The sequence below is a fragment of the Hydrogenophaga sp. FG152 genome, from assembly GCF_057809615.1.
The window spans coordinates 1-53137 of record NZ_JBMDKH010000024.1 but is presented as its reverse complement, the minus strand read 5'-3'; the positions used below and the strand labels follow the sequence as shown (position 1 = coordinate 53137).

Annotated in this window: 60 protein-coding genes (1 of these 60 cut by a window edge); 32 read left to right on the top strand and 28 right to left on the bottom strand. The window is 66.1% G+C overall.

The window, feature by feature from the left end; genetic code table 11:
- Together ACODTB_RS23320 and ACODTB_RS23315 are read right to left on the bottom strand one after the other, a co-directional pair.
- Window positions 1–1691, bottom strand: the 5' portion of a protein-coding gene (locus ACODTB_RS23320; protein ID WP_291111420.1) for a nickel-dependent hydrogenase large subunit. It extends 169 nt beyond the left edge of the window; the window shows 1691 of its 1860 coding nt (coding positions 1–1691); its start codon is at window positions 1689–1691; its stop codon lies off the left edge, out of view.
- A gap of 38 nt (window positions 1692–1729) precedes the next feature.
- The gene (locus tag ACODTB_RS23315; protein WP_291111419.1) at window positions 1730–2812 is read right to left on the bottom strand and encodes a hydrogenase small subunit; all 1083 of its coding nucleotides are present in this window, start codon (window positions 2810–2812) and stop codon (window positions 1730–1732) included.
- Between the two features lie 351 nt (window positions 2813–3163).
- On the opposite strand from ACODTB_RS23315, the gene ACODTB_RS23310 reads away from it, so the two are divergent.
- From ACODTB_RS23310 to ACODTB_RS23240, 15 genes are all read left to right on the top strand, one after another.
- Entirely contained in the window at window positions 3164–3379 is a 216-nt protein-coding gene (locus ACODTB_RS23310; protein ID WP_488929808.1) for a helix-turn-helix domain-containing protein, read from the top strand.
- 32 nt (window positions 3380–3411) lie between these two features.
- Window positions 3412–4143 (top strand): HipA domain-containing protein, encoded by a 732-nt coding sequence (locus ACODTB_RS23305; protein WP_488929807.1) that lies wholly within the window; start codon window positions 3412–3414, stop codon window positions 4141–4143.
- An 85-nt stretch (window positions 4144–4228) separates the two neighbouring features.
- Entirely contained in the window at window positions 4229–4828 is a 600-nt protein-coding gene (locus ACODTB_RS23300) for a type IV toxin-antitoxin system AbiEi family antitoxin domain-containing protein (RefSeq protein WP_291120871.1), read from the top strand.
- Window positions 4825–5727 carry a nucleotidyl transferase AbiEii/AbiGii toxin family protein gene (locus tag ACODTB_RS23295; protein ID WP_291120872.1) on the top strand — a complete coding sequence of 301 codons (903 nt, stop codon included), beginning with the start codon at window positions 4825–4827 and terminating at the stop codon, window positions 5725–5727. The genes ACODTB_RS23300 and ACODTB_RS23295 overlap by 4 nt, the downstream gene beginning before the upstream one ends.
- A 46-nt stretch (window positions 5728–5773) precedes the next feature.
- On the top strand, window positions 5774–6421 hold the full coding sequence (locus ACODTB_RS23290; RefSeq protein ID WP_291120874.1) for a TetR/AcrR family transcriptional regulator: 648 nt from the start codon (window positions 5774–5776) through the stop codon (window positions 6419–6421).
- Between the two features lie 131 nt (window positions 6422–6552).
- Window positions 6553–7608, top strand: coding sequence for an NAD-dependent epimerase/dehydratase family protein (locus ACODTB_RS23285; RefSeq protein ID WP_291120876.1), 1056 nt, complete (start codon window positions 6553–6555; stop codon window positions 7606–7608).
- Window positions 7595–8431, top strand: coding sequence for a GNAT family N-acetyltransferase (locus ACODTB_RS23280; RefSeq protein ID WP_291120877.1), 837 nt, complete (start codon window positions 7595–7597; stop codon window positions 8429–8431). Before ACODTB_RS23285 ends, ACODTB_RS23280 begins: the two co-directional genes overlap by 14 nt.
- Before the next feature lie 3 nt (window positions 8432–8434).
- Window positions 8435–9499, top strand: coding sequence for a dihydrodipicolinate synthase family protein (locus tag ACODTB_RS23275; protein ID WP_488929806.1), 1065 nt, complete (start codon window positions 8435–8437; stop codon window positions 9497–9499).
- A gap of 19 nt (window positions 9500–9518) precedes the next feature.
- On the top strand, window positions 9519–10295 hold the full coding sequence (locus ACODTB_RS23270; RefSeq protein ID WP_291120880.1) for an ABC transporter permease: 777 nt from the start codon (window positions 9519–9521) through the stop codon (window positions 10293–10295).
- Between the two features lie 49 nt (window positions 10296–10344).
- Window positions 10345–11361: an ABC transporter substrate-binding protein gene (locus ACODTB_RS23265; RefSeq protein WP_291120881.1), complete on the top strand. Its 1017-nt coding sequence runs from the start codon at window positions 10345–10347 to the stop codon at window positions 11359–11361.
- Window positions 11362–11384: 23 nt separating this feature from the next.
- Window positions 11385–12233 carry an ABC transporter ATP-binding protein gene (locus tag ACODTB_RS23260; RefSeq protein WP_291120883.1) on the top strand — a complete coding sequence of 283 codons (849 nt, stop codon included), beginning with the start codon at window positions 11385–11387 and terminating at the stop codon, window positions 12231–12233.
- Between the two features lie 37 nt (window positions 12234–12270).
- Entirely contained in the window at window positions 12271–13092 is an 822-nt protein-coding gene (locus ACODTB_RS23255; RefSeq protein ID WP_291120885.1) for a sugar phosphate isomerase/epimerase family protein, read from the top strand.
- 13 nt (window positions 13093–13105) lie between these two features.
- Window positions 13106–14563, top strand: coding sequence for an enolase-like domain-containing protein (locus tag ACODTB_RS23250; protein ID WP_291120887.1), 1458 nt, complete (start codon window positions 13106–13108; stop codon window positions 14561–14563).
- The gene (locus ACODTB_RS23245; protein WP_291120889.1) at window positions 14560–15999 is read left to right on the top strand and encodes an amidase; all 1440 of its coding nucleotides are present in this window, start codon (window positions 14560–14562) and stop codon (window positions 15997–15999) included. The genes ACODTB_RS23250 and ACODTB_RS23245 overlap by 4 nt, the downstream gene beginning before the upstream one ends.
- Window positions 15989–17716 (top strand): FAD-dependent oxidoreductase, encoded by a 1728-nt coding sequence (locus ACODTB_RS23240; protein WP_291120891.1) that lies wholly within the window; start codon window positions 15989–15991, stop codon window positions 17714–17716. Before ACODTB_RS23245 ends, ACODTB_RS23240 begins: the two co-directional genes overlap by 11 nt.
- Window positions 17717–17782: 66 nt before the next feature.
- On the opposite strand, the gene ACODTB_RS23235 is transcribed toward ACODTB_RS23240, so the two are convergent.
- The gene (locus tag ACODTB_RS23235) at window positions 17783–18136 is read right to left on the bottom strand and encodes a hypothetical protein (protein ID WP_291120893.1); all 354 of its coding nucleotides are present in this window, start codon (window positions 18134–18136) and stop codon (window positions 17783–17785) included.
- Between the two features lie 40 nt (window positions 18137–18176).
- On the opposite strand from ACODTB_RS23235, the gene ACODTB_RS23230 reads away from it, so the two are divergent.
- Window positions 18177–18449, top strand: coding sequence for a 2Fe-2S iron-sulfur cluster-binding protein (locus tag ACODTB_RS23230; protein ID WP_291120895.1), 273 nt, complete (start codon window positions 18177–18179; stop codon window positions 18447–18449).
- On the opposite strand, the gene ACODTB_RS23225 is transcribed toward ACODTB_RS23230, so the two are convergent.
- The 3 genes from ACODTB_RS23225 to ACODTB_RS23215 all read right to left on the bottom strand — a co-directional run bounded on the left by ACODTB_RS23225 (window position 18433) and on the right by ACODTB_RS23215 (window position 19638).
- Window positions 18433–18615: a hypothetical protein gene (locus ACODTB_RS23225; RefSeq protein WP_291120897.1), complete on the bottom strand. Its 183-nt coding sequence runs from the start codon at window positions 18613–18615 to the stop codon at window positions 18433–18435. The two genes, ACODTB_RS23230 and ACODTB_RS23225, sit on opposite strands and share 17 nt — an antisense overlap.
- Window positions 18616–18770: 155 nt before the next feature.
- Window positions 18771–19025 carry a hypothetical protein gene (locus ACODTB_RS23220; RefSeq protein WP_291120899.1) on the bottom strand — a complete coding sequence of 85 codons (255 nt, stop codon included), beginning with the start codon at window positions 19023–19025 and terminating at the stop codon, window positions 18771–18773.
- A 172-nt stretch (window positions 19026–19197) separates the two neighbouring features.
- Window positions 19198–19638, bottom strand: a complete 441-nt coding sequence (locus ACODTB_RS23215) for an acetyltransferase (protein ID WP_291120901.1) — start codon at window positions 19636–19638, stop codon at window positions 19198–19200.
- Between the two features lie 210 nt (window positions 19639–19848).
- Here ACODTB_RS23215 and ACODTB_RS23210 point away from each other — a divergent pair, with 210 nt between their 5' ends.
- A complete protein-coding gene (locus ACODTB_RS23210; RefSeq protein ID WP_291120903.1) occupies window positions 19849–20682 on the top strand; it encodes an aminoglycoside phosphotransferase family protein in 834 nt (277 codons plus the stop codon).
- 104 nt (window positions 20683–20786) lie between these two features.
- On the opposite strand, the gene ACODTB_RS23205 is transcribed toward ACODTB_RS23210, so the two are convergent.
- On the bottom strand, window positions 20787–21086 hold the full coding sequence (locus ACODTB_RS23205) for a hypothetical protein (protein ID WP_291120905.1): 300 nt from the start codon (window positions 21084–21086) through the stop codon (window positions 20787–20789).
- The gene (locus ACODTB_RS23200) at window positions 21083–21286 is read right to left on the bottom strand and encodes a hypothetical protein (protein WP_488929805.1); all 204 of its coding nucleotides are present in this window, start codon (window positions 21284–21286) and stop codon (window positions 21083–21085) included. Before ACODTB_RS23200 ends, ACODTB_RS23205 begins: the two co-directional genes overlap by 4 nt.
- An 84-nt stretch (window positions 21287–21370) precedes the next feature.
- On the opposite strand from ACODTB_RS23200, the gene ACODTB_RS23195 reads away from it, so the two are divergent.
- Window positions 21371–21805, top strand: a complete 435-nt coding sequence (locus tag ACODTB_RS23195) for a hypothetical protein (RefSeq protein ID WP_291120908.1) — start codon at window positions 21371–21373, stop codon at window positions 21803–21805.
- A gap of 16 nt (window positions 21806–21821) precedes the next feature.
- Here the strand turns inward: ACODTB_RS23195 and ACODTB_RS23190 are convergent, their stop codons facing one another.
- The 6 genes from ACODTB_RS23190 to ACODTB_RS23165 are packed head-to-tail and all read right to left on the bottom strand — an operon-like array spanning window position 21822 to window position 27207.
- Window positions 21822–22292 carry a hypothetical protein gene (locus ACODTB_RS23190; protein ID WP_291120910.1) on the bottom strand — a complete coding sequence of 157 codons (471 nt, stop codon included), beginning with the start codon at window positions 22290–22292 and terminating at the stop codon, window positions 21822–21824.
- Between the two features lie 14 nt (window positions 22293–22306).
- Entirely contained in the window at window positions 22307–22894 is a 588-nt protein-coding gene (locus ACODTB_RS23185) for a diguanylate cyclase (RefSeq protein WP_291120911.1), read from the bottom strand.
- A gap of 33 nt (window positions 22895–22927) precedes the next feature.
- Complete coding sequence (locus ACODTB_RS23180; protein WP_291120913.1) at window positions 22928–23245, bottom strand: hypothetical protein; 318 nt, start codon at window positions 23243–23245, stop codon at window positions 22928–22930.
- Complete coding sequence (locus tag ACODTB_RS23175) at window positions 23230–25836, bottom strand: cbb3-type cytochrome c oxidase subunit I (protein ID WP_488929804.1); 2607 nt, start codon at window positions 25834–25836, stop codon at window positions 23230–23232. The genes ACODTB_RS23180 and ACODTB_RS23175 overlap by 16 nt, the downstream gene beginning before the upstream one ends.
- A complete protein-coding gene (coxB, locus tag ACODTB_RS23170) occupies window positions 25833–26825 on the bottom strand; it encodes a cytochrome c oxidase subunit II (protein ID WP_291121056.1) in 993 nt (330 codons plus the stop codon). The genes ACODTB_RS23175 and coxB overlap by 4 nt, the downstream gene beginning before the upstream one ends.
- Window positions 26788–27207, bottom strand: coding sequence for a c-type cytochrome (locus ACODTB_RS23165; RefSeq protein ID WP_291121058.1), 420 nt, complete (start codon window positions 27205–27207; stop codon window positions 26788–26790). The genes coxB and ACODTB_RS23165 overlap by 38 nt, the downstream gene beginning before the upstream one ends.
- A gap of 16 nt (window positions 27208–27223) precedes the next feature.
- On the opposite strand from ACODTB_RS23165, the gene ACODTB_RS23160 reads away from it, so the two are divergent.
- Window positions 27224–27895 carry a c-type cytochrome gene (locus tag ACODTB_RS23160; protein ID WP_488929803.1) on the top strand — a complete coding sequence of 224 codons (672 nt, stop codon included), beginning with the start codon at window positions 27224–27226 and terminating at the stop codon, window positions 27893–27895.
- Here the strand turns inward: ACODTB_RS23160 and ACODTB_RS23155 are convergent.
- Together ACODTB_RS23155 and ACODTB_RS23150 are read right to left on the bottom strand one after the other, a co-directional pair.
- Window positions 27834–28481: a cytochrome b gene (locus ACODTB_RS23155; RefSeq protein ID WP_291121062.1), complete on the bottom strand. Its 648-nt coding sequence runs from the start codon at window positions 28479–28481 to the stop codon at window positions 27834–27836. The two genes, ACODTB_RS23160 and ACODTB_RS23155, sit on opposite strands and share 62 nt — an antisense overlap.
- Entirely contained in the window at window positions 28478–29242 is a 765-nt protein-coding gene (locus ACODTB_RS23150) for a cytochrome c oxidase assembly protein (protein ID WP_291121063.1), read from the bottom strand. Before ACODTB_RS23150 ends, ACODTB_RS23155 begins: the two co-directional genes overlap by 4 nt.
- 166 nt (window positions 29243–29408) lie before the next feature.
- Between ACODTB_RS23150 and ACODTB_RS23145 the strand changes: the two genes are divergently transcribed.
- From ACODTB_RS23145 to ACODTB_RS23120, 6 genes are all read left to right on the top strand, one after another.
- Window positions 29409–29792, top strand: a complete 384-nt coding sequence (locus ACODTB_RS23145) for a hypothetical protein (protein WP_291121065.1) — start codon at window positions 29409–29411, stop codon at window positions 29790–29792.
- A complete protein-coding gene (locus ACODTB_RS23140; RefSeq protein WP_291121067.1) occupies window positions 29789–31060 on the top strand; it encodes a PQQ-dependent sugar dehydrogenase in 1272 nt (423 codons plus the stop codon). The genes ACODTB_RS23145 and ACODTB_RS23140 overlap by 4 nt, the downstream gene beginning before the upstream one ends.
- 52 nt (window positions 31061–31112) lie before the next feature.
- On the top strand, window positions 31113–32030 hold the full coding sequence (locus ACODTB_RS23135) for a LysR family transcriptional regulator (RefSeq protein WP_291121069.1): 918 nt from the start codon (window positions 31113–31115) through the stop codon (window positions 32028–32030).
- A 163-nt stretch (window positions 32031–32193) separates the two neighbouring features.
- Window positions 32194–32520, top strand: a complete 327-nt coding sequence (locus ACODTB_RS23130) for an ArsR/SmtB family transcription factor (RefSeq protein WP_291121071.1) — start codon at window positions 32194–32196, stop codon at window positions 32518–32520.
- A complete protein-coding gene (locus ACODTB_RS23125; protein WP_291121073.1) occupies window positions 32517–32954 on the top strand; it encodes a YeeE/YedE family protein in 438 nt (145 codons plus the stop codon). The genes ACODTB_RS23130 and ACODTB_RS23125 overlap by 4 nt, the downstream gene beginning before the upstream one ends.
- Before the next feature lie 11 nt (window positions 32955–32965).
- Window positions 32966–33400, top strand: a complete 435-nt coding sequence (locus tag ACODTB_RS23120) for a DUF6691 family protein (protein ID WP_291121075.1) — start codon at window positions 32966–32968, stop codon at window positions 33398–33400.
- Window positions 33401–33535: 135 nt separating this feature from the next.
- On the opposite strand, the gene ACODTB_RS23115 is transcribed toward ACODTB_RS23120, so the two are convergent.
- The gene (locus ACODTB_RS23115; protein WP_291121076.1) at window positions 33536–34645 is read right to left on the bottom strand and encodes a porin; all 1110 of its coding nucleotides are present in this window, start codon (window positions 34643–34645) and stop codon (window positions 33536–33538) included.
- 317 nt (window positions 34646–34962) lie between these two features.
- On the opposite strand from ACODTB_RS23115, the gene ACODTB_RS23110 reads away from it, so the two are divergent.
- Window positions 34963–35706, top strand: coding sequence for a class I SAM-dependent methyltransferase (locus ACODTB_RS23110; protein WP_291121078.1), 744 nt, complete (start codon window positions 34963–34965; stop codon window positions 35704–35706).
- 16 nt (window positions 35707–35722) lie between these two features.
- Here ACODTB_RS23110 and ACODTB_RS23105 read toward each other — a convergent pair whose 3' ends face one another.
- From ACODTB_RS23105 to ACODTB_RS23085, 5 genes are all read right to left on the bottom strand, one after another.
- Window positions 35723–37048: an NAD(P)/FAD-dependent oxidoreductase gene (locus ACODTB_RS23105; RefSeq protein ID WP_291121080.1), complete on the bottom strand. Its 1326-nt coding sequence runs from the start codon at window positions 37046–37048 to the stop codon at window positions 35723–35725.
- A 167-nt stretch (window positions 37049–37215) separates the two neighbouring features.
- Complete coding sequence (locus tag ACODTB_RS23100; RefSeq protein ID WP_488929810.1) at window positions 37216–37866, bottom strand: DUF7002 family protein; 651 nt, start codon at window positions 37864–37866, stop codon at window positions 37216–37218.
- Between the two features lie 5 nt (window positions 37867–37871).
- The gene (locus ACODTB_RS23095) at window positions 37872–39563 is read right to left on the bottom strand and encodes an adenylosuccinate synthetase (protein ID WP_488929802.1); all 1692 of its coding nucleotides are present in this window, start codon (window positions 39561–39563) and stop codon (window positions 37872–37874) included.
- The gene (locus ACODTB_RS23090) at window positions 39563–40096 is read right to left on the bottom strand and encodes an AAA family ATPase (protein WP_488929809.1); all 534 of its coding nucleotides are present in this window, start codon (window positions 40094–40096) and stop codon (window positions 39563–39565) included. The genes ACODTB_RS23095 and ACODTB_RS23090 overlap by 1 nt, the downstream gene beginning before the upstream one ends.
- Before the next feature lie 215 nt (window positions 40097–40311).
- The gene (locus ACODTB_RS23085; protein WP_488929801.1) at window positions 40312–41736 is read right to left on the bottom strand and encodes an SIR2 family protein; all 1425 of its coding nucleotides are present in this window, start codon (window positions 41734–41736) and stop codon (window positions 40312–40314) included.
- Between the two features lie 502 nt (window positions 41737–42238).
- On the opposite strand from ACODTB_RS23085, the gene ACODTB_RS23080 reads away from it, so the two are divergent.
- Window positions 42239–43408 carry an HNH endonuclease gene (locus ACODTB_RS23080; RefSeq protein WP_488929800.1) on the top strand — a complete coding sequence of 390 codons (1170 nt, stop codon included), beginning with the start codon at window positions 42239–42241 and terminating at the stop codon, window positions 43406–43408.
- Window position 43409: 1 nt separating this feature from the next.
- On the opposite strand, the gene ACODTB_RS23075 is transcribed toward ACODTB_RS23080, so the two are convergent.
- Together ACODTB_RS23075 and ACODTB_RS23070 are read right to left on the bottom strand one after the other, a co-directional pair.
- Window positions 43410–43697 (bottom strand): hypothetical protein, encoded by a 288-nt coding sequence (locus tag ACODTB_RS23075; protein WP_291120521.1) that lies wholly within the window; start codon window positions 43695–43697, stop codon window positions 43410–43412.
- Window positions 43694–43897, bottom strand: coding sequence for a hypothetical protein (locus ACODTB_RS23070; RefSeq protein WP_291120523.1), 204 nt, complete (start codon window positions 43895–43897; stop codon window positions 43694–43696). Before ACODTB_RS23070 ends, ACODTB_RS23075 begins: the two co-directional genes overlap by 4 nt.
- A 105-nt stretch (window positions 43898–44002) precedes the next feature.
- Between ACODTB_RS23070 and ACODTB_RS23065 the strand changes: the two genes are divergently transcribed.
- The 5 genes from ACODTB_RS23065 to ACODTB_RS23045 all read left to right on the top strand — a co-directional run bounded on the left by ACODTB_RS23065 (window position 44003) and on the right by ACODTB_RS23045 (window position 49220).
- Entirely contained in the window at window positions 44003–44398 is a 396-nt protein-coding gene (locus ACODTB_RS23065; RefSeq protein ID WP_291120525.1) for a helix-turn-helix domain-containing protein, read from the top strand.
- A gap of 184 nt (window positions 44399–44582) precedes the next feature.
- Window positions 44583–47450, top strand: a complete 2868-nt coding sequence (locus ACODTB_RS23060; RefSeq protein WP_488929799.1) for a hybrid sensor histidine kinase/response regulator — start codon at window positions 44583–44585, stop codon at window positions 47448–47450.
- A 49-nt stretch (window positions 47451–47499) separates the two neighbouring features.
- Complete coding sequence (locus tag ACODTB_RS23055; protein WP_291120529.1) at window positions 47500–48435, top strand: serine hydrolase domain-containing protein; 936 nt, start codon at window positions 47500–47502, stop codon at window positions 48433–48435.
- Between the two features lie 61 nt (window positions 48436–48496).
- On the top strand, window positions 48497–48847 hold the full coding sequence (locus tag ACODTB_RS23050; protein WP_291120531.1) for a type II toxin-antitoxin system Phd/YefM family antitoxin: 351 nt from the start codon (window positions 48497–48499) through the stop codon (window positions 48845–48847).
- Window positions 48840–49220 carry a type II toxin-antitoxin system RelE/ParE family toxin gene (locus ACODTB_RS23045; RefSeq protein WP_291120533.1) on the top strand — a complete coding sequence of 127 codons (381 nt, stop codon included), beginning with the start codon at window positions 48840–48842 and terminating at the stop codon, window positions 49218–49220. The genes ACODTB_RS23050 and ACODTB_RS23045 overlap by 8 nt, the downstream gene beginning before the upstream one ends.
- Before the next feature lie 5 nt (window positions 49221–49225).
- Here the strand turns inward: ACODTB_RS23045 and fahA are convergent, their stop codons facing one another.
- From fahA to ACODTB_RS23025, 4 genes are read right to left on the bottom strand one after another with little or no spacing between them, the layout of a single operon-like run.
- The gene (fahA, locus tag ACODTB_RS23040; protein WP_488929798.1) at window positions 49226–50500 is read right to left on the bottom strand and encodes a fumarylacetoacetase; all 1275 of its coding nucleotides are present in this window, start codon (window positions 50498–50500) and stop codon (window positions 49226–49228) included.
- Between the two features lie 5 nt (window positions 50501–50505).
- Window positions 50506–51501 carry a Bug family tripartite tricarboxylate transporter substrate binding protein gene (locus tag ACODTB_RS23035; RefSeq protein ID WP_488929797.1) on the bottom strand — a complete coding sequence of 332 codons (996 nt, stop codon included), beginning with the start codon at window positions 51499–51501 and terminating at the stop codon, window positions 50506–50508.
- 41 nt (window positions 51502–51542) lie between these two features.
- Complete coding sequence (locus tag ACODTB_RS23030) at window positions 51543–52331, bottom strand: cyclase family protein (protein ID WP_291121949.1); 789 nt, start codon at window positions 52329–52331, stop codon at window positions 51543–51545.
- A 10-nt stretch (window positions 52332–52341) separates the two neighbouring features.
- Complete coding sequence (locus tag ACODTB_RS23025; RefSeq protein WP_291121948.1) at window positions 52342–53019, bottom strand: TetR/AcrR family transcriptional regulator; 678 nt, start codon at window positions 53017–53019, stop codon at window positions 52342–52344.
- Window positions 53020–53137 lie beyond the last annotated feature (118 nt).

Below are 53137 nucleotides of genomic sequence, written 5' to 3'. Positions count from 1 at the left end.
TTGTGGTCGCGCGGTGAGCCGTTCCAGGTGGTGGGCACCACGCACTGGTAGTTCTCGATCTTGCCGTCCTTGATGCGGATCCAGTGGCCCAGCATGCCGCGCGGCGCGGCCACCGTGCCCACGCCCTTGGCCTCCTTCGGCCAGGTGCTCGGGTCCCACTTCTCGATGTTGGCGGTGCTGGTGTCGCCGGCCTTGATGTTGCCGACCAGCTGCTTGAAGTCGTCCATCATCATCTCGGCGGCGTACTGGCTTTCCAGCGCGCGCGCCAGCGTGCGGCCGATGGTGGTGGGCAGCAGCTGCTTGGCGCTGTACTTGGTCTCGGGCATGCCCAGCGCTTTCGGGATGGCGCTGTTGATCGCCACCGCCGATTCGTCCACCTGCTGCTTCACGCGCTGGCAGAACTTGTTGCCCTGCATCGCGTGCGCATAGCCCAGGATGTAGCGCGAGAGCGGACCCACCTCCACCGCGTGGCCGCGCCAGCGCGGCGACTTGATCCATGAGTACTTGGCCGACTCGTCGAGGTTTTCGATCTTGGTGCGCGTGCCCTTGAAGTTCGGGCCTTCGGGCGTGTAGTTGGCCTCGGTCACGCCGTCCCAGGGGTGCAGGCCCTTGGTCTCGTCGCCGTACTTGTACCAGCTGTGCGTCACGAACTCCTGCACCTGCTCGGGGTCGCGCGGGTCGATCTCGTGGATCTTGTTCCAGTCGCCATTCAGGATCACGCCACCGGGCAGCTGGTGCGTGCTGTGGTCGTAAGGCACCTTCTCATACGTGCCGTAGTCCGCCACGTTGGTGGCCGACAGACCGCCGCCGTACAGCCAGCCGGCCTGCTTGTAGATGGTGCCGATGGCCAGCACGTCCGGGATGTAGACGTTGTTGTTGAAATCGATCATCTCCTGGATGCGGGCCTGCACGAAGTTCAGCCGCTCCATGTTGATCGGGGCGCCGGCCGCGCCGTTGCCGTCGATGTTGATCGCGCAGGGCACGCCGCCCACCAGGTAGTTCGGGTGCGGGTTCTTGCCGCCGAAGATGGTGTGCACCTTCACCCATTCCTTCTGCAGGTCCAGCGCCTCCAGGTAGTGCGTCACCGCCATCAGGTTGGCCTCGGGCGGCAGCACATAGGCCTTGGAACCCCAGTAGCCGTTGGCGAAGGGGCCGAGCTGGCCGCTCTCCACGAACTTCTTGAGCCGGTTCTGCACATCGCGGAAGTAGCCCGGCGACGACAGCGGGTGCGAGGGCGACACGATGTGCTGCAGCTCGCTGGTCTTCTTCGGGTCCGCCTTCAGGCACGAGACCACGTCCACCCAGTCCAGCGCGTGCAGGTGGTAGAAGTGCACCGCGTGGTCGTGCACCTGCAGCGTCTTGGCCATCATCTCGCGGATCAGGTGGGCGTTCAGCGGGATCCTGATGCCCAGCGCGTCTTCCACCGCGCGCACCGAGGTGAGCGCGTGGCAGCCGGTGCACACGCCGCAGATGCGTTCCACGAACGCCCAGGCGTCGCGCGGGTCGCGGCCTTTCAGAATCACCTCCAGCCCGCGCCACATGGTGCCGGTGGAGACCGCGTTGCGGATCACGTTGTTGCTGTCGAGGTTCACCTCGCAGCGCATGTGGCCTTCGATGCGCGTCACCGGGTCGACGACGATGCGCCGGCCCGTGTTGTCCATGCGGAAGCCTTGAGTTTCGTAAGCACCCATCTTGTGTTCCTCGTTGTCGTTCTAGTTGTGTGGTGGCGTCAGTGGCTGGCGGGTGCGTCCGTCTTGCGGGTGTCGCGGGCGCGCTTGGCCACCGAGATCGCGGCATGCGCCGCCACGGCCGCGCCCACCACGCCGGCGGCGGTGGCGCCGATCTGGTCGGCGTTGGCCTCGATGCCGAAGGCGTGGATGTCGGTCAGGCGGTCGTAGAACGAACCCTTGTCCCAGAAGCCGTCTTCCGAGCAGCCAATACAACCGTGGCCCGCCTTGATGGGGAAACTCGTGCCCTCGTTCCACTGCACGGTGGAGCAGGCGTTGTAGGTGGTGGGGCCCTTGCAGCCCACCTTGTAGAGGCAATAGCCCTTGCGCGCGGACTCGTCGTCCCACGCCTCCACGAACTGGCCCGCGTCGAAATGCGGGCGGCGGTAGCACTTGTCGTGAATGCGCTGGCTGTAGAACATCTTCGGGCGGCCCTGGCGGTCCAGCTCGGGCACGCGGTCGAAGGTGAGCATGTAGGTGATGACGCCCGTCATCACCTCGGGAATCGGCGGGCAGCCCGGCACCTTGATGATCGGCTTGTCGGTGATCACCTTGTGGATCGGCGTGGCCTGCGTCGGGTTCGGCTTGGCCGCCTGCACGCAACCCCAGGAAGCGCACGAACCCCAGGCGATGATGGCCTTGGCGTCCTTCGCCACGTGCTTGAGCTTTTCAACGAAAGGCTTGCCCGACTGGATGCAGAACATGCCGTCTTCGTTCAGCGGCGGGTTGCCTTCCACGGCCAGGATGTACTGGCCCTTGTACTTCGTCATGATCTCTTCGAGGATCGCCTCGGCCTGGTGGCCGGCGGCGGCCATCAGCGTGTCGTCGTAGTCCAGCGAGATCATGGAAAGCACCACGTCCTTGGCCAGCGGGTGGGCGCTGCGGATGAACGATTCGGTGCAGCAGGTGCATTCCAGCCCGTGCAGCCACAGCACCGGGGTGCGCGGCTTGTTTTCCATGGCGTGCGCGATCTGCGGCACAAAGGACGGCGCCAACCCTAGCGAGGTGGCCGTGAGCGAGCAGTATTTGAGAAAGCTGCGGCGCGAAATGCCTTTGCGGCGCATGACCTCGTAGAAGGTTTCCATGACGGGTTGTCTCCGGTGCTTTGTTGGGGGCGGGGGCGACGCTGCTTTGCAAGTCGTGAGCCAGCCCGCTCCATGTCCGGGAATACCCTGGGGAGCGCGGTTAAGTGGTTGTTTTTGTTGGGGTGCGGCGCGGGATTTGGCGTAAGCCCGGTGCGGCGTTTCGTCGTCGTGGAAACAACGTTGCCGAAGAGGAGGTCAATGTGGAATGTTGTCTGGCACTTTCTCCACGCTGGGCTGCAAACCCATAGGAGCGGGCTTACGACCGTATACGGCGCTCGGAAGATTGTTAAGTAGAAGTTCGAAAAATTAAGTAAACTGTCTGCCCTTTGTCATTTTTCTATGGACATCACCATGAGCAATGCATCTCTTGTGACGCTGGCATTGGAAGTCTTGAAGTGTCGTCAGAAGGATCTCGCCACGCGTCTGGGCGTGTCGCCGGCCCAGATCAGCAAATGGAAGCGAGACGAGTACATGTCAGCAGAGATGCCCGCCACCACCAAGAGCCTCGCTGCTACCTTGCTTTCACAGAGCCTGGGCTCAAGCAGCCGCCCACCACGCACATCCTGAAGCTGCCGCTGGGCGTTATCGGTCCGCGCAAGGTGGACTTCACACACTCGGTGGACAACGAATGGTTGTGCCTGGCCCTGATGCGCGCCTTCGGCCTGGACGCGGCCATGGCCAGCATCGAGCAGTTCGGTCGGCAGCGCGTGCTGGCGGTGGAGCGCTTTGACCGCACACCCTCCGAGAGCGGCCAGTGGCTGCTGCGTTTGCCGCAAGAGGACTTTTGCCAGGTCCATGCCGTGCCCCCGGAAAAGAAGTACGAGAGCGACGGCGGCCCGGGCCTTGAAGAACTCGCCACCATCTTGCGGCAGTCGCAGACGCCCGAAGAAGACATGGCCACGTTGCTCAAGGCCCAATTGCTCTTCTGGATGCTTCGCGCCATCGATGGGCACGCGAAGAACTTCAGCATCGCCTTGCTGCCCAACAACGGGTTCCACCTCACGCCGCTGTACGACGTGCTGTCGGCCTGGCCTGCGGTGGGTGACGGGCCGAACCAGTGGACGAGACACGAACTGAAGTTGGCGATGGCGGTCAGGGGTTCGAGTGGCAAGCACTACAAGTGCGCGCAGATCATGCGGCGCCATTTCAACCAGACGGCGAGGAAGCTCGGCCATGCCGCCGACATGGAGCCGCTGATCGAGGAAACGCTTTCCCAGGTCGACCCGGCCATCGAGATCGTGTCGAGCCTGCTGCCGCCGGGCTTTTCCGAGCGGGTGTCACAAAGCATCTTCGACGGTCTGCGTGAAAGCGCGAAGCAACTGGCCGATTGAGTCAGGCGGGGCGAGCAAAACCTTGTCTGTTTGAAATCCGCATTACTTGAACAAAAGTAATGCGGATATTAAACTTGGCGTTCTCATGAACCAGTCTGACCACATCCTCGAACTCGCCCGGCGCCAGCGCGTGCTGCGGGCAGCGGATGTGCGCGAGCATGGCTGGTCGCCACAGCTTCTGATCCGGCTTCACCATGCAGGCGAGCTGCAGCGGTTCGCCCGCGGCCTCTACGGGCTGCCCGACGCCGAAGTCACCGAACATCAGACACTGGTCGAGGTCTGCCAGCGTGTGCCAAAGGCCGTGGTGTGCCTGCTGAGTGCGCTGCAATTCCACGAGATCGGCACGCAACTGCCGCACGATGTGTGGATCGCGCTGCCCGAGGCCACGCAGACACCAGTACTGAGCTACCCGACGCTGCGCATCACGCGCCTGCGTGGCGCTGCCTACAGCGAGGGCATCCAGACCGTGACCGACCACGGGGCGCCCATCCGCGTGTACAGCGCGGCCAAGACGGTGACCGACTGCTTCAAGTTCCGCAACAAGATTGGCCTGGACGTGGCGCTGGAGGCGCTCAAAGATGCCTGGCGCAGCCGAAAGGTCACCATGGCCGAGCTGGGCCACTTCGCCAGGATCAACCGGGTCGAGCGTGTCATGCAGCCCTACCTGGAGGCGGTGGCGCAATGACGGGCAACCGCTCCGCATCCATCCTGGCACGGCTGCTGACACTCGCCAAGCAGCGGGGTGATGACTACAACCTGCTGCTCAACCGGTTTGGCATGGAGCGTCTGCTGGCTCGCGTCAGCGTGTCTCCTTTTGCCGACCGCTTCCTGCTCAAAGGCGCGCTGCTCTTTGCGCTGTGGTACGGCGTTCCGCATCGCCCGACAAGGGATGCCGACCTGTTGGGCTTCGGCCCCGACGATGATGCCGATCTGATCGCCACCTTCCGCGAAGTCGCCGCCATGGACCTGGGCGATGGCATGGTGTTTGACCCCGACTCCGTGAAGGCCAATGCGATTCGCGAAGACAACACCTACGGTGGCACCCGCATCACACTGGTGGCGCGCCTGGGCTCCGCGCGCTGCGCCCTGCAGATCGACGTGGGCTTCGGTGATGCCGTGACGCCGGAACCGCAGACCGTGGCGTATCCCACCTTGCTGGGGGACTTCCCGGCCCCCACGCTGCGCGTGTATCCGGTCTACACCGTGATCGCCGAGAAGTACCAGGCCATGGTGATGCTGGGGCAGGCGAACAGCCGCATGAAGGACTTCTTCGACCTCGCGGTGATTGCCCGGCGCACGAAACTGGATGGCGCCACGTTGGCCGCAGCCATCGCCGCCACCTTCGCCCGGCGCCAGACGGCACTGCCCACCGCGCGGCCCTTGGCACTGACCAGGCAGTTCAGCGATGACGGCGCCAAGCTGCGCCAGTGGCAGGCTTTTCTGAGCAAGAACCGCATTGCGGCAGCCAGCCTTGGAGACACGGTGGCCCTGCTGGATGATCTGCTGTGGCCACCCACCGAGGTCGCCGCTGCCAACAGTCAGGCCACGGCAACCTGGGTTCCTGAAACCTTGCGGTGGGTTTGAGCGGGCACATAATCCGCCCCATCGCCCAGCCAGCCGCAGACCCACGATGCCACCACGCCGCGCTTCCGCTTCCAGCCCCGCCGATGCCGACAGCAGCGCGGCCCGTTCCGCGATCCTCGCGGCGGCCCGCGCGGAGTTTTCCGCCAAGGGGCTGACGGGCGCGCGCGTGAACGAAATCGCGGCCCGCGCCGGGGTCAACAAGCAGCTGATCTACTACTACTTCGGCAGCAAGGAAGACCTCTACCGCGCTGCCCTCGAAGTGGTCTACACCGAGATCCGCACGCAGGAGCGCAGCCTCAAGCTGGGCGACATGCAGCCCGAGGAAGCCATGGCCACGCTGATCGGATTTTCGTTCGACTACCTCGCCGAGCACCCGGATTTCATCGGCCTGCTCAACCACGAGAACGCGCAGGGCGCGCGGCACGTGCGCGATTCCAGCGCGATCCGCGACACCAATTCGCCGCTGATCGATCTCATCGCCAAGACGCTGGCGCGCGGCATCCGCGCCCGCGTGTTCCGCCGCGGCATCGACCCGGTGGAGCTCTACATCTCGGTCGCCGGCATGTCGTACTTCTTCTTCTCCAACCGCCTGACGCTGTCGTCCATCTTCAGCCGCGATCTCTCTTCAGGCGACGCGGTGGGCGCCTACCGCGCGCACGTCGTGGCCTTTGCCATGGCCGGTTTGCGGGCCTGATTGCTTCGCACCATTCGAGGGCACTCACGCCCCCCGGGCAAACCCTTTGCTCCGATTTCAACCAAACGGTTGACACCGAGTTGACACGCCCATATGCTCATCCCCATCGCGTTTGAGAAAAGGGTCATGCCATGTCAGGCAACGTTGTCACACTGCTGGATCCCGCGCAGCTGCCGGCTCGTTTCGAGTCGGTCGAGGCGCTGGAGGAATTTCTGTCGCGGCCGAGCCAGGCCCTGATCGACGACCTCGCGCAGGTGGACGGCGACATCATGATCCTGGGCGTGGCCGGCAAGATGGGCCCCACGCTCGCGCGCCTGGCCAAGAACGCCGCGCCGCACAAGCGCGTGATCGGCGTGGCCCGCTTCAGCGACCCCGCCGTGCGCCAGCGCATGGAAGCCTGGGGCATCGAGACCATCGCCGCCGACCTGCTGGACCGCGCCGCCATCGAAGCGCTGCCGCGCGTGCCCAACATCATCTTCGCGGCCGGCCACAAGTTCGGCGCCAAGGACAACCAGGCCCTGACCTGGGCCATGAACACGCACGTGCCGGCCCTGGTGGCCGACACCTTCCGCGAGTCGCGCATCGTCGGCTTCTCCACCGGCAACATCTACCCGCTGACCACGGTGGGCCGCCAGGGCGCGAGCGAGAAGACGCCGCCCGCACCGCTGGGCGAGTACGCGCAGTCGTGCATCGGGCGCGAGCGCATGTTCGAGTATTTCTCGGGCCAGCACGGCACGCCGGGCCGCATCTTCCGGCTCAACTACGCGATCGACATGCGCTACGGCGTGCTGTACGACATCGCTTCCAAGGTGCACCGCGGCGAGACGGTGGACGTGACCATGGGCCACGTGAACGTGATCTGGCAGGGCGACGCGAACGCGCAGGTGCTGCGCTGCCTGCGCCACTGCACGGTGCCGTCCACGCCGGTGAACTGCACCGGGCCCGAAACCCTGTCGGTGCGCTGGCTGGTGGACGAGTTCGCCGCGCGCCTGGGCGTGAAGGCGCAGGTGAGTGGCCAGGAGGCGGCCACCGCGCTGCTGTCGGACACCACGCTGGCGGGCAAGCTGTTCGGTTACCCGCTGGTGCCGCTGGGCGCCATGCTCGACTGGGTGGCCGACTGGGTCAAGCGCGAGCAGCCGGCGCACGGCAAGCCGACGAAGTTCGAGGTCCGGGATGGCGCCTTCTGAGGCACTGACTTCGGTCACCCTCGGTCCGGCCGATGTGCCGGACGGTCTCGCGCTCTCGGATGCGGCGGGCTGGAACCAGACCGCCGACGACTGGCGCCTGTTCGCCACGCAGGGCCGGGTCTTCGGCCTGCGCGACGGTGACGCGGGCCCGCTGGTGGCCACGGCCGCCGCGCTGCCGTATGACGGTGGCATCGGCTGGGTGTCGATGGTGCTGGTGAACCCGGCCTGGCGGCACCAGGGCCTGGCCACCGCGCTGATGGCGCGCTGCGTGGCGCACCTGCGCTCGCTCGGCGCCACGCCGGTGCTGGACGCCACGCCCGCCGGCCAGCAGGCCTACCTGCGCATCGGTTTCGAAGACGGTTTTGCGCTCGCGCGCTGGGAAGGCACGGTCGCCGCCACCGGGGCGCGCGCCGCCGCGCCGCCGGCCGATGCGGCCGTGGTGTCGGCGCTCGACGCGCAGGCCAACGGCTGCGGCCGGGGTTTTCTGCTGGCCGATTTCTTGCAGCGCTCCGGCACGCGCGTGGGCCTGTCGCCAGCGCGCACCGGTTTTGTGATCGCCCGCGAAGGGCGCCGCGCCACACAGATCGGCCCGCTGGTGGCCGACGACGAAAGCGCCGCGCTCTCGCTGCTGCAGGCCGCATTGGCCGGTGTCGGCGGCCGCGTGTTCCTTGATGTGCCCGAACGCTGGGCCGCGTTGCGCGCCTGGCTGGAGCAGGCCGGTTTCGTGCGCCAGCGCTCGTTCGTGCGCATGTCGCTCGGCGCGGCCCCCATCGCCTCTGTCAACGACCGGCTGTTTGTTCTGGCCGGTCCCGAATTTGGTTGAACCATGAGCCTCACTGCTTCTCAAGTCGAACACACCCGCGCGCTGCTGCGCCGGGGCCTGGCCATTCCGGCGCACCCGCTCGCGCTCAACGCGCAGCGCCAGCTCGACGTGCGCCGCCAGCGCGCGCTGAGCCGCTACTACCTCGACGCCGGCGCCGGCGGCCTGGCCGTGGGCGTGCACACCACGCAGTTCGCCATTCGCGAGGTGGGCCTGTATGAAGAGGTGCTGCGCCTGGCGATGGAGACCGCGCGCGCCTGGGTCGAACCCAGCCGCGAGCTCGCCATGGTGGCTGGTGTGTGTGGCCGCACCGAACAGGCCGTGGCCGAAGCGACACTCGCGCGCGGCCTGGGCTACAACGCCGGCCTGCTGAGCCTGGCCGCGATGAAGGGCCAGAGCGAGGACGCGCTGATCGCCCACTGCGAGGCGGTGGCGCAAGAGATCCCGCTGATCGGCTTCTACCTGCAGCCCGCCGTGGGCGGCATGAACCTGAGCGCCGCGTTCTGGGCCCGCTTCGCCGCGATTCCCAACGTGGTGGCGATCAAGGTCGCGCCCTTCCACCGCTACCGCACGCTCGACGTGGTGCGCGGCGTGGTGGAGGCGCGCGCCGAAGAGCGCGTGACGCTCTACACCGGCAACGACGACCACATCGTGCTCGACCTCGTCACCCCCTTCACCGTGCCGCGCGACGGACAGCCGGTGACGGTGCGCTTCCGCGGCGGCCTGCTCGGCCACTGGTCGGTGTGGACCTCGGGCGCGGTGCGCATGCTGGAGCTGTGCAAGTCGGCGGCCAAGGGTTCGGTGGTGACGGCCGAGATGCTGGCGCTGGACAGCCGCGTGACCGACTGCAACAGCGCCTTCTTCGACGTGGCCAACGACTTCCACGGCTGCATCGCCGGCTGCCATGAGATCCTGCGCCGCAAGGGCCTGCTCGAAGGCATCTGGTGCCTGGACCCGAACGAAGGCCTGAGCCCGGGCCAGAAGGAAGAGATCGACCGCGTGTGCGCCGAGCACGGCGACCTGGCCGACGACGCCTTCGTGAAGGCCGGCCTGAGCCGCTGGCTCGCGTGACGGAAAGAAGAAAGCCACCATGACGCAAAACAGAATCGCCCGCTGGACCGCCCACTACCTGCCCGCCATCGGCCTGTTCGTGGGCTTCATCGTGCTGTGGCAGCTCGCGGTGTCGGTGTTCGGCATCCGCGAATACCTGCTGCCCAGCCCGTACTCGGTGTGGCAGGCCATGCTGAGCGACGAGATCCCCTGGTTCAGCCACGCGTGGATCACCGGCGTGGAAATCCTCGGCGCCTTCGTGCTGGCCGGTGTGGCCGGCGTGATGCTGGGCATGGCCATCGCGTGGTCGCAAGGCATCTCGCGCGCGCTCACGCCGTTCCTGGTGTTCGTGAACACGCTGCCCAAGGTGGCGATCGCGCCGCTGTTCCTGATGTGGCTGGGCTACGGCATCCTGCCCAACATGCTGATCGGCGCGCTGATCGGCTTCTTTCCGGTGGTCATCAACACCGCCGTGGGCCTGACCCAGATCGACCAGGACATGGTGGACCTGGGCCGCGTGTTCAGCGCGCCCAAGTGGAAGGTGTTCATGAAGATCCGCATCCCCAACGCCTACCCCTATATCCTGAGCGCGCTCAAGGTCACCGCCACCTCGGCCGTGGTGGGCGCGGTGGTGGGCGAGTTCGTGGCCTCGCAGAAGGGCCTGGGCTACGTGATCATCACCACGCAGAGCAGCATGAACACGCCGGCCGCGTTCGCCGCGCTGGTGTGGATCTCGGTGCTGGGCCTGCTGCTGTACGGCCTGGTGGCCTTGCTCTCGCGCTTGCTCGCGCCCTGGGCCGAAGAGGCGCCGCGTTGAATCCCTCCCCCGTTCTCCTCCCCCACCCGTCCTCCGAAAGGAAAGCACCATGACTCCCAGGATCGCCGTTCCCGCCGCCGCCGTCTGTGCGGCCCTTTTTGCGTTGCTGCCGGCCACGGCCTCGGCCCAGGCCAAGGAGAAATTCACCTTCGCGCTCAACTGGTTCGCCGTGGGCGACCACGCCGCCTACTGGGTGGCGCTGGACAGGGGCTACTACGCGCAGCGCGGCCTGGACGTGACGCTGGAAAACTCCAAGGGCTCGGGCGACTCCATCGCCAAGGTGGACACCAACCGCGCCGACGCCGGCCTGGCCGATGCGGTGCCGGTGATCTCGGCCGCCTCGCGCGGTGCGCGCGTGAAGATGGTGGGCATGGTGTTCGACAAGACGCCCATGACCTTCTTCAGCCACGCCGACGCGCCGCTGCTCAAGCCCAAGGACCTCGAAGGCAAGACCGTGGCCGCACCCGCCGGTGACAGCCAGCGCCTGGCCTTCCCCGCCTTCGCGCGCCTGAACCAGATCGACCCGAACAAGGTGAGCTGGGTGAACATCGAGCCCACCGCCAAGGTCGCCTCCATCGCCGAGAAACGCGTGGACGGCGTGGCCGACTACACCACCGGCCAGCCCTTCTACGACAAGGCCATGGGCCCGGGCAAGGCGGTGCGCCTGCAGTGGGCCGACTACGGTTTCGACCTCTACGCCATGTCCATCATCGCGGGCGAGAAGACCATGGCCGACAAGCCCAAGCAACTCAAGGCCTTCCTCGAAGCCTCGTACATGGGCTGGCGCGACGTGATGGCCAACCCCAAGGAAGCGCTGGCCATCTTCAAGAAGCGCGTGCCCGAGATCGACGTGGCCATCATCGAAGCCAACATGATGATGGGCTTCGACCTCATGCGCACCAAGGGCTACGCCGACAACGGCATCGGCTGGATCGACGAGAAGAAGATGTGCGCCTCCACCGACATCGTCAACACCTACATGGGCCTGCCCAAGAAGGTGGAGTGCAAGTCGGTGTTCAGCAGCGAGTTCTTCACCAAGGTGGCGATGCCGCTGCCGGTCAAGTAAGAAGAAACGAAGAAACGGACCAGATGAGCCCAGCAGCAGACAAAACGGATGGCGCGGCCTCGGGCCGCGTCCTCATCGAGGTGGACCATGCCGGCATGATCTACCAGGCCGAGAGCGGCCCGGTGGAGGCCTTGCGCGACATTTCGCTGCAGATCCGCGAAGGCGAGTTCGTGGCGCTGGTCGGCCCCAGCGGCTGCGGCAAGTCCACGCTGATGCGCGCCATCGCCGGCCTGCGCCCCGTCACCAGCGGGCGCATCCTGGTCGACGGCGTGCCGGTGAACCAGCCCATTCCCAAGGTGGGCATGGTGTTCCAGGCCGCGCTGCTGCTCAAGTGGCGCTCGGTGCTCGACAACGTGCTGCTGCCGGTGGAACTCTCCGGCGGCAACCCCGCGCAGTACCGCGAGCGCGCGCACGCGCTGCTCAAGATGGTGGGCCTGGGCGACTTCGCCAACAAGCGGCCCGGCGAACTCTCGGGCGGCATGCAGCAGCGCGCCTCGCTCTGCCGCGCGCTCATCCTGGACCCGCCCATCCTGCTGATGGACGAGCCCTTCGGCGCGCTCGACGCCATGACGCGCGACGAGATGAACATCGAACTGCTGCGCATCTGGGGCGAGAGCAGCAGCGGCGGGCAGCGCAAGACCATCGTGTTCGTCACGCACTCGATCCCCGAGGCCGTGTTCCTGGCCGACCGCGTGGTGGTGATGTCGCCGCGCCCGGGACGCGTGGCCAACATCCGCGAGGTGGACATCGCGCGCCCGCGCACCGCCGAGACGCGCGCCGACCCGGCGCTGGGCCGCATGTCCTTCGAGCTGTACACCGAACTCTCGGGCGCCACCGGCCGGCGCGAGACGCGGGCCGGCCCGCAGTGGTGAGCCTTCGCCACCGCCCGCGCGGCTGAAAGGGCGGCCCGTGCGCATCGCCCTGTGCAACGAGGTGCTGGCGCCGCTGCCGTTCGCCCGCCAGTGCGAGGTGGCGGCCGCTCTCGGCTACGACGGGCTGGAGATCGCGCCCTTCACGCTGGGCGAGGAACCCTTGTCGAGCGCGCAGCGCAGCGGGTTGCGCCGCGCGGCGGCGGACGCGGGCATCGAGGTCTCGGGCCTGCACTGGCTGCTGCGGCAACCGGCGGGCCTGTCCATCACCTCGGCCGACACCGCCGTGCGCGCCCGCACGCTCGACACCATGCGCCACCAGATCGACCTCTGCGCCGACCTCGGCGGCGCGGTGCTGGTGCACGGCTCGCCCGCGCAGCGCCGCCTGCCGCCGGGCGAGGAAGCCGCCGCGCGCGAGCGCGGCATCGAGGCCTTCGCCGCCGTGGCGGCGCACGCGCAGGCCGCCAGCGTCGTCTACTGCATCGAACCCCTGGCCGCGCCCGAGGCCGACTTCATCCACACCGTGGCCGAGGCCGCTGCCATCGTGCGCGCCATCGGCCGGCCCGCGCTGCGCACCATGCTCGACTGCTGCGCCGCCGCGCGCGCCGAGGCCGAGCCCGTGCCCGCCGTGCTCGCGCGCTGGTTGCCCACCGGCCTGCTCGCCCACGTGCAGGTGAACGACCCCAACCTGCGCGGCCCCGGCCAGGGCGCGCTGGCCTTTGCCGACATCCTGCGCACGCTGCGCCAGCACCGCTACGCCGGCTGGGTGGCGGTGGAGCCCTTCGACTACCAACCCGATGGCCCCATGGCCGCAGCCCGCGCCATCGGTTACCTGCGGGGCCTGCTGGAGGCCCTGCATTGAGGAAATGAGCGACATGCCCACTGCCCCCCGCGTCAAAGTTTTGTCCGTCGAGCGCTTCGAGTCGCCCTACCGGCTGCGCCTGCCGTTCCGCTTCGGCGTCATCACCGTGACCGAAGGCCGCCAGGCCATCGTGCGCGTGCGCGTGCGCCACGAGAACGGGCACGAAGGCACGGGCTACGCGGCCGAGGCACTGGGCGCCAAGTGGTTCGACAAGAACCCCGCGCTCTCCGATGCGCAGAACCACGACCAGCTGCGCAAGGCACTGGAGCTCACCACCGAGGCCTACGGCGCGGCGCCCTGGCTCAGCGCCTTCGAGCTGTACGCCCACCACTACCGCGAGCTGCTGGACGCGGGCGCCGCCTGCGGCCTGAACCCGCTGGTGACCAGCTACGGCCCGGCCCTGATCGACCGCGCCGTGCTCGACGCGCTGTGCGGCATCGAAGGCCTGAGCTTCTGGCAGGCGATGCAGCACAACCGGCCCGGCATGCGCGCGCACGCCATCGCGCCCGACCTGCAAGGCTTCGCGCTCGCGCCCTTCCTGCGCGGCCTCACGCCAAAGAGCTCGCTGGCGGTGCGCCACACCGTGGGCCTGCTCGACCCCATCGTGGCGGGCGACCAGGCCGCCGGCACGCGCGTGAACGACGGCCTGCCTGAAACCCTGGAAGAGGTGGTGGCCGCGTATGGCAACCGTTATTTCAAGCTCAAGGTCTCGGGCCAGGCCGACGCCGACCTGGAGCGCTTGCGCCGCATCGCCTCCGTGCTCGACCGCTTGCAAGACCCCTACGTGGTCACGCTCGATGGCAACGAGCAGTACGAAAACGCCGAGGCCATCGCCGCGCTCTGGCAGCGCATGGCCGAAACGCCCGCGTTGCGCCGCCTGTGCGAGGCCACGCTGCTGATCGAGCAACCCATCAAGCGGCAGATGGCGCTGGCCCAGCCGGTGGCGGCGCTGGCGCGGCACAAGCCCGTGATCATCGACGAGTCCGACGGCGACCTCGACGCCTTCCCCTGCGCCCGCGCGCTGGGCTACACCGGCGTCTCCACCAAGGCCTGCAAGGGCTTCTACAAATCGGTGCTCAACCTCGCGCGCTGCCGGGTGTGGAACCAGGCCGAGGGCCGCGAGACCTTCTTCATGTCGGCCGAAGACCTCACCACCCAGCCCGGCATCAGCGTGCAGCAGGACCTCGCGCTGGTCAGCCTGCTCGGCATCACCCACGTGGAGCGCAACGCCCACCACTTCATCGACGGTTTCAACGGCCGCCCACCCGCCGAGGCCGAGGCCTACCTGGCCGCGCACCCCGACCTCTACCACCGGCAGGCTGGTGGCGTGCGCCTGCGCATCGAGCGCGGGCAGCTGGCCCTGGGCTCGCTCGCCGGCGTGGGCTTCGGCTCCGCCGTGGAGCCCGACCTGAGCGGCACCGCCGCCATGCCGCGCGCCGACTGGCCCCCCCACGCATCGGAGACCCCATGAGCACCCTCGACTACGAAAGCCACGACGGCCTGGGCCTGGCGCAGCTGGTCAAGCAAGGCGAGGTGACGCCGCAGGAACTGCTGGACGCCGCGCTCGCGCGCATCGCCGCGCACAACCCGGCGCTCAACGCCGTGGTCACGCCGCTCTACGACGCGGCGCGTGCCGAGATCGCGCGCGGCCTGCCGGCCGGGCCGTTCCAGGGCGTGCCCTTTCTCGTGAAAGAACTGGTGGCCTCGGTGGCGGGCGCGGCCACCACCGCGTCCTCGCGCCTGTACGCCAAGAACATGCCGGCGGCCGACAGCGAGATCGTGGCGCGCCTGCGCCGCGCGGGGCTGGTGATCGCGGGCAAGACCAACTCGCCCGAGTTCGGGCTCTCGCCCATCACCGAGTCGCTGCTGTACGGCGTGACGCGCAACCCCTGGCACACCGAGCTCTCGCCCGGCGGCTCCAGCGGCGGCGCGGCGGCGGCCGTGGCCTCGGGCATGGTGCCGCTGGCCCACGCCACCGATGGCGGCGGCTCCATCCGCATCCCGGCCTCGTGCTGCGGCCTGTTCGGCCTGAAGCCCACGCGCGCGCGCATCACCGCCGGCCCCGAAGGCGGCGAAGGCCTCAACGGCCTGGCCCACCAGCACGTGGTAAGCCGCAGCGTGCGCGACAGCGCGGCCCTGCTCGACGCCATCGCCGGCCCCATGCCGGGCGATCCCTACACCGCTGTTCCGCCCGAGCGGCCCTTTCTGGACGAAGTGGGCCGTGCGCCCGGCCGCCTGCGCATCGCGTTTGCGAAGACCGCGCCCACCGGTGTGCCGGTGGACCCGGCCTGCGTGGCCGCGGTGGAAGACGCCGCGCGCCTGTGCGAGCAGCTCGGCCACCACGTGGAAGAAGCCTCGCCGGATTACGACGCCCAGGTGGTGGAGCGCGGCTTCGAAATGGTGTTCGCCACCCACACCATGGCCAACATCGCGCGCGCCACCGGCGGCCCCCTGCCCGAGCGCGACCTCGTCGAACCGCTCACCTACGCGCTGGCCCAGGTCGGCCGCGTGCCGAGTGCGGCCGAGTACATCCTCAACCTGCAGTCGCTGCAGCGGCAGTCGCGCCGCATCGCGGGCTTCTTCGAGCGCTTCGACGTGTGGCTCACGCCCACGCTGGCGCAGACGCCCCGGGCCATCGGCCACTTCAACATCCGCTCCAGCGACGTGCGCGACTGGATGAGCAAGCTCGCGGCCTACCTGCCCTTCACCTACCCCTTCAACGTCACCGGCCAGCCCGCGGCCTCGGTGCCCCTGCACTGGACGGCCGACAACGTGCCCATCGGCTGCCAGTTCGCGGCGCGTTATGGCGACGAGGGCCTGCTGCTGCGCCTGTGCGCGCAACTCGAAGCCGCGCGGCCCTGGTTCCACCGGCGCCCGCCGGTGAGCGGCCTCCCGCATGCGCACTGAGGAAACGGTCGACCTGCTCGTCATCGGCGGCGGCGTGGCGGGGCTCACGGCCGCGCTGGTGGCCGCCATCGAAGGCCTGAGCGTGCTGGTCTGCGAGAAGACCGAGCTGCTCGGCGGCACCGCCGCCACCTCGGCCGGCACCGTGTGGATACCCGGCAGCAGCCAGAGCGAGCGCGCCGGCCTGGCCGACCCGGTGGTGCGCGCGCACCACTACCTGGCCGCCGAGATCGACACCGACAGCGGCGCCGACCTGCGCGACACCTTCCTGGCCACCGGCCCGCGCGTGCTCGACTACCTGGCGCAACACTCCTGCGTCAGCTTCGTGCCCGCCGCGCGCCACCCCGACTACCACGACCACCATGCTGGCGCCGCCATCGGCGGCCGGGCGCTCGTCGCGCGCGCCTTCGACGGGCGCGAACTCGGCCCCGACTTCGCGCGCGTGCGCCCGCCCATGAGCCACATGATGGTGCTGGGCGGCATGTCCGTCAGCAAGGACGACATCGCGCCCCTGCTCAAGCCCCTCGCCTCCCGGGCCGCCTTGCGCCATGTGGTCACGCTGCTGAGCCGCCACGCGCGCGACCGCCTGCACCACCCGCGCGGCACGCGGCTGGTGATGGGCAACGCGCTCATCGCGCGCCTGCTGCTGAGCCTGCGCCAGCGCGGCGTGGACCCGCTCATGGGCGTGACCGTGCGCCAGCTGCACGAAGAAGGCGGCACCGTCACCGGCGCCACGCTCAGCCAGGCCGGGCGCGGCGACTGGCGCGTGCGCGCCCGCCTGGGCGTGGTGCTCGCCTGCGGCGGCTTTGGCCACGCGCCCGAGTGGCGCCAACGCCTGCTGCCCGCGCCCGCGCAGACGCAGTCACTCATGTTCGAAGGCAACACCGGCGACGGCCTTCGCCTCGCGCAGAGCGTGGGCGCCGCCATCGACGAGGCCGGCCACCGCACGCCGGCCTTCTGGGTGCCGGTGTCGGTGCTGCGCCAGGCCAACGGCCAGGAACAGCGTTTTCCGCACTTCGCGCTCGACCGCGCCAAGCCCGGCCTGATCGCGGTGGACGCCAGCGGGCGGCGCTTCGTCAACGAAGGCGACTCGTACCACGACTTCGTGCTCGCCATGCTCAACGCCTCGCCCGAACCCGCCGTGCCCGCGCACCTGATCTGCGACGCCCACTTCCTGCACCGCTACGGCCTGGGCCTGGTGCGCCCGGGCGCGTGGCGGCTGGGGCCCTTCCTGCGCGCCGGTTACTTGAAACGCGCACCCACGCTGGCCGCGCTCGCGGGCCAGCTCGGCATCGACCCCGAAGGCCTGCGCGTCACCGTGTCGCGCCACAACGGCTTCGCGCACACCGGCGTGGACCTGGACTACGGCAAAGGCACGAGCGAACTCAACCGCTTCAACGGCGACCCGAGCCACACGCCCAACCCCTGCATCGGCCCCATCGCGGCGGCGCCGTTCTACGCGGTGACGGTGTGGCCCGGCGACGCCGGCACGAGTGTGGGCCTGCGCACCGATGGGGATGCGCGGGTGTTCGGGCGCGACGGCCAGGCGATCGAAGGGCTGTACGCGGCCGGGGCCGACATGGCGTCCATCATGCGCGGGCGCTACCCCGGGCCGGGGGTGACGCTGGGGCCGGCGATGGTGTTTGCGTGGCGGGCGGTGATGCACGCGGTGGGGCGGCGCACCGCCACCCCCGTCACCATGGCGGCGGTGCTCAGGTAGGCGCGCCAGGTCTTGCTGCCTGCGCCGGCCAGGCCGCCAACCCAAGCCACCATGTGTGGCGTGGTCTCAGTAAGCCGTCTCGCGGGCTTCCAGCACCAGCGACAGCACCCGCGAGCCCTTGCCGCTCGCCTTGGCGCGCACGCGGCATTCGGCATCGGCCTCGACAGTCAGGCGGCAGTGGTAATCCAGGCCGTCCGTCTCGCCAGGGTTGTGGCTCGGTATGCGGCGAGCCCACAGACGCCTGCCATCCACCTCCACGGTCAGCTCGTGCCAGGGCTCGGCGGCGTCCGCCGACACCGACACCGACACCAGCAGGGTGGCATCGAGGTCGAAAGTGCGCGCGCGGCCCAGTGCGGCGGGAATCACCAGGGAGGCGACGGATTCGGTGCCCGCGTCATACTTCCAATATTCCAAGGTCATGGGGAAAGTCTAAGCCCACGCCATTGCCCTTTCGACGCGCATGAAAACCTTCCGCATCCAGATTGACGGCCACGCCGTTGCCGCAGAGGCCGACAGCGAGACCAGCCTGTTTGCGGCGATGGCGCGCGCGGGAATCGAGTGGCCGGTGTCCTGCCGCAACGGCACCTGCCGCACCTGCATCGCCCGCTTGTTGCAAGGGCAAGTGCGCTACGACATTCCCTGGCCTGGCCTCAGTGCCGATGAAAAGGAAGAGGGCTATTGCCTGCCCTGCGTGGCCCGGCCCATGGCCGATCTGGTCATTGCCCGGGCTTGAAACCCGAGCCACCCGGCGCTTCGCCCGGCTTGCGATCGGCCGGGTTGGTCTGAGGCGCCCGGTCCGGATGCGTCGGGTTGGTACCCGGCGCGCGGTCGTCCCCAGGGGGCTGTTGGTCGATGGGCTTGCCGGGGGTCTGGCCCGGCGGGTTGGGGGTGATGGACATGCTGCGTGGCTCCTGCGCGTTGCGGGACCGGAAATCGGTCCGAAGGCCCAGTGTCGGGTCCAAGCGCATGCACCCCGGTAGGCCAACGCTCTGTGAAGGTGTAGGCCCTGTCTGGCCCCGTCAAAAAATGCGCTGCTGGGTGCTCGTGCTGCTCTCTAGCGGGCGGAAGAAGGATCGTCTGCCGTGTAGCGTCGTTCAATCCAGTGTGAGCCGTGGCCGAACTTCTCATTGCCGGCTTCGACCACGGCCCTGAGCGTCTGAAGAACAGCGGGATCCGCTGTCTGCCAATGGGTGGATGTGGAGGCTTCGCGCTTGAGTTTGCTTACTGCGGGCGTGCAGCAAATGCGCGCGATGTGGTGCACGCTTTGAACGGAGTGCCCTTTGCCCACGGGTGCCTGCAGGATGCTCATCGCCGTCTCCTGGGGGGTGGGGTCCAAGCGCTCCACCAGCAAACAGCTTGCCTTCGAGCCGGGCCCGCGTCTATCGATCTGGCGGTTTTCGAGTAAACGGATGTTTCTTGCGCGGGCCGGGGAAGGCGGCGGTGTCATGACCAGGCTGCCGCATTCGGCCAGGCGCGGAGCTTCAGGCGCCGAAATGTTCGAGGTGAATGAGTGGGTAGGGTCGCCCCTGTCCGTCCAACTCAGAGCGCCCTGTGCGCTTGAAGCCCATTTTTTCGTAGAAGCCCAAAGCCTGAGCATTTTGCTCATTGACATCGGTGGTCATGTGGGGGTGCAGCGAAAGGCCGTGGCCAACGAGTGCGGCACCAAGGCCTTTTCCATGGTGGGCGGGATCAACGAACAAGGCCTCCATGTGCCCTTGGTCGATGAACATGAATGCCAGTGGATGGTCATCGGCATTCACAGCGAACCAGAGCGGGACTTTGGGCAGAAAGTCGCCAACCATCTCAGCGATGGCTTTTCGGTCCTCTTCGGACAGAAAGCCATGAGTGGCATCAACCGCGCGCCGCCAGATTTCAACCGCGCGTTCGCCCTCATCGGGACGGGAGTTTCGAATGGCAATCATCCCCTGATTTTGAGTGCTGCAACGCGCAGGCCTGTTTCAGCCATGAAAAAGTTTCCTTGCGCGGCTTCTCTTTCGGGGACGACCTGTTGCTCCAACGTCGGCCCAGGGCCCGGTCCAGCCTGAGCTAGCATGGAGCTTTCGGCCCGAGGCGGACATTCGATGTCATCAACAAAGACATTCGAGAATCGATGGCCACGAGAAATTTACCGCATGTCCAACCTGACACTCTTCAATTCCTACCTCCAAAGCTGGAACGCGCATCCTGACGGCGAGCCCTTTGCAACCCACGCCGGCCACCTTCTACCGGTCCGTCTCGATGGGCATCCGGACGGTCGCGCCGGAATGATCAAGATCGCGCGGCACATTGACGAGCAGGTCGGTGGTCAAGTGATGCGCTGGTGGGACGGCGATGGCGCTGCGCGCGTGTATGCCCTTGATGAGAACGCGGGCGTACTGCTGATGGAGCGTGCTACCGGCATGGGTCATCTGCTAAAAATGGCTCAAGAAGGTGATGACGACGCTGCCACAAGCATCGTCTGCCGCACCATTGGCCGGCTGCATGCGAAGCGGCCCTTGCCACCGCCAAAAGGATTGCGACCGCTAACCTGCTTCTTCGAATCACTGGCGCCGATGGCGCGGCATGAAGGCGGCCTGATGGCCGAATGTGCAGTGGTGGCAGATGAACTGTTGGGATCGCAGCGCGAGCACGTCGTGCTACACGGCGATGCGCACCACAGCAACATCCTTGATTTCGGCGAGCGCGGCTGGCTGGCGATCGATCCCAAGCGCGTGACCGGCGAGCGTTGCTACGACTACGTCAACGTTCTGTGCAACCCCGATTTGAAAACCTGCACCGACCCATCGCGCTTTGCGCGGCAAGTCGACATCGTCGTCAACGCCGCTGGGCTGGAACGCCAGCGACTGCTCCAGTGGGTGATGGCCCACGCCGCGTTGTCGGCCGCCTGGTTCCTAGAGGACGGAGAGCGCGAGGAGGCGGACAACGAACTGGCCGTGGCGGCTATCGCCCGGCAGGCGCTGGGCTGAGTCTCGTAGCGCCTGCTATGGCAGGCACCAAGACGAGGGAAATTCTTTCAGTTCTGAGAGAAGGCCGTTTGAGCTGCTGCAAAGGTCTGCTCAGGGCCGAGGCTTCAATCGAACTGAGCTGTGCAAGCCAGCCTATCCAGCCTGTTGCAGTTCGCCGCAGCATCAAGCAACCTCGCAGCGAGCGCTCTCGCCTGCGCCGGGCTGAGGCTCCATTCCAGGTCGAAGGGGGCTTCGCGGGCTTGCAGCAGCACCACCGCAGGCACATCCGGTTCGGCTGTGCGGCTCGCGGCCACGCTCAGGCCTGCCATCGTGCGTTGCTGAATCGACATTGACATGCGCTGCGCGGGCACGGTGCAGCGCATGAGGTAGACCGGCTCGGGCAATGGAATCTGGCGGAGTTTCATGGGGCGGTCCCCGTGTCGTTCATGCCCAGCTCGCGCAGCACCGCGAGGCGGCACACGCTGGCCATGGAGCGTTGTTCGCGGTCGGCCCTTTCCTTCACACGTTCCAGTTCGGCGGTGGTGAGTCGCAGTGCGATAGGGCGGGCGCTGTTGACACCGTTGGGCACACGTTTGCGAGGGGGAGGGCTTGGGGTTTGAGGCACGGCGATACCTGCTCGGTTAGCATTTGAGTAACGGAACATTAAACTTTGGTAGTCATTATGGTGGAATAAATTCCACTAGTCAATATGTCTGGCGTACAAAAATCCACAATTCAAGATCGAATCCAGATGGAGCGGTCACGCCTTGGCCTGTCTCAATCCGCGCTCGCAGAGATCGGCGGCGTGTCCAGGGAAACGCAGCTCAACTACGAGAAGAAGGAAGGTGGGAGCACGCCCAACTGCGTGTACCTGACGCGGGTCATGGAGAAGGGGCTGGATGTGATGTTCATCCTCACGGGCAAGCGAGCCTCCACGGATTGGGCGTTGGACGCGATGCTGCGCACGGTGATTGATGACCTCGAACGCTGTTCGCCGGAGAATCAGCTGTTGGCAGTGAAGTACGTGGCCATGCTCGCCGCAGGCATGACGCCTCCATTGCCAACGGTGCCAGTCGTTCCAGCCAAAAAGCCCCAGGCCAGGGGCGCGGCACCAGCCCCCTCCAAGCGACAGAAGCGCGTCTAACCCGGATCGCGGCAGGTCACGCCTTCGGTGCCTTCGGCGAAGGCGGCCTCGGTGGCGCCGCGCCGTCTTCCTCACTCTCGTCCAAGCCCTCGTCGCTCAGCGGGTCGCCGGCCTCGGCGTCGTCGATGAAGGCGAGGTCGGGGTCTTCGTCGTCGGAGGCGGCGTCCGTGCCCTCGGGCGTGATCACCTGATCCACGCCGATGTCCCATCCATCGCGCTTGCCGCCGTCGCCACCGGCGCTGCGGCTTTCGCCGGTGCCTGCGGCGTCGCTCGGCGAGGCCAGGGCGTCGGGCGAGAGCAGTGTGGGGCGCGGTTCGTCGCGGGTGTCGAAGTCGGCGGGCGCGTTGGGGTCGCCGCCATCGTCGTCGGCAATGCCCATCATGTCGCTGCCGCTGTCGGATGAGTCTCCGGGGCCGAGCGACGCGGTGTCGCGGCCAGCGGGTTGGGGTGGTGCGGGGCTGGTGCCCTGGATGCTGCTGCGTGCCATGGTGTGGTTTCCTTTCAGGTGGGTGGGCGCGGTGTGCCGCGCCCACCGGGTCTGCGGCAGTTGGCGTGCCTGCGCACCATGCCGCCCGGGAAGCGCATGCACCGGGAGAGCTCCTCGAGCAACGGGAGCAGGTTGAGAAAGATCGCGCTCAGAAATGCCACGAGCAGGTAGCCAGCCGGTAGCGGCTGTTCCTTCCAGCGAAGGCGCCATTGCGCCGCGTCGCCCCAGCGGCCGAAGGCATCCGAATGCAGCGCGGCAAGTGCCAGCAAGGCGAACAGCGGGAGCATTTCCAGGAAGCTGTGAATCATCTGCTCGCCGGCACGCAGCTCGCGCTTGCCGTGCACCCACCGGAGTTCGAACCAGGTGGTCGCCTCGTGCACGACAAAGACCATGGCAAGCAACACCAGCGCGAGCAGATTGATCTGCAGCAGAAGCGCGATCGCGGCACCCAGCCCCATCTGCAGGAACAGGACCAGGTGCGACGCCGACTCTCGCCAGCCGGTGGTTGCCTCGATCGCCGTGCGCCGGTGACACCACCAGTCGGCCAACCCGGCCAGCACCCAGAGGGGCAGGACGAGGTACATCAGAAGAAAGGTCATCATCTCTGCACGCCTGAATCCGTCAGCGTTGTTCGCTCAAGGCAGCAGCACCACGGAAGGCAATGCGCTGAACACCACCGCCGCCGCCGCGATGGCGGTAGCCCCTCGCGCAAGGCGGTAGCTCCAGCCCGGGAGGCGACCATCGGCGTGCCGGGCCTTCAATCGCACGACATGCACGCCCACGGCCAGCAGCGCGATCGCCGTGGCGCCCCAGGCCACCGCGTTGGCGGTCCACTGGTGCGGCCAGATCTCGCCCGCCGCCCAGATCACCATGAAGTGCGCAAACCAGATGACGAGGGCCGTGACGATCGGCCGCCCGCCGGAGGGCTTGAGCGCCTTCACACGCCGCCCCATGGCAGCACGCGCGGCAACAGCAGGGCGGCTGCGCCTTCGCACGCGGCAAACATGAACAGGATGCGCAGCGCTTCCAGGGTCTTGTTGGCCGGGCCCGGTGCCAGGCCGCGCATCCAGCGCGCCAGGTAGTACACGGCCGAGAGCGCAACCGCCAGCACGATGGCGCTGTGCCACGCCAACATGGCGAAGATGGCCGCGCCTTGCCCGCTGGCATCGCCGCGCAGCCCGGCGTTCCACCAGTCCAGCGCGTCCACCGCCAGCGCCGCGACGAGGCACACCATGCTCAGCGCCATGGCGATGGCGCTGAGCCCGCTGCCGCGCCGGAACCTCGCCAGCAAGGGCCGGGCCGCGCAGGCCAGGCCCGCCGAGGCGCCGAGCAGCAGCAGGCCGGGCGCCAACGCGCCGCGCGGCGCGGCGATGCGCCACCAGTCCGGGTGGGCGCCGAACAGGTAGAGGTAGGAGAACATCGCCATCAGAAAGATCATCCCGAGCACGATGACCAGCAGCACCGCAGCCCACCAGCCGTGCGATTGCGGGCCGGTCACGTAGGTGGGCAGCAGGATGCCCCCGCCCGCGTCCACCTGCTTCTGCGGGATGTGCCGGTCGTTGTGCCAGACCCAGCGCATCACGCAGACGATGGTGAGCACGCCGCAGATCGCGCTCAGGGCCAAGGCCTTCACCGTGAGCAGCAGGAAGAAGCCGGCGGTGAAGAGCGCCGCCAGCAGCGGCGACCAGGCGGGCCCCGGCATGATCTGCACGTACTGCGGCTCGGCGCGCGCGCTGCTGGTGATCAGCGTCTCGCGCGCGCCGGTGGCGGTGCCGGGCAGGAAGTAGCGCCCGGCCTCGACGTTCTCGCGCAGCCGGGCATCGGCCCACAGGGGTTCGAGGGAGCTGACGACGGGGATGGAGCGGATGCCGTAGTTGCCGGTGGACAGCCACTCCAGCGTGCCGCCGTGGTAGACGTTGCGGGCGTTCCCCCCGCCGCCGCCCATGCCCTGGCGGCTGTAGCAGCGGATGGCGTCGATCAGGAACAGCAGCACCCCGGCCGCCATGATGAAGGCGCCCACGGTCGAGATCAGGTTGGGCACCTCCATGGACCGGCCCGGCAGGTAGGTGTCCACGCGCCGGGGCATGCCCATGAGGCCGCTCAGGTGCATGGGCAGGAAGCAGACGTGCACGCCGACGAAGTTGAGCCAGAAGACCCAGCGCCCCACGCGCTCGGACAGCTGCTGGCCGTTGATCATCGGCGTCCAGTAGTAGAACGCGGCGAACAGCGGGAACACCATGCTGCCGATCAGCACGTAGTGGAAGTGCGCGACGACGAAGTAGGTGTCGTGGGCCTGGCCGTCGAAGGCGACCATGCCCACCATCACGCCGGTGAGGCCGCCCATCACGAAGATGAGGATGCCGCCCACCAGAAACAGCGCGGGCACGTTGCGCTGGATCCTGCCGGCCGCGAGCGTGGCGATCCACGCGAACACCTGGGCGCCCGCCGGGATGGCCACCGCCATCGACGCGGCGGAGAAGTAGCCGGCCGACAGGCCGGGCAGGCCCACCGTGAACATGTGGTGGGCCCACACCCCGAAGCTGATGAAGCCGGTGGCGATCAGCGCCAGCACCACGATCTCGTGGCCCACCAGCGGCTTCTGCGCCACCGTGACGATCATGGTCGAGAGCATCGCCGAGGCCGGGATGAAGATGATGTAGACGTCGGGGTGGCCGAAGAACCAGAACAGGTGCTGGTACAGCAGCGGGTCGCCGCCGCGCGTGGCGTCGAACAGCGGCCAGTTGAAGGCGCGCTCGAGCTCCAGCAGAAAGGTGACCATGATCATGGCGGGGAAGGCCAGGATGATCATCACGCCGAAGATCAGCACCGCCCAGGCGTAGAGCGGCATCTTTGCCAGCGTCATGCCGGGGGCGCGCGTGCGCAGCACGCCCACGGTGAGTTCGATGGCGCCGGCGATCGCGCTGATCTCGATGAAACCGATGCCGAGCAGCCAGAAGTCGGCGTTGATGCCCTGGGCGTAGACCGCCGAGCTCAGCGGCGGGTACATGAACCAGCCGCCGGATGGCGCCAGGCTGAAGAAGATCGAGCAGAAGAAGACGACGCCGCCGATCAGGTAGGCCCAGTAGGAGTAGGCCGACAGCCGAGGAAACGGCAGGTCGCGCGCGCCGATCATCTGCGGCAGCAGCATCACGGCGATGGCCTCCACGGCGGGCACGGCGAACAGGAACATCATCACCGAGCCGTGCATGGTGAACAGCTGGTTGTAGGTTTCCTGCGGCACGATGCCGGCCAGCGGCGCGGACAGCTGCACGCGCATCACCAGCGAGAGCACACCGGCGGCGACGAAGAAGCCGAAGGCCGTGACGATGAACAGGAAGCCGATGAAGTTGTTGTTGACGGCGCTGAAGGCGCGCCAGCCCGTGGGCGTTTCCCAGACCTTCTTCAGTTCCTCCAGCTCGCCTCGCGGCCGTCGGCCCTTGGTGGGAAAGCGCTCGTAGAGCCGCGCGTCGAAACCGGTTTCCGGCGGCGCGCTCGCCGCGTCGTCGAGCGCGCCCGCCACGCCGGAGGGAATGCGGCCCGTCACTTCAAGGACTCCATGTACGCGGCCAGGGCGTGCAGCTCGGCGGCCTGCAGCGAGCGGTAGGCGGGCATGCGGTTGTTGGGCTTGATCGACTGGCTGTCGCCGATCCAGCCGATCAGCGTGCCGCGGTTGTTCGGCAGGATGCCGGCGCCCAGCGACTGCCGCGAACCGATGTGCGTGAGGTCGGGGCCCGACACGCCTTGCGCAGCCGTGCCGGCGATGCGGTGGCAGGCCGCGCAACCCATGTCGCCGAAGAGCTGGCGGCCGCGCAGCACCTCGTCGTTGACGGGGGCCGGGGCCGACTGGGGCTGCTGGCGCGCCAGCCGCGCCTCGCGCCAGCGCTGCCAGTCGGCGGGCTCGTGCGCCACGACCACGAAGCCCATCAGCGAGTGCGCCCCGCCGCAGAACTCGGCGCATTGTCCGCCGTACACCCCCGCCTTGTCGGCCTGCAGCTTGAGCCGGTTGGTGCGGCCCGGAATCATGTCCATCTTGCCGCCGAGCTTGGGCACCCAGAAGCTGTGGATCACGTCCTCGGACACCATGTCGATCACCACCGGCTGGCCGACCGGGATGTGCAGTTCGTTGGCATCGGCGTGGATCTCCTTGCCCGCCGCATCCAGGTAGGACACGCGCCACCAGTAGATGTTGCCCGAGACCCGCATGCGCAGCTCGTCGCCCTGGATCGCCGTCATGCCCGCGAACAGCGTCATGCCCCAGGCCAGCAGCAGGAAGAGGATGCCGGCGGGGACGATCAGCCCGAACCACTTGACGACGCCCTCGCCACCGAGCCTGGCGCGCAGCTTGTCGCTGCCGTACAGCGCCACCCACAGGGCCGCGCAGACCAGCGCGAAGATCAGCGTGACGAGGGCGATCAGCACCCAGGTGAGCGAGGTGACCGTGTTCGAGAACGGGCCGTGCGGATCGAGCACGGGTGGGGGCCAGCCGCTCAAGGCCTCAGCGAGACTGGAGCGTGAGGAGGTAGGCTGTGACATCGCGGGCTTCCTGGTCTGACATCGTGATGGCCGGCATGGCCGTCCCGGGCACCAGCCCGGGCGCGTTTCTGACGAACTGCATCAGCACGCCGGGCTGGTTGGGCAGCTGCCCGGCGATCAGGCCCTGCCGGGCGAAGCCGTGCAACGAGGGCCCGAGACCGCCGCGCGGCCACTTCACGTCGGGGAAGGTGTGGCAGGCCACGCAGCCTTTGTCGGTGACGAGCCGTCGACCGGTGGCGACGTCGGCGTCGGCCAGGGTCGGCGTGCGGTCGGGCGGGCCATCGCAGGCCACCAGGCTGAAGCAGGCCAGCACCAGCCAGCGGCCGGAATACCCCTTCGATGCACCACGGGCGCCCGGCATGAACGATGATCTAGCTCCCATGCGCCCACACCCGTCGTTGCAACGACAACACCGGCCCGCGAACACCGGCCGGCGGTGGCTGGCCCTGTGCGCCCTGCTCCTGACCACGGCCTGCACCGACCGCCAGACCCCCAGCGACGACCCCTGGAGCCGCAGCGGCGAACTCATCGCGATGAGCGGCGGCGAAGCCGGCGCGCGCTACGCCTGCGCGACCTGCCACGGCGTGCGCGGCGAGGGCAATGGTTTCGACGCGCCGCGTCTCGCCGGCCTGCCGGCGGGCTACCTGCAGAAGCAGATGGAAGACTACGCCGCCGGCCTGCGGCCGCACGAGGTGATGCGCGACGTGGCGCGTTTCCTCGACAGCCACGAGCGCGTGCGGGTGGCCAACCACTACGCCGCGCTGCCGCCGCAGGCGGTGGCGCCCGCCACGGAGGAAACCATCGATGCCGCGACCCCGGCGCTGTATGCGCGCGCCTGCCAGCAGTGCCACGGCGTCGAAGGCGTGGGCACCGCGAACGGGCCGCCGCTCAACGCCCAGCCGGCCTTCTACCTGAGCCAGCAATTGCAGGACTGGCAGCGGTCGAAACGGCGCAATGACGGCAATCATGTGATGTTGGAGGTGGCGCAGCGGCTCGATGCCGGGGAGGTCAGGCAACTGGGCCTTTATCTGGCGCGGATCCCACCACGCCCGGCGATTGCGGACCGTTGAGGTCGAGCATCGAAGGCAGGACGCGGTCCCGCTTGATCACGTGGTGCAGCACGGCCGCCCCGGCGTGGCCGGGAATGATGAGCGCCGTGATCCACACGATCCAGAAGTGGGTGGTCGCGGCCCACTGCATCAGGCGGTGCTGCAGGCCCTCGGACAACTGGTCGAAAGGCAGGTTGGGAAACGGGATCAGGCCCGCGATCGACAGCGGCAGGTCGCTCGGCAGGGTGGACCACATGACCCAGCCGCTGATGGGCAACGCGAAAAAGCTGAAGTAGAACCAGGTCTGCAGCACGCGGCTGGCCTTGCCGGCCAATGAGGATTCGTCCACGGTGTCGGGGCTGCCGAGCTGGCTGCGCCAGAACAGGCGCAGCGTGCCCAGCAGCATGATCGTCAGGCCGACCTGCGTGTGGGTCTGGTAACCGAGGTACTTGTCGCCGCCCACCGGCTGCCAGCCCAGGTACCAGCCATGGGCCAGCTGGAAGACCATGAGCGCGGCCATCACCCAGTGGAAGGTGACGCCGATCGGCGAGTACAGGCCGCGCCGGTGGTAGCCCTCGGCCCATTCGATGGCGGCAATGAGGTTCATGCGGGCTCGGCGTGCGCGCCCCGCGCGCGCTCGGCGGCCATCCAGCGCCAGCCGATCCACATCGCGGCGGCGAGGTAGGCGATGCTGCCTGGCGCCCACATCGTGATGCCGGCGAGTTGCTGGTCTTCCAGCGGCGCGATGCCCCAGCTCAGCGTGGACGCGAAGTGCGGGGGGTACAGCGGCCGCACGGCGAAGGTGATCAAGGCGCCCAGCAGCCCCATCAACACCGTGGTGACCAGCACGGCGCCCATCGCCGCGGCCGGCCCGGCTCGACGGACCGCGAGCCAGAAAACCATCGCGCTGGCCAGCAGCGTGAGTTGCATCAGCGCGTACATCAAGTCCGACGACAGGGCCGCCGCGTACGGCGCCGGCGCATGCCAGATCCAGAACACCACGGTGGCCATGGCCGTGGCGCTCCAGAGCGACGCCGGCAGGCGACGCAGCCAGGGCTCCAGGCCGAACACCAGCAAGGGCGCCATCACCAACACAAGCGCGAGGTGGTGGACCACCCGCACGGTGAAGAAGGCCGAGCTCAGGGCGCACAGCGGCGACACGTAGAGCACCACCGCGAGGACCCACGCACCCCACAGGCTCAGGTGCCGGCGGGGCGCGACATCGCTGCCCACCGGCATGCGCCAGAGGGCCAGCGCCGCCAGCAACAGAATCGCCCCGAGCACGGGGTCGAGGTTCCATCGGCTCAGCCAGACCTCCGGGCCGGGTGCCTCGCCGCAGTATGGAACCCACCTCCTCAGTTCGTCCAAGGCATGTACCTCCACGTGGTGCGCAGGCCGGGTCTGAGGCCCGCGACTCCCACGCGCATGACACCACGGAGCGACATCGCGCACTGTTCGCTGGCGAACAGACGCGTGCCCCAGCCCCTGGCGATCATGGTCCCAGCCACCCCGCTGTTCGACCGTGAATATCCCAATGCATGCCATCTTCGCCCTCTCCTCCGTGCCGCTCTTCCTGGGCGCGCTGCTCAGCGACTGGGCCTACGCCAGCAGCCAGGAGATCCAGTGGGTGAACTTCGCCGCGTGGTTGAACGCGGGCGGTTTGCTGATCGCCGGCCCGGTGCTGCTGTGGGCTGCGGTGGAGGTGCTGCGTTCGGCTGCCCGCCGCCAGCGGGGCGGCCTGATCTACCTCGCCTTGCTGCTGCTCACCTTCGTGGTCGGCTTCATCAATGCCTTGATCCACGGCAAGGACGGCTGGGCGGCGATGCCGGGCGGGTTGATCCTGTCGGTGGTGGTGCTGGTGCTCGCCGTGGCGGCCAGCGCGAGCGGGCTTGCCGGCTTCCTGCGGAGGACGGCATGACGGCCCGGGCCCGCTGGCTGGGCGTCACCTTGGCCTTGGCCGCCGCAGCGAGTGGCGCACAGCAGCCCGCCAACCCGGAGCTGCCGCCCCCGCAGCGGGGCTTGCTGCCCAGCATGCGCATCGCGGAACCTGCCGATTGGGGTGGCCGCCGCCCCACCGTGCCGCAAGGCTGGACGATCACGTCCATCGCCACCGACATGAAGGTCCCGCGCCAGTCGCTGGTGCTGCCCAATGGGGACATCCTGGTGGCCGAGGGCAAAGGCGGAGGCGCCCCCGTGCTCAAACCCAAGGATTACATCGCCGGCCTCATCAAGGCCAGAGGCAACACGGCCGTCAAAGGCGGTGACCAGCTGACCTTGTTGCGCGATGCCGATGGCGATGGCACCTACGAAGGCCGATGGGTCTACGCGAAGGACCTCAATGCGCCCTACGGCCTGGCGCTGGTGGGCAACAAGCTGTACGTCGCCAACCAGGACGAGCTGGTGCGCTTCGATTACGTGGCCGGGCAGACCCAGGCCAGCGCGGCGCCCGTGAGCGTCACCAAGCTGCCTTCGGCGGTCAACCACCACTGGACGAAGTCGCTCGCGGCCGATGCCGACGGCCGTTACCTCTACGTGGGCATCGGCTCCAACAGCAACATCGGCGAGCGCGGCATGGCGGTGGAAGAGAACCGCGCCGTGGTCTGGCAGATCGACGCTGCCACGGGCGCCACGCGCACCTTCGCCACCGGCCTGCGCAACCCCACGGCGCTGGCGTTCGAGCCCACCACCCGGCAACTCTGGGCGGTGGTGAACGAGCGCGACGAACTCGGCCCCGACCTCGTGCCGGACTACCTCACGTCGGTGAAGGAAGGCGCGTTCTATGGCTGGCCCTACGCGTACTGGGGCCCGAACGTCGACCGCCGCGTGCAGCCTCAGGACGACAAGAAAGTGCAAGCCACGGTGCGCCCGGACTTCGCCCTGCCCTCGCACTCGGCGCCTTTGGGGCTTTCCTTTGTGCCGCCGGGGTTCGCGGCGCCGTTTGGCGAAGGCGCCTTCATCGGCCTGCACGGCAGCTGGAACCGGGACGAGCCCGTGGGCTACAAGGTGGTCTTCGTGCCCTTCGCCAACGGCCGCCCCAACGGGCCGGCGGTGGACGTCGTCACCGGCTTCCAGAGCGATGGCAAGACCATGGGCCGCCCGGTCGGCGTGACCGTGGACCCCAAGGGTGCCCTGATCGTGGCCGACGATCTGTCCAACACGGTCTGGCGCGTGGCGCCGGCGCGCTGAGGAGGCTGCCGCCGCGATAATTGGCTTTGCTCCAGACGCAAAGGCCAGTTCGATGAAACACTTTCTGCCGGACCCTGCGGACCTGCGGTGGCTTGTGCGATCGCTCGATCTGCGGTCGTTCTCCGCCGCCGCACGAGAGATGAACGTGGCGGTTTCGGTGGTCACACGCGGCGTGGACCGCCTCGAAGCCGGGTACGGCGTGAGCCTGCTGCGCCGCTCCACGCATGGGCTGTCGGCGACGCCCGAAGGGGCCGAGCTGGCGCAGGAAGCGCGTGCGCTGCTGGCCCAGATGGAAGACATCTCTGCCGCGCTGTCCAAGCAGCGAAACCGCGTCGCCGGCGCGCTGCGGCTGGCCTCGAGCCAGGAGATCTGCGAGGAACTGGTCGTGCCGTGCCTGGCCCAGCTGCGCGAGCGGTATCCGGCTCTGCGGATCGAGCTGGTGGCCGATGACCGCGTGGCCGACCTGGTGACGGATGGCATCGACGTGGCCTTGCGCACCACGGTGGGCAGCAGCGAGTCGGTGGTCGCGCGCGAACTGGGGTCGTTCGAGCGGCGCCTGTATGCCTCGCCCGCCTATTTGCGCCAGCATGGTGAGCCGGCCGATCCGCATGAACTGCACCAGCACCAGACCGTCACACACACCGGGCAAGGACCCGCCGTGACCTGGGCATTCCGCAAGGCGGGCAGGGTGGTGGATGTCACTGTCCGGTCGCAGCTCGCCGCGAACACCTCGGCCCTTGTGCACCACGCTCTGGTGGCCGGGGCGGGCATCGGCATGCTGTCGCGTCCGTTGGCCGCGGCAGACGTGGCCAGAGGCCACCTGGCCGAGGTCCTGGCACCGTTCGCCTCCGGCACGGCCTACACGATGTACGCCGTTTCGCTGCCCAGCCGGCGCAACGCAGCCAGGGTGCGGGCCGTGATCGGTTTCCTTCAGGAAGCCGCCCGCCAGCAGTGGCTCTTGACGCCCTGAGCGACCGAGCCCGCCGTCACGGCTTCTTCATCGAGCGGGTATCAAAGCCCCCCCAGCTGGGTTCATGGGGGCACCATCAAATAAGCCGTTAATAGTTTATTGACAGATATATTGTCAGTCAATATAGTCTGAGCATGGACGACGAACCGGAAATTCCATTGCGATGAAGAACGCCACCCTTGACCTTGACGACATGCAGGCGGCCGCGGCCGAAGCCTGCCGGTTGATGAAGGTGCTGTCCAACCCGGACCGGTTGTTGATCCTTTGCCAGCTCTCTCAGGGCGAACACCGCGTGGGTGAGCTTGAAGAGCTGCTCGGCATCGTGCAGCCCACGCTGTCGCAGCAGCTCACCGTGTTGCGCGAAGAAGCGCTGGTGAGCACGCGCCGCGAAGGCAAGAACATCTACTACCTGCTCGACAGCCCCCAGGCGCTGGCGGTGATGCAGGTGCTGTACGCACAGTTCTGCGACAAGAAGGGAAAAAAGCGATGAGCATCGATTGGGCGAATTTCACGCCGTGGGCCTCGCTGGCCGGCGGCATTCTGCTGGGTGTGGCTTCGGCCTTGTTCATCCTGCTCAATGGCCGGGTGCTGGGCATCAGCGGCATCCTGGGTGGCCTGTTGCCGCCGAAGTTGGGCGACGCCGGCTGGCGCATCGCCTTCCTGCTGGGCATGCTGGCGGCACCGCTGGTCTACGGCCTGCTCGCGCCCGCCGGCTTCGCGCAGGCACCGCGCATCGACGCGGGCTCGGCCACCATCGTGGCCGCCGGGCTGCTGGTGGGCCTGGGCACGCGCTACGGCTCGGGCTGCACCAGCGGGCACGGGGTGTGCGGGCTCTCGCGCCTGTCGCCCCGCTCGCTGGTGGCCACCCTCGCCTTCATGGGCGCCGGTTTCGCCATGGTCTTCGTGGTTCGCCACGTTCTGTAAGGAGCCTTCACATGCACCGCATCACCGAGTTTTTCGTGGGCCTGCTGTTTGGCCTGGGCCTGCTGCTCTCGGGCATGACCGACCCGGGCAAGGTGCTCGGCTTCCTGGACCTCTTCGGCAGCTGGGACCCCTCGCTGGCCTTCGTCATGGGCGGCGCGATCGCGGTGGGCTTCTTTGCCTTCGCACTGGCGCGCCGGCGCACCACCAACCTGCTCGGTGGCGCCATGCACCTGCCCAAGGCGACCCAGATCGACAAGCGCCTCGTCATCGGCGGCCTGACGTTTGGCGCCGGCTGGGGCCTGGCGGGCTTTTGCCCGGGCCCAGGCATCGTCTCCATGGCGTCCGGCGAATGGAAGGCCGCGGTGTTCGTGGCGGCCATGCTGGTGGGCATGGTGATCTTCGAAGTGGCCGAGCGCAGCGGCTCGCGCCGGCGCGCGCGCCAGTAGAAAAGCCGCTCGCAAAAAAAACAGCCCCCGAAGGGGCTGTGAAAAAGGTGGAGTCATCTGGGATGGGCCACCCTTGGAGAGTCATGGCGAGAGCGCCGGCCTGTTCAAGTCTGAGCGGCGCCTTGCAGAAAAAGTTCAGAACGTGTGGCGGATGCCGACGGCGAACTCGGTGATGTCGTTGTCCGCCGCCGAGGTCAGGCCGGCCGGCAGGGACGCATTGAAACGGCCCACGCCACCGGCACCGGCGTTCGCGTCGTTGCGGAAGCGGGTCAGGCTCGAATACAGGGCCGTGCGCTTGGAAAGGTCGTACACCACGCCCACGCCAAAGGCCTTGCTGTCCGCGTTGCTCAGGTTCTTGGGCGAGTTGAGCACGTACTGCGCCTTCCAGGTGGTCTTGCCGGTCTGGTAGTCCACACCGACCCAGGCGCCTTCGCCATCGAGATCGGCCACGCGCTTGTCGTCGAAGTTGATGTAGCCAGCCACCACGCGGAACGGCGCGAAGTTGTAGGCGCCCGACAGCGTGCCGATGCGCGCGTCCGTCGAATTCACGCCGATGCCGCCGCGGGCCTCGTCGGTGAGGTAGGAGCCGATCACGTCGAAGCCATGGCCGGTGTAGCGCACCGAGGCTTCCATCACCTGGTTGTCGCCACTGGCGCCCGCGACTTCACCCATGCCGTAGACCGCGCCCAGCTTGAAGCCGGCCAGGCTCGGGGACTCGTACTTGATCGAGTTGTTGATGCGCGCGGGCGCACCGTTGCCCGTGGCGCCCGCCTGAGGAGGCGCTGCCGTGGCCGACGCGCCGCGCACCAGCTCGTAGCCACCACCGAAGCCACCGATGAGTGCGGTGGACGGGCCGGCGGGCGCGCTGGTGAACAGGCTGTGGTCGTTCGTGGCGGCGTAGAGCGCGGTGTATTGGCGGCCGAGCGAGACCGAGCCGAAGGCGCCGGACAGGCCCACATGCGCCTGACGGCCGAACATCGCGCCGCCCTGGCCGCTGGTGCCGTCGTCCAGGTTCACGCCGCCTTCCAGCGTGAAGTTCGCGCGCAGCCCGCCGCCCAGGTCTTCCGTGCCACGCAAGCCGAAACGGCTGCCGGCCAGGCCACCCGACTGCGCGCGGGACAGCGAGTTCGCGCCATCGGCGTACTGATAGAACATGTCGGCCACGCCATACAGCGTGACGCTCGACTGCGCGAAGGAAGGAACTGCAAGTGCTGCAAGAGCAGCTGCGGTGGCGATCTTTTTCATGGTGTCTTTTCTTGGGTAAAGAAAGTTGAGGGCGAACGAGGCCGTCCCTGGCGAAAACCGGGGTTGGCATTTCCATGGAAGGAACAGGGGGGCGGGGACGGTCAGGAAGGCGGTGGAGCCGCGGCCTGGAAGACGGCGCGAAGCGCGCTTGCGCTGATGGCGCCATGAAGATGACGAAGGTGGAAGCCCATGGAAAGAACTATAGGCACGGCCTCGCTTCAGATAAAGACGATAACCAGGAGTAGTCTGTTTCTATTGCGTCAACAATGCACCCATTACCCACCCACCCGGCCACTGACCCAAGGAGCAGACCTTCGATGGAACCCACCACCCCTTCCCTGCCGCATGCGCCCCTGCCCGCCTACTACCGCGACGAAGCCGACCATGCGCGCTACGTGCGCCGCATCTTCGACGAAACCGCCGTCGACTACGACCGCATCGAGCGCGCCATGGCCTTCGGCACCGGCGGCTGGTACCGGCGCGAAGCCTTGGCCCGCGCGGGCCTGGCGGCTGGCGACAACGTGGTGGACGTGGGCATCGGCACCGGCCTGCTCGCGCGCGAAGCCTGCGCGCTGATCGGCGAACACGGCCGCCTGATCGGCGTGGACCCGAGCCCCGGCATGCTGGCGCAGGTGGACCTGCCGGGCGTGGAACTGCGGGCCGGCCGCGCGGAAGAGCTGCCCTGCGCCGCCGGCGAAGCCGACTTCCTGAGCTTCGGCTACGCCTTCCGGCACGTGTCGGACGTGGACGCCGCGCTGCGCGAGTTCCACCGCGTGCTGCGGCCCGGCGGCCGGCTGCTGATTTTGGAGATCAGCCAGCCTTCGAGCCGCGTGTCGCGCGCGCTGGTGAAGTTCTACATGCGCCGCGTCGTGCCCACCCTGGCGCGCATTGTGGCCCGCGAGCGCGGCAGCGCGGAGCTGTGGCGCTACTACTGGGACACCATCGAAACCTGCATTCCGCCGGCGCAGATTTTGCAGGCCATGGAGCGCGCCGGCTTCCAGCAAGTGCAGCGCCACACCGAGCTCGGCGTGTTCTCGGAGTACACCGCCGTGCGGCCCTGAGAAAAGACCTCGTCGGTCAGTCCGCCTTCATGATCGTCTCGCCGCGCAGCGCCCCCATGTCGCGGATGTTGAAGCGGTGCCGCTTCCAGCCCGCATACGTGCGGCGCCAGTTCGCCACCGAGACCACGTAGTAGATCAGCTTGAACATCAGCAGCGACAACCGATACGCCGGGCCGTGGTGAATGTCCGCCGCCAGCAGCGACATGAGACCCTGCTTCACCTTGAAGCGGTTGTTCGGGTGCATGAACATGTCGCGGATGGTGGGGTTGGTGACGCGGTAGATGAACCACGAATAGTCGCGCGGGCCGATGCGCACGCGCTTCTCGTACGCGGCGCGGGCCGCCGGCAGGCGCTGCGGCGCGTCCAGCGCCGTGGCGACGAACTGCGCGCCGTCAAAGCCACTCTGCATCGCCAGGAACACGCCGGAAGAAAACATCGGGTCGATGAACGTGAACGCATCGCCCACCATCAGGTAGCGGTCGCCAGTGGCGTGCGTGCTCGAGTACGAGAAGTTGCCCGTGGCATGCACCTGGTCGTCCACCAGCGTGGCGTTCTTCAGGCGGTCGTGCAGCTCCGGGCACAGGGCGATCGTGTCGAAGAAGTAGTCCTTCAGCGGCTTATCGCGCGCCTTCAGGTAGTAGGCCCAGCACACCGCGCCCACGCTCGTGGTGCCATCGGCCAGCGGGATGAACCAGAACCAGCCGTGCTCGAACCAGCAGATGCTGATGTTGCCCTCGCGCTTGCCTTCCAGGCGCCGCGCGCCGCGGAAATGGCCGAACAGCGCCGTGCTGTTGTGGTCCTTGTTCTTCTGCTTGCACTTGAACTTGTTCGCCAGCAAGGTGTCGCGGCCCGTGGCGTCCACCACGAAGCGGGCGCGCCAGCGGCGCTTTTCGCCGCTGTCGAGCACGGCTTCGGCACTGGCGCCCTCGTCGTCGAAAGCCACCTCCGTCACCTTGGCGCCTTCGAGCGCCTCGGCGCCCACCTTGGCCGCATGGCGAAACAGCAGCTCGTCCATCTCGGAGCGGCGCACCTGCCACGCCGAGGCCATGGAAGGGTCCCAACCCTCGGCGAAATCGACATAGCTGCAGTAGTCCAGATCGGGCGGCACGAACTCGATGCCGAATTTCGGCATGCCGATTTTTTCGATCTGGTCGCGCACACCGAGCTTGTCGAACAAGGCCACGTTGCCGGGCAACAGCGACTCGCCGATGTGGAAGCGGGGGTGGTGCTCTTTCTCCAGCAACACCACCTTGCGGCCTTCGCGCGCGAGCAGGGCCGCGATGGTCGAGCCGGCGGGGCCGCCGCCGATGACCAGGACGTCGCAGTTATCTTCGGGGTGCATTGGGTCTCCTGGGGGCAGACGGGTAAGGCTTGGAAAGTGCCACGTTTGAAAGTGACCCCAAGGCCGCTTCAGACGGACTGCGGAACTTCGCAACGATGCAACTCAAGGTCCGAAGTGCGCTGTACAACGTACCCGCATAGCACTCGTGCGAAGATCATCCATGCGACTCAGACCAGCTTTTCAAGCACCTGTGCGCCCTTCATTCTTCTCACCTCGATTACATAATCGGCGATGTTCGGAGCTTGGTCGTCCACAACCACCTCGGCGACCGGTTTGAGTGGATTGCCTTTTGCATTAGTGGGATAGGCCTCTATGCGCTTGAAGACATCTTTCCCTCGATGATGCGGGATAGGCCACGTGTTTCCAGAGTTCATGTGACACAACCAGATCCGGTTGCTGTAAGCCCGAACGAAGGGGGCTGTATCGATCGTTAGAACATCGTGTTCCAGGGATCGATAGTCTCGCGCGTTTAAGAGTGTCAACAGGCGCGCTTCATGCGCCCAGAAAAACACTTTCGAGTTTATAAGGCGATACCACTCTTCAGGCGTGGTTCCATCCTTCAGAGCTTTCGCGAGCCTTTCCTTCGGCATAGGCTTTTGATCACGAAGAACGATGCTGTCAGGGCGGCCCACGCCCACCTCCATTTTTCGTGGGCGCTGCTCCGCTTCCATCGCTCTGCGCTCCTCGCCCGACACCTTAAAGTGAGTGAGCACGGCGCTTGCGCTCAGGAGTCCTCGGTTTCTGATGCTTTCCCACGTTCCTTTTTCGGCCATGTGGTAGAGCCTTGGAGAAGTATCGATTAGTCGCGTAATTTCCAACTTAATTACCTCAATGAAGTTGTGCGTGCGGTCCAATTGCGTCGATCGATGACTGACCGCATATCGCCAAAACCCTCTGGGCCTCTTGGGAAGCGTGTGTTGATGAGAGAAACTGGTGCTTGAGAGACGCGCTCAAGTTCTTCGACGAACTTGATGGTGTCGGGCGAGAGTTGTTCAAACCGGCGTGCGCGGCGATTCTTTGCATCGATGTAGTCGGCGAAAGTCAGAACGATGTCTGTGGGTGCATTCAGTGCGCAGGCCTTACGAAACTGCTCCCACTCGAACCAACCAACGCGGCGCCTTCGCTTCGTTGTAGATGTCCGCTCTGCTGTGTGCAATGCTGTGGCGTCGAGCTGGGCCATCTGTGCAATTTCATCGAAGGTGGTTGGATGTTTGAGGGGGCCGGACGTGTGCCCCTGATCTCCATCGGGATCTCCCACTCGGATTGGCATCGTTCTCACAACCATAAGAATTTTTCGAACCCTACTAGGCGAAATTCCTGCCTCCGCCAAACAACCGGCCACATTTGTGTCGCGAGAGGTTACGTACGGGTAGATGCCGTGAAACATGCTTAAACCACTGCCTTGAGTTCCTTCTAGCAGGATGGAGCCCCCTTGCCGATATGCCTCTTCTAGACGATCCGTCGTCGAGCCACGGTAGTTTCCGGGCACGCCAACGTAGGGGGCAAGCTCGGGTACATCGCGAGCCAAACGGATTGATTTTCCACGGGACAGAATCCTGCGAGCACTTGCTGCACCGCTGCCGCTACCAGTCGATGCAATAGTTGAAACGAGGTGCTTTGATTCACCTTCGAGGTCTTCGTCTTCGATGATGGATGCTTGCGGATCAATAAACAGCCGCTCGGGACCGATGCCGCACTCCTTGATTTCCTTGAACAATCCGGGAAGGCGGATTGTCATCCCGGGCCCCAAGAGCAGCCGAGCACCGACGTCTCTCGCGCCAGACGGAAGGTGATGGTATGTATACGGGCCTCGTGGGCTCGCGACGGTGTGTCCTGCGTTGGGGCCACCGACGCGCACCATAACGTCGTACTCCCTGGCCAGATAGGCGACCACGTTCCCTTTTCCTTCGCTTCCGTACTGCCCGCCTATGAGTACATCCACGCAACGGATCTCGGGCGAGGTGAACAAGTGAAGGCGGGCGGCCACGCGCACCAACGTATCGCGCGCGTCAGAGCGCGTGGTGAAGATGCGGACGTCGGCATCGTCCTTCAGCGCGTCTATCGAACTCTGCTCCTTCAGATGATCGATCTCGTCGTAGGTAGCTGCGTTGCCGCCGAAGCCTTCGGTGTGCGCGTAGCGCTCAAGCAGCGTTGCTGTACTCGCGTAGAGATGAACATGCACTAGGTTCTCTCCGAAAGCCTCTCGAAATTGGAGAACCTGCTGCGGAGTGCTTAGATGATCAACTACTACTGGTTTAGTTGGATCCAGAGTTTTGAGGGCTGCTAGCGTGGAGTGGAGAGCCCAGCGAGATTCTGAGGCGGCATTCAATTCTTGCGCGCGCCGCATTAGATCTCGCCGATCAACCTCAGCTTCGGGCGGCCCTACGCTTAGTTCACAGAGGATTTGCCTCGTTCGAATTACATGAAACTGAAATTCTTTTTCCAGAAGATCTGCAAGTCCAGTCTTGCCGCTGCATGTTTTTCCACTAATAACAACAATCTGACGACTCCCCATCACTCGCCCTCCAATGTTTGGTGAATTGATTCGGCTATTTGTTGTGTGGTAAGTAAAGAAGAGTCATATACGTGATCGGCCACGCGGCCAAGATCACGCGCAGCTACTTCGTTAGGATGCCTTATCGCGGTTTGATAGTCACCAGCAAGCGAAGCTGTTCGGTTGTTAACGCGTTCCGACAAGACATCTTCAGGGGCGTGCAGGTGTACATGCCAGACAGAAATCCCAAACAGTTCGCGAAAGTGCTCGATTTGGCGAGTCTTTCGGACGGCGTCTAGTAGCCAGTAATGCTGACTCGGTACTGCCGCGATGGTCGGAGCTGCGACCTGGTCTATCAGCCACCGATAGTCTGTATCACGGTCAAGCCGATCCCCAGCATCCTGAAGAGCCTCCCTCGAGTGATCAAGGGCTATCGAACGAAGATAGCCTCCACTACTGATGCTCCGATACTGATAGCAGTCGTTGAGAACTCGCGCAACGCTAGATTTACCGGAGCCTATTGGGCCACTTAGTAGCAATATCCTGCGACACATCAGCCATCCCCCCTTGCAGCGATGCAATTCGTGAGGCTTCTACTATATGGAGAAACCTTTCCGAGGCGACTCCTAATTTTTGAGGAGGCGGCTTTGTTTCACGTGATCTTTCACACGCTCAAGCCTAATCTCTCAGTGCAGACGCATCATTGGCCTCAAGCTTCGGAGCAGCACATTATGATTGACTGAGAGGTCAATGGTTGGAAATCACCAATTTACTTCTTCGGAGCAGCAGTCGCCCCCGCGAGCTTTTCGACATCGACCGTGTTTTTGTCGATCTTGTATGCCTCGCCTTTCAATACCTTCCGAAGAAGGTCCACTGCAGCATCTGTGTACCTGTGGTTGACTCCGTCTGACTTGTGGCCGAACTTGACTGCAATGTGGTACTTGTTGTCCGTCGCCTTCATATCGAAGTCGTTTTTGTCGCGCAGTATCGAGATCAGGTCATCGGCCTTGTGCCAAGTTTTGTAGCCTAGTTGCTGTGCGACACCTGTGAGTGCGTACTTGTAGTCAAGGTTTACTTGGGATGGGTTAGAGATCGCAGTCACTCCGAATAGTTTGGCGAATGTTTCGCCAGATTCGACCGCGTGCTCAAGCTGCTTAAAGTCAATCTCGACATGCTTCTTTGGAATATCCGAGCGAATCAGCTCAACCGAGCGAGCCATCATGGCGCGCAGGAGCTTTGTGTTGATTTTCTCAAGATTGCCTGCTTGCCCGAACGCCTTGAACACCCATTCAAACGATGACGCGCTAATACTCTTGATCCGGATGTTCACGTCCGGCGCCACGGAGATCACTTTGTCGCGTGCTGGGTAAGACTTTTCGTCGACCTTGTCATCCCATTCGAGGACGTAAATGTTGGGTACGAGCTGGAACTCGGCTCTTACCATTCGATCGACGTCGTACAAGATCGACTTGATATTCGGGTCCTCTGCGCGATAACCAATGAAGATTAGTGGATGCTCGATGAAGTACATGAGCAGCTTAGCACTAAGATATTTGTGATCCTCTTCAAATCGCTTGTAGTCGGACTCATTGATGACGATGGAGAGTGGCTCTGACCGGCAGCCGTGGATCTTGAAGATCTCCCCGATTGACAAGTATCCCTTGCGCATGATCTGTTGGCCAATAATGCGTTCATACTCAGGGAAAAGCGGTTCAATCACTTCGTCGTAGTTCGTTGTGATGATTGCGTGAGCACTGATGTTCTTGAGAGCCTCAATCTCCGCGTCCACCTCTTTAGACCCATAGGATCCCTCGGCGTTTGGTCCAAGGTCTTTGAGGACCTCTGCAATCATGTGCTTGATAAAGATGTCGCCTGGGGCGGCTGCATCGAAGTACTCCTTAGGAAAGAAGGCCTTCCCGGCACCCCACGCCCACTCGCGATACAGCTCAGAAAAGGCTGAGCCGATCTTCTTCAAATCGCCCCCGTGTGCCTGTTTGTAGTACGCGAATTCCTTATCGATTAGCGGGCATTTTTCGGCTAGTCTGGCGAGAAGTTGCTCCCAGTTTGGTCCGCCCGCATAGCGCTTGGTGAACCCTGAGCCAACGAACAAGATCGGCTGAGATTCGGCGTTGCACAACACCTCGGCAATGTCAGCCGTTACTTCATCTTGATATTGCTTGTAGTCCATTGGCATTGACAGGCCCTCGCTATTGTTGCGTGGAGTATGCACGAACCCGTTCTGCTCTCGCACAAGCTTGAATGAAGACTAAATGAATGCTCGTAGGGGCGACTGCAGTCTCCCCTGATTGGCCTTATCCGTCAGTCGTGCTGAAGCCACCCGTCACGCCGTCAAGCCAATGCCGTTCGCCGCAACTTCAAGCGACTTGACCCAATGTGCTTGTCGGTACAAGGGGCTGAATTTTCATTTCAGTTCAACGGGCACCTTGCGAACTTCCAGCAGCGCCAGGGCGGTGCCGATTGCGTTAAGGACTCGAATTGCCGGTGACAAGCGCTGCGCCGACGCCGCGTGCTGCATGGCGTGTAACGACTCGAGCAATTTCGCCTCATCGAGGCTTCATAGACAACCTTGACAGCTCATTGAAGTGAGCGTTGGGTACGGGTTTTCCTCGCCGTTGCGCCATGTAGCAAACTCTGGCCCATTCGTGCCGTAACATCTCCTGACAAGTAGGAGATGTATGGCAACAGAACGTATCAGCCGATTCTTCGAGCGACTTGGCTTCAAGTTGCGCAACGAACGGAACTCGTGGGGCGGCACCTACAACGACGCGGTGCTGCTTCGTTCGTGGGACGACGAGATGAGGCAGTCGCCGACGCGAGTTCTTGTGCTTGCCAAAGAACGCTTCTCGGGGAGAACGCACAGCGGGCGAAACGAGCGCAAGGCCCACCTTCGAGCGTTATGGGCCGGTGGCATTCCGGCCTATACGGTGATCGTCACGCCAAAGTTCGACAAGACGACCAACGCACGGAGCATTGGCGTTTTCTCACCGGATGTGGTGTTCCCGATCCTGCGGCTCGTGGAAGAAGACGAGTTGATCTTCGCTGTGTTGGGTGCAGCAGTCTCTGTTGATGTGCTGCCCGATCACATGCAATCCCATCGGGCGGAAGCGAGTGCAGTCCCCCTACCGCAAGCCCTGGCCGATTCCAGGTCGGATGGCTCCACCGATGCGGAGGGAAAAACAGCACGCTCTCAGATCGACTGGACAGACGAAGAGCTTCAAGCTTCAGTCGCCAGCTACGCTGAAATGATGAGGCTCGATGCCGCCGGAACGCCCTACGTCAAGGCTCACTACTATCGCCAGCTCGCAAAGGAGTTCGATCGAGTCGAGGGAGCGTTTGAGCGCCGGATGCAAAACATCTCTTACCTGCTTGATTCGCGCGGACTTACGTGGCTTCAAGGACTGAAGCCTCAAGAAAACGTCGGCGCAAATGTCGAGCCGCGACTGGTCGAATTCCTCGGTGAGCTTTTTACCGAGCTGGCCCCTCCGCAGACGTTTCCCGAGGACATCGGTGACCTGCCGGGTGTCATCGAAGGTGCCAAGAAACAGATCGTCGTCAACGCCTACGAGCGAGACTCGACGGCGAAGCTCAGGTGCATCAAACGTTGGGACTGCGTCTGCTTCGTCTGCAAATTTGACTTCCACGCGGTTTATGGTGACCTTGGGAAGGGCTTTATCCACGTACACCACCTCAAGCCGATCCACACCATCGGTGAGGAATATGTCTTGGACCCGGAGAACGACCTTCGGCCAGTCTGTCCGAACTGCCATGCGATGCTGCATCGCAAGAAGGATGTTCTGTCTATCGAAGAACTTGTTGGACTCCTGAAGCTTCGATTCAGCTACTGATTCAAGGCGAGGCCACGCTATCCAGCCTATTGCAGTTCGCCGCAGCATCAAGCAACCTGTCCGCAAGCGCTCTCGCCTGCGCAGGGCTGAGGCTCCATTCCAGGTCGAAGGGGGCTTCGCGGGCTTGCAGCAGCACCACCGCAGGCACATCTGGTTCCGCTGTGCGGCTCGCGGCCACGCTCAGGCCGGCCATCGTGCGTTGCTGAATTGACATTGACATGCGCTGCGCGGGCACGGTGCAGCGCATGAGGTAGACCGGCTCGGGCAATGGCATCTGGCGGAGTTTCATGGGGCCGTCCCCGTGTCGTTCATGCCCAGTTCGCGCAGCACTGCGAGGCGGCACACGCTGGCCATGGAGCGGTGTTCGCGCTCGGCCCGTTCTTTCACACGTTCCAGCTCGGCCGGCGTGAGCCGCAGTGCGATGGGGCGCGAGCTGTTGACGCCGTTGGGCACGCGCTTGCGAGTCGAAGAGGCAGCGGATCGGGTCATGGCGAAGTAGCTCCTTCCCTGGGCTAGCATTGAGTAACGGAAAAATACACAACCAAGCATGAAAAAGTGGCGCAATCGCGCCATTTTAAGCGATTCGAAGCCATTATGAATACTTTCGGTAGACGTTTTCGCGAGGAGCGCCGCCGGCTCGGCCTGATCCAGCAGGAGATCGCAGACGCCACCGGTCTTTCGAAGCGCGCCATGGGGAGTTACGAGAGGGAGGAGCGCAGCCCAGATGCCGAGGTGCTGATGCGGTTGATCGACCTGGGCATGGACGTGTACTACGTGCTGACGGGCGAGCGCGTTGGCACCCGGCTGGACCTGGACCCGATGCAGCGCTCGCTGCTGGATGACTTCGAGCGCTGCTCCCCGGAGGCGCAGCTTGAGTTGGTGAAGCAAGCTGCGCTGATGGCCAAGGGTGTGGCACTGCCGTCGAGCCCGCCAGCCCGAAAACCAAAGGCAAAGGCCACCGCGCCCTCCAAGCAACACAAGAACGGCTAGCCAGGCCTGGCAGGTCAGCCGCACCTCGCGGCGCAGGCGTGCGGTTGTCCACAAAGCGGGGTTTACCGCGCGCATCGCACCGGTTCCCTGAAAACTCACTACCCTGTGCGTTTGGCTGCGATGTCAACGCAGCGAGCGCCCTCGTGGATCTGGAACTCCCTGTCTTGAATGGAAGCAACGACCCATGACCGCAAGTGATCCCAAGCCAATGGGCGCGGCAGCGCACCAGGCCGATGAGCAACGCGCACGAGAGTGGTTCTGGCACGGCTACTCCTTGCGCCGCCGCCTGTTGTTGTTGGGCGCGGCAACGATTCTTCCGTTCTGCCTGTTCGCCGCCGCCGCCTTGGTGGTGATGCTTCATCAACAGAAGGAGCAGGTTGAACAGGCGACGCTGGGCATGACCCGGGCGCTGGCTGCGGCGATCGAAGCGCGCATGCAGCGGACGGTGGCGACGCTGGAGGCCTTTTCCCTGGCTCAATCCCTGCCGGACGCAGAAGAGGGCCGGTTGGCGGCGGTGCATGCGGCCGCGCGCCTGCTGAGCGCCGCGCAGCCAGACTGGCGGGGTGTCGTGCTGGCAAGGCCCGATGGCGCCGTGGTTTTCGGCAGCGAGAGCCCCTTTGGAAGTGGCATGCTGCAGACGGTGGACGGCGCCAGCGTGGCGCAGGTCATGCGCACCCGGGCGCCGGTGGTTGGCCCGATGGTTGTGGGCCCGCGCGGCAACATTGGCTACACCGTTCGCATTCCCGTGTTGCGCGAAGGGGAGCTCCGCTACGTGCTGACGGCCATCGTGAGCACCGATTCCATCCTGGAGGTCATTCAGCGGCAACAGTTGCCGGAGCATTGGGTGGTGTCTGTCTTCGACTCCAACATGAAAAGGGTGGCCCGCACCAAGGATCACGGCAGGCACTTTGGCACGCCACCGAGTCCCACGCTGCAACGCATGCTCGCGGATCTCGGTGAAAAGAGGGAGGGCGTGGGCATGACGACCACCATGGAAGGGGACGAAGCCTATACGGCGGTGTCCCACATCGAGCGCACCGGGTGGACGATCGCGCTCGGCGCCTCTTCCCAGATGGCGCATGCGCCCCTCTGGCGGGCTACCTGGCTCTACATGGCCGGGTTGCTGCTTTCGCTCACGGTCGGTGGTTTCGCTTTCTGGCTGGTGAGCCGCACGATCACCGCTCGCGCTCAAGCCTTGCGCGACAGCGCGGTGGCGCTGGGCAAGGGAATGCCCCTGCCACCCCGGACCAAGGGGCTTCCGGACTTCGACGAGGTGTCCGCTGCGCTGTGGAAGGCAGGGCAGGAGCGTTCAAAGGCTGAAAGCGAGCGCGAGAATCTGCTCCGCGCCGAAAGGGGTTCACGGGCCGTGGCCGAGGCGGCAAGAGGGCGGCTGCAGATGTTGTTGTCGGCGACGTCCTCGCTGACGCAATCGCTCGACGAGACGAGGACGATCGACGCGATCGCCGCCGCGGTGGTGCCCGGTGTGGCCGACATCCTGCGCATCGACATCCTGAGCCCGGATGGCGCGCCGGCGCGCAAGCTGACCTTCCACCTGGATCCCGTGCGGCGGGCAGCCATCGAGCAGGTCGTTCAGTCCGGGGCTCTCTCGGCCACGGCGCACGGCTCGCTGCCGTGGGTGATCGCGACGGGCCGCGAATACGTGCATCACTTCGAGCCCGGCGATGTGTCGAAGATCGAAGACCCCGAGTACCGCAGGTTGGCCGAAGCGACCGGCATGAAGGCGGTGTGTGCCGTGCCGCTGGTGGCGCGGGACCGTGTCATTGGGGCCATGGCGGCCATTCAGGCCGATTCCGAGCGCCGCTTCGAAGCGGACGACGTTGCGCTGCTCAGTGAGCTGGGCAGGCGCGCCGCGCTCGCGCTGGACAACGTCCGGCTGTACACGGAGTGCAACAGCGCACTGGACAAGGCCAACGCGGCGAGCAAAGCGAAAGACGACTTCCTGGCGATGCTGGGGCATGAGCTGAGGAATCCGCTGGCGCCGATCCTCACGGCCATCGAGATCATGAGGCGCCGCGATGCCGAGGCATTCGTGCGGGAGCGCGAGATCATCGAACGCCAGGCCAGACACCTGACGCACCTGGTGGACGATCTGCTGGACGTCTCCAGGATCGTCGCCGGCAAGATCGAGCTGCAAAGGGAGCAGGTGGACCTGCGTCTCGTGGCCTGGCGGGCCATCGAGGTCACCCAGCCTCTTTTTGCCCGCCGGGCTGAGCCGGTGATCCAGGCCGAAGAGGGGCCGATCTTCGTGAGCGGAGACTTTCTGCGGCTTGCGCAAGTGGTCGGGAATCTGCTGAGCAACGCCGCGAAATTCAGCGGGCCGGACCAGCCTGTCACCATCTGGCTCCAGCGCGGCACGAGCGAGGCCATGCTCACCGTGGAAGACAGCGGCACGGGCATTCCGGACGACCTGTTGCCGCGCGTGTTCGACCGCTTTGTTCAAGGCGAGCAGAGCTTGCAAAGGTCCAAGAGCGGCCTGGGTCTTGGCCTGACCATTGCACGCAGCATCGTCGAACTCCATGGCGGCACGATCAAGGCCGATCGCGGCCAGGAGGGCCGTGGAACACGGGTCACGGTCTCGCTTCCCCTTGCATTTCCTGCCGATGCGCGCGTGCAGGCCGGCGGGAATGCAGCGCCCCGGCAGTGCCACGGCCACCTTGCCCGGGTGTTGATCGTGGACGACAACGCGGATGCGGCCCATACGCTGGCCAATCTGCTGCTCCTGTGCGGTCACGAGGTCGCAACGGCGCTGAGCGCGGAGGAATGCCTGGCCATGGTCGCGGACCAGGCGCCTGATGTGTGCGTCGTCGACATTGGCCTGCCCGGGATGGACGGCTACGAGCTGGCGCGCCGGCTCAGGGCAGAGGCTGCAACGCGGGCCCTGCACCTGATTGCGTTGACCGGCTATGGGCAGCACGCCGATCGCGAGAAGGCCCTTCAGAGCGGCTTCGACGACCACATGACGAAGCCCGTCGACATCGGCGCCCTGGAGGCCGCGCTGGACGCCATGGGCCGCAGCCCATCCGCCGCCTGATGCAGATTTCAGGGGCGATGGTGATGCCGGTCAAGATCAGGGCTCGCGCATGACCGACGGTCAGGCCAACGGTAAGCCCCATCGGGGTCCGGGCTCAAGTGGATGCGGCGGGCCCTTCTCGCTCGTCTTGGGCGGTTCGCCGCTGCCTCAGGAAGGGCACGATCCCACGGTGCCCTGGTGGAGCTTCACGAAGACGGTGTTGTCCGCCACGGCACTGACCTTGGTGCGCGACGGCCTGGTCGGGCTCGACGATGCGGTGCCCGAAGGCCCGTTCACGCTGCGCCAACTTCTTCGGCACGAGGCCGGGCTGGCGGACTACGGCGAGCTGCCCGAGTACCACGCCGCCGTGGCGCGCGATGGGGCGCCGTGGCCGGTGGCCGAGATGCTGCAGCGCCTGGACGCCACCCGCCTTCGCCACGAGCCCGGGGCTGCGTGGCGGTATTCCAACGTGGGTTATCTGTATGTCGCGCGGCTTATCGAGCGCGTGGCGGGGCTCGCGCTGCAGGACGCATTGGCGCAACGGGCGCTGGCGCCGCTGGGGGTGGTGGGTGCTCGCCTCGCGACCACCCCGGTGGACATGGCGGGCCTCGGGGTCGCCCCGGCCTACGACCCGGGGTGGGTCTATCACGGCCTGCTGGTGGGCCCGCTGTCGGGCGCGGCGCTGTTCCTGGACCGTCTGCTGGCCGGGCACCTGCTGCCCGATGCGCTGTTGCGCGAGATGCAGACGGCGCGCCACCTCGGCGGGGCCATCCCTGGGCGGCCGTGGACGTCGGCGGCTTATGGCCTGGGGCTGATGCAAGGCACGGTGGACGCGGGGTTCACCGTGGCCGGGCACACCGGCGTGGGGCCGGGCAGTGTGGTGGCGGTCTACCGTTGCGCCCAGGGCGCGGGCTCGGCGACTTGCGCGGTGTTTCATGCCGGGGCCGACGAAGGCCGCGCGGAGAGAGACGTGGTCGATCGCCTCTCACGGTGCTTGACGCGCTAAGGCCGGTTGACACAAAGCCTTTTAAAATGCACAGAATTCTGCAAGCTGTATGGAGTGAATCATGAGCATTTCGATCAGGGACGTTGTGCCGTTCACCCAGGCCCGAGCCCACCTCTCCGAGCTGGCCGAGCAGGCGAAGGCCGGTGCCGAAAAGATCATCACCAAGAACGGCGAAAGCTACGTCGCCTTGATCGACGCGGACCGCCTCGACTACTACCACCGTCTGGAGCGGGAGCGCATTCATCTGTTGTTGATCGATGACGCGAAGCGTGGCCTGGCGGACATCACCGCCGGGCGCAGCCACGAGGCCGACGCCGCGATCGCCCAGCTTCAGCAACGCCGGTCCGGTACAAAGAAGACCGACGCACACCGCCCCACTGCCGCCGCCAAAGCCGTGAAAAAGCGTGGCTGAAGATCTCTATCGGGTCGAACTGACCGCGAGCTTTCTGAAGCGCCTGGACGCCATCGAGGTGTTCCTGACCGATGCAGGCGCGGGCTTTGCGTTCGACGACCTTCTGGCGAACTTGCGGGCAACGGTCATTCCGAATCTGGCCCGTTTCCCACGCATGGGGCGCCGATACCTGGATCATCCACCGCAATCGGCTGAAGCGCTGGCCCAGCTCGGCGCCCTCCCCGCTGGCGCGGCCAACGCCTTGCGCGAGTACCTGCACGGCGACTACCTGCTGTTGTATGTGGCGATGGAATCCACCCGAACCGTGTACCTGCTGTCCATCCGGCATCACCGCCAGCTGACGTTTGACTTCGCGGCTCACTGGCCGAGCTGATCGATTCAGCGCGGCAGCACCGTCCCCCGGCACTCGCCGAACCCGATGCGCCGGTACCCCTCGCGCTCGCAGTGCGCGCGCAGCACGATGGTGTCGCCGTCCTGCAGAAAACCCAGGCTTTCTCCGTTGGCCAGCGTCAGGGGGCGCTGGCCGCCTTGCGTGAGTTCGAGCAGCGAGCCGCCTTGCTCGGGCGCGGGGCCCGAGAGCGTGCCGGTGCCCAGCAGGTCGCCCGCACGCAGGTCGCAGCCGTTCACGGTGTGGTGCGTCACCAGCTGCGCGGCGGTCCAGTAGGCGTCGGTGAAGTTGGATCGGCAGAGCCGTTCCGCCGCGTGGCCGGCTGCGCGCATGGCGGCGGTCTGCACCCAGGCTTCCAGCGCGATGTCGATCGCGCCTTGTTCGCGGTTGCTGGCCGAGTCCAGGTAGGGCAGCGGTGCCGGGTCGCCTTCGGGCCGTGTGAAGGCCTGGCGGTAGGGGGCCAGCGCTTCCATGGTGACGATCCAGGGCGAGAGCGTGCTGGCGAAGTTCTTCGAGAGGAAGGGGCCGAGGGGCTGGTATTCCCAGGCCTGGATGTCGCGCGCGCTCCAGTCGTTGAGCAGCACGATGCCGAAGAGGTGGTCTTCCGCGTCTTCGATGGCGATGGGCTCGCCCTGCTGGCTGGGCTGGCCGATGACCAGGCCGAGTTCGAGTTCGTGGTCCAGCCGCTTCGTGGGCTGCAGCGTGGGGGCGGCGGCGCCGTTGCCGGGGCTCAGCTGGCCCATGGGGCGCTTGAATTCGTCGGGGCTCACGCGCAGCGTGGAGGCGCGGCCGTGGTAGCCGATGGGCACCCATTTGTAGTTGGGCAGCAGCGGGTGGTCGGGCCGGAACAGCTTGCCCACGGTGGTGGCGTGGTGGATGCCGGTGTAGAAGTCGGTGTAGTCGCCCACGTCGAAGGGCATGCCCATGCGCACGCTGGCTTGCGGGTGCAGTGCGGCCTTGAAGGTGGCTTCCTTCGGGCTGCCTTCGCGCAGGCCTTCGCTGAGGGTGCGGCGCAGCGCCCGCCGTTGTTCGGGTGCGAGCGCCAGCAGGCGCGCCACGTCGCTGTGCTCCAGCACACCGGCGCGCTGCAGGTCGAGCACCTGGTCGCCGATCGCCACACCGATGCGCCAGCCGGGTTCGTCGCCCACGGTGAACCGGCCATAGGGCAGGTTCTGGATGGGGAAGTCGGTGGCGGGGGCGTTCGCGGACGCCAGCCAGCTTTGCAGGCCGGCGCCGTGGGTGTCGTCGATGGGGGACGGCGACATGGGCTTCACTCCACCTGGATGTTCTGGCGCTTGATGACCGCGCCCCATTTCTGGGTTTCGGCCTTCATGAAGGCGGCGAACTGTTCGGGCGTGCCGCCGGCGGGCCGCAGCGATTGTTCTTCCAGGAATTTCTGGAACTCGGGCGACTTGAGCGCGGCGTTCACGCCGCCGTTGAGCTTGTTCACCACGTCGGCCGGCACACCGGCGGGCGCGAGCAGGCCGACCCAGGAGGTGGCTTCGAAGCCGGGGTAGGTGTCGCTCACGGTGGGCACGTCGGGCAGCGCGGGGATGCGTTCGCGCGTGGTCACGGCCAGGGCGCGCATCTTGCCGGCGCGGATGTGGGCCAGCACCGAGGTGACGCTGACGAACATCACCTGCACCTGGCCGCCGAGCACGTCGGTGATGGCGGGCGCGCCGCCCTTGTAGGGCACGTGGTTGAACGAGGCACCCGTGGTGGCTTTGAAGAGCTCGGTGGTGAGGTGGTTGGAGCTGCCCGCGCCGGTGGAGGCGTAGTGCAGCGTGTCGGGCTTGCTCTTGCCCAGGTCCACCAGTTCGCGCAGGGTCTTGGCCGGCACCGAGGGGTGCACCACCAGCACCAGCGGCGAGGTGGCGATGAGCGCGATGGGCTTGAGGTCCTTGTCGGAATCGAAGGTGAGCTTGTAGAGCAGCGGGTTGACGGCGTGCGTGTCGAAGGCGGTGAGCAGGGTGTAGCCGTCGGCCTTGGCGCGCGCGACCTGGGCCGCGCCGATGGAGCCGCCCGCACCGCCCTTGTTTTCCACCACCAGGGTCTGGCCCAGGCTGGCGCTGAGTTCGGTGCCGAGCTTGCGCGTCACGTTGTCCACGATGCCGCCTGCGGGGAAGGGCACGACGACCTGGATGGTCTTGTTCGGGTAGGGGCCGGTCTGCGCGAGGGTGCTCAGCGGCAGGCCGCCGGCGGCCAGGGCAATGGCACCGGCCACGACGGTGCGGCGGCGGGTGAGGGCATGGGAAGCGTTGTTCATGTTGTCTCCAGAAAAGGGAAAGGAAAAAAGAGAAGAAGGGGTCAGTCGTTGATGACCGCGACCGCGCGCACCCAGCCGGCGGAGCCGTGTTTGATCTTGATGGGGAAGCAGCTGATGTCGAAGCCGTGCGAGGGCAGCTGGTCGAGGTTGGAGAGCTTCTCCATCTGGTAGTAGCCGATGTCGCGGCCGGCCTTGTGGCCTTCCCAGATGATCGAAGGGTCGCCGTCGCGCTCGAAGCGCTCGACCACGAACTTGAAGGCCGCGTCCCAGCTGTAGGAGTCGGTGCCGACCACGCGCACGCCGCGTTCCAGCAGGTAGAGCGTGGCCGCGCGGCCGAAGCCGCAGGCGCTCTCCCAGTAGTCCTCCTGGCCCTGGCGCGCGCCGGCGCGGGTGTTGGCCACCACGATGTCCAGCGGCTGCAACTCGTAGTGGATGCGCTTGAGTTCGGCTTCGATGTCCTGCGGCGTGACGACGTAGCCGGCCTCGAAGTGGCGGAAGTCGAGCTTCACGCCGGGGCGCAGGCACCAGTCCAGCGGCACCTCGTCGATGCCGGGGGCGGGGCGGCCGCCTTCCTGCAGCGCGTGGTCGGTGGTGGGGTGGTAGTGCCAGGGCGCGTCCATGTGCGTGCCGGCGTGGGTGGAGAGCGAGATCTTCTCCACCGCCCAGGCCTTGCCTTCGGGCAGCGAGTCGGGGCCGATGCCGGGGAACAGCTTGGAGAACAGCTCCCACGACTGGTCGTGGTCGGCGTACTGGATCTGCGGGCGGTGGTGGGCCGGCGAGGTGGGCTTGTCTTCCAGCGTGACGGAGAGGTCGATGATGCGGCGGGGCATGGGTGCTTGTTTACGGTGAGGGGGAAGAAGGAGCGGCGGGCCGCGCGCGCAGGCCGGCGACCACGAAGGCCACCAGCTGGCGCACGATGGTTTCGGGGTCGTCGGTGTCGCACAGGCCGCCCGAGAGGCGGTTGAGCCGGTGGTAGGCCGCGTCCGCGTCGGACACGATGTAGTGCATTGCGCCGATGGCGAAGGCGTAGCGCCAGAACGCGTCCTGGCGGCTCAGGCCGGGCTCGGCGTCCATCAGGGCCTGCACGAACAGCAGGGCGGTGCTGTCGTACTGCTGGAACAGCGCGCTGTTCGTGAATTCGCTGGGCAGCGCGCGCGCCTGCAGGATCAGGCGCGTGAGCAGGCGGCCGTCGCCGGTGGCGTCGGCGCTCAGGCGGATCGGGGGCGCGAGCAGCGCTTCCACCACGTGCTCCAGCGAGCGGCCCGGGCCGTCGGGCTGCTGCGCCAGCATCTCCCGGCGCAGCTGGTTCACCGGGTCGGCCACGGTCTGCAGCACCTCGCGGATCAGCGCTTCCTTGGAGCCGAAGTGGTAGTGGATCGCCGCCACGTTGGTCTCGCTCGCGGTGGTGATCTCTTTCAGCGAGGCCGCCTCGAAACCGCGCGTGGCGAAGATCCGCAGCGCGGCCATCACGATCTTGGAGCGTGTCGAGTCCTTGGGCGTGGGGCTGGGTTTCTTCATTTCAAATTCAAATGTGAATTTGAAATGTAGATTTGAATCAGGATCAGGGCATTGGTAGTAACCCTAGGTGTTGATTCTCAGGAGGTTGTTCATGGCCGGAATGCGGCTCATGGGCGGC

Coding starts and splice junctions, on each gene's coding strand:
- ACODTB_RS23315 (WP_291111419.1), bottom strand. CDS start 2,812: ATGGAAACCTTCTACGAGGTCATGCGCCGCAAAGGCATTTCGCGCCGC.
- ACODTB_RS23310 (WP_488929808.1), top strand. CDS start 3,164: ATGAGCAATGCATCTCTTGTGACGCTGGCATTGGAAGTCTTGAAGTGT.
- ACODTB_RS23300 (WP_291120871.1), top strand. CDS start 4,229: ATGAACCAGTCTGACCACATCCTCGAACTCGCCCGGCGCCAGCGCGTG.
- ACODTB_RS23295 (WP_291120872.1), top strand. CDS start 4,825: ATGACGGGCAACCGCTCCGCATCCATCCTGGCACGGCTGCTGACACTC.
- ACODTB_RS23290 (WP_291120874.1), top strand. CDS start 5,774: ATGCCACCACGCCGCGCTTCCGCTTCCAGCCCCGCCGATGCCGACAGC.
- ACODTB_RS23285 (WP_291120876.1), top strand. CDS start 6,553: ATGTCAGGCAACGTTGTCACACTGCTGGATCCCGCGCAGCTGCCGGCT.
- ACODTB_RS23280 (WP_291120877.1), top strand. CDS start 7,595: ATGGCGCCTTCTGAGGCACTGACTTCGGTCACCCTCGGTCCGGCCGAT.
- ACODTB_RS23275 (WP_488929806.1), top strand. CDS start 8,435: ATGAGCCTCACTGCTTCTCAAGTCGAACACACCCGCGCGCTGCTGCGC.
- ACODTB_RS23270 (WP_291120880.1), top strand. CDS start 9,519: ATGACGCAAAACAGAATCGCCCGCTGGACCGCCCACTACCTGCCCGCC.
- ACODTB_RS23265 (WP_291120881.1), top strand. CDS start 10,345: ATGACTCCCAGGATCGCCGTTCCCGCCGCCGCCGTCTGTGCGGCCCTT.
- ACODTB_RS23260 (WP_291120883.1), top strand. CDS start 11,385: ATGAGCCCAGCAGCAGACAAAACGGATGGCGCGGCCTCGGGCCGCGTC.
- ACODTB_RS23250 (WP_291120887.1), top strand. CDS start 13,106: ATGCCCACTGCCCCCCGCGTCAAAGTTTTGTCCGTCGAGCGCTTCGAG.
- ACODTB_RS23245 (WP_291120889.1), top strand. CDS start 14,560: ATGAGCACCCTCGACTACGAAAGCCACGACGGCCTGGGCCTGGCGCAG.
- ACODTB_RS23240 (WP_291120891.1), top strand. CDS start 15,989: ATGCGCACTGAGGAAACGGTCGACCTGCTCGTCATCGGCGGCGGCGTG.
- ACODTB_RS23235 (WP_291120893.1), bottom strand. CDS start 18,136: ATGACCTTGGAATATTGGAAGTATGACGCGGGCACCGAATCCGTCGCC.
- ACODTB_RS23230 (WP_291120895.1), top strand. CDS start 18,177: ATGAAAACCTTCCGCATCCAGATTGACGGCCACGCCGTTGCCGCAGAG.
- ACODTB_RS23225 (WP_291120897.1), bottom strand. CDS start 18,615: ATGTCCATCACCCCCAACCCGCCGGGCCAGACCCCCGGCAAGCCCATC.
- ACODTB_RS23220 (WP_291120899.1), bottom strand. CDS start 19,025: ATGAGCATCCTGCAGGCACCCGTGGGCAAAGGGCACTCCGTTCAAAGC.
- ACODTB_RS23215 (WP_291120901.1), bottom strand. CDS start 19,638: ATGATTGCCATTCGAAACTCCCGTCCCGATGAGGGCGAACGCGCGGTT.
- ACODTB_RS23210 (WP_291120903.1), top strand. CDS start 19,849: ATGTCCAACCTGACACTCTTCAATTCCTACCTCCAAAGCTGGAACGCG.
- ACODTB_RS23205 (WP_291120905.1), bottom strand. CDS start 21,086: ATGAAACTCCGCCAGATTCCATTGCCCGAGCCGGTCTACCTCATGCGC.
- ACODTB_RS23195 (WP_291120908.1), top strand. CDS start 21,371: ATGTCTGGCGTACAAAAATCCACAATTCAAGATCGAATCCAGATGGAG.
- ACODTB_RS23190 (WP_291120910.1), bottom strand. CDS start 22,292: ATGGCACGCAGCAGCATCCAGGGCACCAGCCCCGCACCACCCCAACCC.
- ACODTB_RS23185 (WP_291120911.1), bottom strand. CDS start 22,894: ATGATGACCTTTCTTCTGATGTACCTCGTCCTGCCCCTCTGGGTGCTG.
- ACODTB_RS23180 (WP_291120913.1), bottom strand. CDS start 23,245: ATGGGGCGGCGTGTGAAGGCGCTCAAGCCCTCCGGCGGGCGGCCGATC.
- coxB (WP_291121056.1), bottom strand. CDS start 26,825: ATGTCACAGCCTACCTCCTCACGCTCCAGTCTCGCTGAGGCCTTGAGC.
- ACODTB_RS23165 (WP_291121058.1), bottom strand. CDS start 27,207: ATGGGAGCTAGATCATCGTTCATGCCGGGCGCCCGTGGTGCATCGAAG.
- ACODTB_RS23155 (WP_291121062.1), bottom strand. CDS start 28,481: ATGAACCTCATTGCCGCCATCGAATGGGCCGAGGGCTACCACCGGCGC.
- ACODTB_RS23145 (WP_291121065.1), top strand. CDS start 29,409: ATGCATGCCATCTTCGCCCTCTCCTCCGTGCCGCTCTTCCTGGGCGCG.
- ACODTB_RS23140 (WP_291121067.1), top strand. CDS start 29,789: ATGACGGCCCGGGCCCGCTGGCTGGGCGTCACCTTGGCCTTGGCCGCC.
- ACODTB_RS23135 (WP_291121069.1), top strand. CDS start 31,113: ATGAAACACTTTCTGCCGGACCCTGCGGACCTGCGGTGGCTTGTGCGA.
- ACODTB_RS23130 (WP_291121071.1), top strand. CDS start 32,194: ATGAAGAACGCCACCCTTGACCTTGACGACATGCAGGCGGCCGCGGCC.
- ACODTB_RS23125 (WP_291121073.1), top strand. CDS start 32,517: ATGAGCATCGATTGGGCGAATTTCACGCCGTGGGCCTCGCTGGCCGGC.
- ACODTB_RS23120 (WP_291121075.1), top strand. CDS start 32,966: ATGCACCGCATCACCGAGTTTTTCGTGGGCCTGCTGTTTGGCCTGGGC.
- ACODTB_RS23115 (WP_291121076.1), bottom strand. CDS start 34,645: ATGAAAAAGATCGCCACCGCAGCTGCTCTTGCAGCACTTGCAGTTCCT.
- ACODTB_RS23110 (WP_291121078.1), top strand. CDS start 34,963: ATGGAACCCACCACCCCTTCCCTGCCGCATGCGCCCCTGCCCGCCTAC.
- ACODTB_RS23105 (WP_291121080.1), bottom strand. CDS start 37,048: ATGCACCCCGAAGATAACTGCGACGTCCTGGTCATCGGCGGCGGCCCC.
- ACODTB_RS23095 (WP_488929802.1), bottom strand. CDS start 39,563: ATGGGGAGTCGTCAGATTGTTGTTATTAGTGGAAAAACATGCAGCGGC.
- ACODTB_RS23090 (WP_488929809.1), bottom strand. CDS start 40,096: ATGTGTCGCAGGATATTGCTACTAAGTGGCCCAATAGGCTCCGGTAAA.
- ACODTB_RS23085 (WP_488929801.1), bottom strand. CDS start 41,736: ATGCCAATGGACTACAAGCAATATCAAGATGAAGTAACGGCTGACATT.
- ACODTB_RS23080 (WP_488929800.1), top strand. CDS start 42,239: ATGGCAACAGAACGTATCAGCCGATTCTTCGAGCGACTTGGCTTCAAG.
- ACODTB_RS23075 (WP_291120521.1), bottom strand. CDS start 43,697: ATGAAACTCCGCCAGATGCCATTGCCCGAGCCGGTCTACCTCATGCGC.
- ACODTB_RS23070 (WP_291120523.1), bottom strand. CDS start 43,897: ATGACCCGATCCGCTGCCTCTTCGACTCGCAAGCGCGTGCCCAACGGC.
- ACODTB_RS23065 (WP_291120525.1), top strand. CDS start 44,003: ATGAATACTTTCGGTAGACGTTTTCGCGAGGAGCGCCGCCGGCTCGGC.
- ACODTB_RS23060 (WP_488929799.1), top strand. CDS start 44,583: ATGACCGCAAGTGATCCCAAGCCAATGGGCGCGGCAGCGCACCAGGCC.
- ACODTB_RS23055 (WP_291120529.1), top strand. CDS start 47,500: ATGACCGACGGTCAGGCCAACGGTAAGCCCCATCGGGGTCCGGGCTCA.
- ACODTB_RS23050 (WP_291120531.1), top strand. CDS start 48,497: ATGAGCATTTCGATCAGGGACGTTGTGCCGTTCACCCAGGCCCGAGCC.
- fahA (WP_488929798.1), bottom strand. CDS start 50,500: ATGTCGCCGTCCCCCATCGACGACACCCACGGCGCCGGCCTGCAAAGC.
- ACODTB_RS23035 (WP_488929797.1), bottom strand. CDS start 51,501: ATGAACAACGCTTCCCATGCCCTCACCCGCCGCCGCACCGTCGTGGCC.
- ACODTB_RS23030 (WP_291121949.1), bottom strand. CDS start 52,331: ATGCCCCGCCGCATCATCGACCTCTCCGTCACGCTGGAAGACAAGCCC.
- ACODTB_RS23025 (WP_291121948.1), bottom strand. CDS start 53,019: ATGAAGAAACCCAGCCCCACGCCCAAGGACTCGACACGCTCCAAGATC.